This window comes from Peribacillus sp. N1 (genome assembly GCF_054600815.1).
Genome location: NZ_BAAHZO010000001.1, coordinates 576,712 through 634,382, shown reverse-complemented (window position 1 = coordinate 634,382; position 57,671 = coordinate 576,712). Strand labels below are relative to the sequence as shown.

Here is a 57,671-nt window from a genome sequence, read left to right as displayed (position 1 = left end):
TTCCTCATTTTATTATCCCAACAATCCTGGCTTAGATCTACCGGGTATTCTTCAGGATTCAGTGCACGAAGGTACTCCGGCCATAATACTTGGAGATTTTTTTGCGTGAAGGCCTTGATTTCATCTATGGTCGGCAATTCATAAATCAAACTTCCATCCTTGAAAATATCCACATGCAGATCAACCGCATCGAAATCCGTGACGAATTTACTTAGGAAGGTATGGACAGGATGAAACATCTTTAATTTTTCCTGTTCCTGCGGCTTCTCATATTCCATCGCCAAATAATCACCTTCAGCATGATGATTCACTTTATTGATGATTCGGTATACTCGTTTTAAGCCAGGTGTCGTAACCTTTTCAGGGTTAGAAGAAATTTTGATGGTATCTCTCATATTACCATCTTCGCCCTCTATTGAAACCATTTTATAAACGGCACCGAGCGCTGGCTGGTCATAAGCCGTAATCAATTTGGTTCCGATGCCCCAAATGTCAATTCTTGCTCCTTGTTGTTTCAAATTGATGATCGTATATTCATCCAGGTCATTGGAAGCGACTATCTTCGCATCATGGAACCCTGCAGCATCAAGCATACGCCGTGCTTCTTTTGATAAGTAAGCTAAGTCACCGCTGTCAAGACGAACGCCAATGAAGTTGATTTTATCGCCCAATTCCTTGGCAACACGGATTGCATTCGGGATGCCAGAACGCAATGTATCATAAGTATCAACCAAGAATACACAGTCTTTATGGGAAACAGCGTATTTATGAAAAGCTGTATATTCATCTTTATAAGCTTGGATCATGGAATGTGCATGCGTCCCTGAAACCGGAATGCCGAACAGCTTTCCAGCACGTACATTACTAGTGGAATCAAAGCCAGCAATATAGGCCGCTCTCGCTCCCCAAATTGCAGCATCCATTTCTTGCGCCCGCCTTGAACCGAATTCAAGGGCAGATTCTTCACCGATTACCTGTTTGATGCGTGAAGCTTTTGTTGCTACGAGTGTGTGATAGTTCACAATGTTAAGCAACGCAGTTTCAATGAGTTGAGCCTCACCAAGCGGTGCCTCCACCCGTAATATCGGTTCATTGCCGAAAACGAGCTCTCCCTCTTTCATGCAGCGAATCGCTCCCGTGAAACGAATGTTCTTCAAATAATTCAAAAATTCTTCATCATAGTGCAGATCATTTTTTAAATAGTCGATATCACTTTCCGAGAAGGAAAAGTTTTGAAGGTAATGGACAATTTTTTCAAGTCCCGCAAAAATCGCATATCCGCTATTAAATGGAAGCTTTCTGAAAAATATCTCGAAAACTGCCTTTCGGTTATGTGTTTTGTCCTGCCAATAAGTTTGGGCCATATTGATTTGGTAAAGGTCAGTGTGTAATGCGTAACTGTCGTCGTTGTACTTTTTTTCCATGGATAGTTCCTCCCAAAAGAGAAGCATCGCTTCCCTTCTATTCTGTTGCTTGAATGGATATTATAGAATGGTTGCTCCAAGAGATCCTTTAAAATGTCCAAGCGCCCAATGGTGACCGGCATCATTGAACGAGGCCACTGCATTTTCATATACAAAGATATTATAGCCTAGATTATAAGCGTCGATTGCCGTATGCAAAATACAGATATCTGTACAAACCCCGACTAAATATACATCGGTGATGTGACGTTCCCGCAGGCGGATATTAAGGTCCGTCCCTGCAAAGGCCGAATAACGTGTTTTATCTATATAATGAACATTCTTTTGATTTTTATTAGTTTCATATTCCTCTTTTAACGCCCCGTATAGGTCTCTACCCATTGTACCGCTAATATTATGCGGTGGAAACAAATTCGATTCGGGATGTAAGCGGTCTCCTTCTTCATGTAAATCAATCGCGAATACCGTATATTCGCCGCTTTTTATAAAATCCCTGGTTATATTGACTAATTCCTTCTCGATATCCTGACCTGGCTTCCCGCAGGTCAAGGAACCCCCATCTGCCACGAAGTCATACGTATAATCTATATTGATCAATGCCTTTTTCCCCATATCATCAATTCCCCCTCAATAGTAAATAGAGTCCATGACAACCTCTGCATTAAATCGGTAAAGCTGTGAAGGCCGATACGAATTCCGTTTCGTTTTCTTATGCATTCCCTTTTCATCCAAGACTTTTTCCAGAAACGGGAGCTTCGGGGCTTTTGCATAAAAAAGTGAGTCTGCACTGATTTTTGCATCATCTCTGGCTGTCAGCAAAACCCGTTGCAGCTCAGAAAGTGTAAATTCATCCGGCAGGAATTTTTGGGCTATCGTCGTTTGCACCATTTCTTTTTTCATTAAATTCATCGCATCGTTAATAATTGTATAATGATCGAATGCAAGATCTAATTGTAAGGCTTCCTGAATCGTGAACAATTCAACCTCGGCTGCGTCGTCATTCGCTTTTCTTTGATGAAGAAACTCTTCCTGGACAATGGCATAAAAAGCATTGGAAATGATCCACCCCCTGGGATCTCGTCCTGGCCGGTCATAAACCCCGAAATGCTTGACATGGAATCCAGCTACGCCCGTTTCTTCTTTCAATTCTCGTTTGGCTGCTTCATAGGCAGTCTCGCCAGCATTGACAAAACCTCCGGGTAAAGCCCATTTATCTCCTTCAACATTAGGGCTTCCTTCCTTATCTTTTGTGGCGCGTTTGATTAATAATAGCTTCAAAAACATTTCAGGCGGAGCTTTCTCTGCCGTTTTCTTTGTTGTAATAGTAAAGATCGCAATATCTGCTGTGTATCCATCTGGTGTAATATATTTCTTTTTTTCCTGCTGAGCCATGGCAACTCTCACTTTCTTTCACTAAGTATGGAATTCAAGTAATTAGTAAATCATTAATTACTAATTATAGTACTCTTCCTTGTGTGATTTAGCAACTCTAAATCAGAAAAATTTTCTAATTATTTAAATAATCATTTATTTTTATTACATGAAAACAAGCCCGGTCATGATGACCGGGCTTGTTTATCGATTTCTTTAAACGGGATAGACCCCATGTTTACGATCGGTAAATGTCAATTGCTTACTGCTATACGCTTCAAAGCGGGTGCTCAATTCATCACGCAGGTCATTTGGCTGGATGATGCCATCAACAATCATCTCGGAGGCTAAGCGGTAAATATCGATGTCTTCATTATACTCATTACGCTTCTGTTCGATGAATTTAGGGCGCTCTTCTGGTTCCATTGCATTGATTTTATTGGCATAGACTGCATTGACCGCAGCTTCTGCCCCCATGACCGCTATCAATGCCGTCGGTAAGGCCAGAACGCAGTCCGGTTCAAAAGCTGGACCGGCCATCGCGTATAGTCCAGCACCATAGGCCTTACGGACAATGACAGAAATCTTGGGAACCGTGGCTTCACTCATGGCCGAAATCATTTTTGCACCATGGCGAATGATCCCTGCCCGTTCGACCTTAGTCCCGATCATGAATCCTGGAATGTCCACCAGGAACAACAACGGTATATGGAAAGCATCACATAAATTGATGAACTTGGCTGCCTTATCAGCTGAATCATGGAACAGGACGCCGCCCTTGACACGCGGTTGATTGGCTATGATCCCTATCGTTTGTCCATTTAGTCTTGCAAGTCCAGTGATTAATTCAGGGGCAAATAGCTTCTTGATTTCACAAAACGATTGCCTGTCTATAATCCTATCGATCAGGTCATACATATTGAAGGCTGCATTCTGATTTTTAGGAATCAGTTCTTCCAACGTTTTTTCGAAATCCGCAGGCAGCTCAGGTTTTACGCTTTTAGGCCTTTCTTGATAATTTCCTGGAAAATAGCTTAAGTACCTGCGCGCGAACGCGATCGATTCTTCTTCTGACTTGACAAGCACATCCCCGCATCCTGAAACGGAACAATGCATTTTCGCCCCGCCCATTTCCTCTTCACTCACCTTTTCGCCAATGACCATTTCTGCCATTCTCGGTGAACCTAAATACATGGATGCATTGCCATCAACCATTACGACGATATCACAAAAAGCTGGGATATATGCCCCGCCGGCGGCAGACGGACCGAACAATAGACAAATTTGAGGGACTTTTCCTGATAACTTTACTTGGTTGTAAAAGATGCGTCCTGCTCCGCGGCGTCCCGGAAACATTTCTACTTGATCTGTAATTCGTGCCCCGGCAGAATCGACTAAATAAAGAAGGGGCAGCTGTAACTTCTCAGCTGTTTCCTGAATGCGAATGATTTTCTCGACGGTCCTTGCTCCCCAGGAACCAGCTTTTACTGTCGAATCATTGGCCATGACACAGACCCTCTGACCATTGATTTTCCCGATGCCTGTAACCACACCATCCGCAGGCAGACCATCACTGGCACAGTTAGCAAAGAAAGCGTCCTCTATTTCAACCCCTTCATCGAAAAGCAGCTCGAGCCGTTCACGTACGAAAAGCTTTCCTTTTTCAGCGTTTTTTTGATGATATTTTTCTAAACCGCCTTTTTTAATCGTCTCAACCGTTTCGGTTAGTTTATCCGTCGTTACCATCCCTGTTCCTCCTTCAATTGAAATCATTGGCCCTTAAATACCGGTTTGCGCTTTTCCTTGAATGCTGACAGACCCTCCAGTCGGTCACGGGTTTTTAAAGTTGTCTGATAGCAGTCTTTTTCAATTTGCAATCCTGTTTTCAAGTCAGTCTCAGCCCCTTGATTGATTGCCGCTTTTGCAGCCCTTAGTGCCAATGGGGCATTGACCGCAATTTCCTTAGCCAATTTTTTCGCTTCCTCAAGTAAATGCTGGGGTGAATATACATGACTGATGATTTTCAAGGCATGTGCCGTTTTTGCATCCAATCTCCTTGCCGTATAAATCAGTTCTTTCGCTGTCGGCATTCCAACTATCCGCGGCAGGCGCTGAGTACCGCCGGCGCCTGGGATGATGCCTAACGATGTTTCTGTCAGTCCCACCTTCGCCGTTTCCGATGCGATTCGTATGTCACAAGCGAGTGCCAACTCCAGCCCTCCGCCAAAAGCCGAACCGTTAATCGCGGCGATGACCGGAACTGGAAGGTTTTCTACAGCCGTAATCGTATCTCCAATCAACTTGACTGTCTCCCTGACTTTATCCTCATTCATACCTGCTCGTTCCTTAAGGTCCGCACCTGCACAAAACGCCTTTTCACCTGCCCCCGTTATAATGACTGTTCGTAAATTGGAATCACTTTTCAATTCCTCCAGCCCTTCAACCAAGCAATGAAGCAATTCTGTGGATAAGGCATTAGCAGCATCCGGCCGATTCAAAGTCACGAGGGCAATTCCCTTTTCCTCAGTACTTATTTCAACTAATGAAGTCATAATTTCACCTCAATTTCTCTTATTGTGCGTTATAAACAGCCATCTGATGGCTTGGCAATGGTTTTTCTAAAAAGCTCTGCATCTTGGCCGCAGCCTTCATTAGTTTTTCTGGGTTGATTCCCGTGTGAATTCCCATTTTATGTAGCATATGAATTAGGTCATCCGTTGCCACGTTTCCGCTCGCACCTGGTGCATACGGGCATCCTCCTAAACCTCCGAGCGAAGAGTCGAAAGTGTCCACACCATAATTAAGTGATTCTAGAACATTTGCGAGTGCCATTCCCCTTGTATCATGAAAATGGAGGGCAATCCGGCTTATATCATATCTTTTTACAGCTTGTTCCAGGAACAGTGCAACCTGTCTTGGAGAAGCGACCCCAATGGTATCACCCAATGAGACTTCATTGATTCCATATTCAAAAAGTTGATCACAAACACGGAAAACCTGTTCGGTCGAAACCTCCCCTTCATAAGGACAGCCGAAAACGGTTGAAATATAGCCCCTAACCGTTTTCCCGCTGTTAGCTGCTGTCCCGATAACATCCTTCATTATTGGAAAGGTATCGGAAATCGACTTATTGATATTTTTAAGATTATGCGTTTCACTGGATGACATGAACACGGAAATTTCATCGATATTGGCTTCTAGAGCCGACTCCAGTCCCCTTTGATTGGGTACAAGGGCCGCATAAGTGATACCGGGATTGCGCTTAATTCCCTTAGCCACCAGGGCAGCATCACTCAATTGGGGAATCCACTTTGGATGGACGAAAGAAGTCACCTCTATATAAGATAAACCTGTATCAGAGAGCTGATCGATCCAATCTATTTTGCTTTTTGCAGGTATCATGACCTTTTCATTTTGCAGTCCGTCACGCGGACCCACTTCCTTAATTGTCACTTTTTCAGGCCAATTCATCTTACCCCTCCGTCCCCTTATTCAATGACGGCCAAAACGTCGCCCTCATTCACGAAATCCCCCTCATTCACTTTAAGTTCTTTAATGGTGCCAGCTTCCTCGGCTGCAATGGGGATTTCCATTTTCATAGATTCCAAGATAATGATATCCTGTCCGTCTGTTACACTTTGCCCCTCGTTCGCTACGATTTTCCAAACGCTTCCTGCCATGCTTGCCTTTAATTCTGTCATCTTACATTCCTCCTGATCATTATGTTTTATTTATACAGTCAGTTTTTTTATATATTTTGCAATGAAATCCGTAGTCGTATCTCCTTGGGAAAAAGCTTCATGAGAAATGATTTCCATCAGCAAAGGAAGGTTTGTTTTAATTCCTTCAATTTTATAGCTTGCGAGCGCTTCTCTTAATCTCTCGATCGCTTTATCCCTTGAATCACCGCTCACCACCAATTTGGCGATCATCGGATCATAAAAGTGGGATACGACCGAAGTTCCATGAACAGCCAATTCATGACGGATCCCTTCCCCTTCCGGAAGTTCCATGCTTGTGATTTTCCCCGGTGCTGGATAAAAGGTTTTCGGATCTTCAGCATATATGCGCACTTCAATGGAGTGTCCATCCTGTTTAATCTCACTTTGCGTGAATTCCAATTTGTCGCCAGAGGCAACTTTAATTTGCTGTTCAACCAAATCCAGTCCCGTAATTTCTTCGGTGACAGGATGCTCTACCTGAAGGCGTGTATTCATTTCCAGGAAATAAAAGTTTTTATCTGCATCAACTAAAAATTCGAGGGTGCCCGCATTGCTATAACCGATGGATTTTACTGCTTTCACTGCAGCCATTCCCATCCTGTTTCTTGTTTCTTCGTCAAGGAAAGAAGATGGAGCCTCTTCCACGACCTTCTGGTGGCGCCTTTGAACGGAGCATTCCCTTTCCCATAAGTAAACAGCATTCCCAAAGGAATCCGCCAATACCTGAATTTCGATATGACGAGGCTTCTCAATCAATTTTTCTATGAACATATCTCCATTGCCAAAAAACAATTGGGCACGTTTTTGATTCCCTTCGAAGGCTTTGGTAAGTTCATCTTCATTAGCAACCGCCTGCATGCCGATTCCCCCGCCGCCTGCTGCTGCTTTTAACATGACTGGGTAGCCAATTTTTTCGGCAACGGCTGCCGCCTCTGCACTATCAATTAACGGACGTGAAAATCCAGGCACCAATGGAAGTCCCGCTTGCTCCATCTTTTTCCTCGCCTCGACTTTATTGCCCATCTGCTGGATGATCTCAGGTTTGGGACCAATGAATATCAAGCCGGCTTCTTCGCATGAACGTGCGAAATCTGCATTTTCACTAAGAAATCCATATCCAGGATGAATGGCATCCACTCCGGTTTCCTTAGCTATTTCCAAAATCTTATTGACGTTTAAATAGCTTTCCTGTACTCTCGGGCCACCCAATAAATATGCCTCATCCGCCAATCCCACAAATGGCGAATCCGAATCTGCTTCCGAATGGACGGCGACAGTATGTATCCCCAGCTTCCTGCACGTACGAATAATGCGTGATGCTATTTCTCCCCTGTTTGCGATAAGAATTTTTCGAATCATTCGATATCCTCCTTATTTAGTGCGTTCCGATAGTAGGTCAAGAGTTTGTTGCCGAAGCTTATACTTTTGGATTTTTCCGGATGCAGTCATTGGATAAGCATCGGTAAATTGAATGTAACGGGGAATTTTATGAAAAGATATTTTCCCTTTGCAATACTCTATCAATTCTTTCTCCGTAAGAGTTTCTCCTGCTTTCAAAATGATCCATGCCGCTACCTCTTCCCCGTACTTCTGATCAGGAACGCCGAGTACCTGGACATCGACAATTGCAGGATGTTGATAGAGGAATTCTTCAATCTCACGGGGGTAAATATTTTCCCCTCCGCGAATGATCATATCTTTCAGCCGGCCTGTAATCTTGCAATAACCCCTTTCATCCATCACCGCCAAATCTCCCGTATGAAGCCAGCCTTCCCGGTCAATCGCCTGCTCAGTGGCTTCCGGGTTATTATAATATCCCTTCATTACATGGTAACCCCTAGAACAGAGTTCACCCTGTTTGCCCCGCTGGACTTCTTCCCCTGTAGCTGGATCGACAATTTTCACTTCCACTTTCGGCAAAGCCCTTCCAACTGAAGAAACACGAAGTTCGATCGGATCGTCCGTTCTTGTCATCGTAATTCCTGGAGAAGATTCCGTTTGACCATAAGTAATCGTAATTTCCGAGATGCCCATCTTATTCACCACGCTTTTCATGACTTCGATCGGACATGTGGAGCCTGCCATGATACCAGTCCGTAACGAACTTAAATCATACTGGTCAAAGTCATCGAGATTAAGTTCAGCAATGAACATCGTCGGAACACCATGAAGCCCCGTACATTTTTCAGCTTCAACCGTCTGAAGGACAACGCGTGGGTTAAATTCCACGATTGGCACCATTGTTGCCCCTACTGAAACAGAGGCCATCGTGCCAAGGGAACAGCCGAAACAATGAAAAAACGGAACCGGGATGCAAAGCCGGTCAGCTTCGGTAAGCTTCATGCATTCCGCGACATTCAATCCGTTATTGACCAAGTTGGAATGAGTCAGCATCACTCCTTTTGGAAATCCTGTCGTCCCTGATGTATATTGCATATTAATCACATCACCGGGAGCCAATTCCTCCATCCTCATGTCCAGCGATTCCTCCGAAACGGATTCGCTCCTGCTAATGACTTCATCCCACGAAAACGTTCCGGGATAACGCTTTTCACCTAAAACGATGATATTTTTCAATTTTGGCAGTTTCTCAGATTGTAATTTTCCTGGTTCTGCATTTTTCAATTCAGGAACGATTTCGTACAGCGTATCTATATATGAATGATCCTTATATTGTTCCATCAGGATGATCGTCGTCGAATCGGATTGCTTGAGCAGGTATTCCAGTTCACTTGTACGGTAATTAGTATTGACCGTTACCAGCACTCCGCCCATTTTCGCGGTCGAAAATTGGGATATAAGCCATTCCGGTTTATTGGATGCCCAAATGGCGATATGTTCGCCCTTTTTTATATCTAGTGACATGAACGCCCTGGCAGCCTTTCGGCAAATCTTTTCAAATTCGCGATAGGAATGGCGCAGGCCTAGCTCATGGTACACAACCGCTTCATTATCACCATATTGTTCAGCTGTCCTTTCAAGCAGTTTCCCGATAGTAACATCTAGCAAATCAGACATCAAACTCCTCCTAATCAAATAAAAGTAAGAATGAACGCTTTTTGCTGTATAGATAACATCTGCTTTTCACCAAAATGAACCAAAGTTGTTCATTTTACGTTCCGTAAAGATTAACAGCCTAATTGCCTTGCGATAACGAGTCTTTGAATTTCGGATGTACCTTCACCAATCTCCAATAACTTAGCATCTCTTAAATAGCGCTCCACCTCATATTCACGCATGTAACCAGAGCCGCCGTGTATTTGAATAGCTTGATTGCTGGACCGGAACGCGGTCTCACTTGCAAAAAGCTTGGCATATGCCGCTTCCTTTGCAAAAGGTTTTTTATTGTCTTTTAACCATGCAGCCTTATATACCATATTCCTCGCCAATTCAATTTCCATCGCCATGTCTGCAAGCTTGAATTGAATGGCCTGGAAATTGGATATGGTTTTACCGAATTGAACGCGCTCTTTTGAAAAAGCTAAAGCTCTATCAAAGGCAGCCTGGGCGATACCGACGGCCAAAGCAGCAATGGAAATCCTTCCTCCATCAAGCGTGAATAAGAATTGTTTGAACCCTTTGTCTGGATCTCCCAGTAAATTTTCCTTTGGCACCCGGACATTATCCAGAATGATTTCACAAGTATTGGAGGCTCGAACTCCCATTTTTTCATAATTGCTATTTATCGTCAGCCCTTGGGTATCGGTTGGCACAATGAATGCCGAGATGATATTTTTGCCCTTGGAATCTTTGCCCGATACAGCCGTGACGGTAACCGTTCTTGAATAGCTGGCATTTGTTATCCATGTTTTCTCGCCATTAATCACATATTCATCACCCTCCAACACGGCAGTAGTTCTAGTACCGCCAGCATCGGAACCAGCATTAGGCTCTGTTAACCCGAAAGCTGCCAGGGTTTCACCGGTCGTGATTGGAACCAGATATTTTTGCTTCTGTTCTTCGGTTCCAAAGTAGTAAATTGGACTTGCCCCGAGCGAAACGGCTGCTGCATAACTTAAGCCGGTTCCCCCGCATGCCTTTCCAACCTCTTCAACTGCAATGGCATACGAAACCGTATCTCCGCCCGAACCGCCATATTCTTCGGGAAACGGAATTCCAAGCAACCCGAGTTTCCCCATTTTTTTGAATACATCCTCCGCAAACATGGACTTTGCATCCAACTCTATAGCAATGGGTTTAATTTCCTTTTCGGCAAATTCCCTAACCATTTCCTTAATCATCTGCTGTTCTTTTGTAAGTGAAAAATCCATATATTCATTCCCCTTTCTATTGAGACCGACTAGTTGGTCTGTACAAATCAAATTTATAGTTTAATCCATAACAACTTGGTTCTTCAGTAAAAATGGCTGCGTGATTTCCGCTTCTTTTTGTTTATCTATCAATAGGGCATTCAGAATTAAATCTACGTAAATATCACCGATTTCATCTATCGTTTTTCCACCGTCCCTTTTGTACCATTTGTAGGACCAGTTCACCATGCCCAGAATTGACATTCCGGTAATTTCCACTGGCAATTCGCTGCGGAATACTCCCTTGTCAATACCTTCTTTGATAACGGAAAAAATGATTTCTTTATACATTTGGCGCTTTTTTTTGATTGCTTCAACATAGGGCGGTTTTAAGTAAATGCTTTCTTGATAGAAAACTGAGATGTGTGGTTTATAGAGGTCAAAAACTTTAACAAATGATTGAATGATCTTTTGCATTTTTTCTGTTGGATGGGTACTTTCTGAGATGGCTTCCTGTGCTTTTGTTAAAACATATGAAATAAAGTAATCATGGATGACAAATAAAAGTTCATCTTTGGAAGAGAAATGGTGATAAAAACCTCCCTTGCTAGTTCCGCAAGCCTTAACGATTTCGTTAACGGAGACACCATGAAAACCATGCTGATCGAAGAGCGTCAACGATGTTTCAATTATTTTTTCTTTTAACTCCGTAAGACTGCACCTCCTTCTTGTATCCGCTTACATTTAACGACATAAAGAAGATGTGGTTATGTAGTTAACTGGATTTATTTAGATTTTACCAAATATTTAAAAATTGTCAATTTTTAATTATCAATAAAAAAACAGCCCTCAAAACCAAGAGCTGTCAACCTACTTTATTTAGTAATGCATGCGATACATATTGTCATTCACTACCCTTGACCGGTTTAACCTGTGCTTTTACAAGCTGCCATCCATTGTCATACTTCCATACTGATTTAATCTTCAAAATCGGAACAAGTTCATCTGAACCTTTTACGTTTTGGACTCCCATAAGTGCTTTTCCTTTTCCAAAAACTGTCTTGAGATCCAATGAGGAGTATGGATCAACAAAAAGCTCAGTCGGTTCATTTAGTTTTCCATTTTGATAAATGCCCAATTCATCATACGCTTGTTTTCTGGAACTGACATCTATCACCACAGGTTTTTGACCTTCGATAATGATTTCCGCTTTGTATCCGTCAAGAAATTGTGCTATTACGGGAACGGATGGAGGGACTTCCAGTTCCTTTACTTTTCCATCCTTGAACGTATAGGCGTAACTGGATATCAACCGCTCTCTGCCTTCCATCAAAATCGTGACCAATACATCCTGGACTCCATCATTATTCAAGTCCGCCACCTTTAGGTCTGGAGTATACCCAGCTTCAAGCGGGACGCTGATTGTATGGCGATTGCTTTCCACACTTAACTCAATTTTCTTCAGAAACTTGCTTCCTTCCTCAAATGGCAGTCCCTGAACCTGGATGATGTCTATTTTCTGGTCACCTGTTACATCTCTTTTTGTTGAAATATATGTGCCATCTACCTGAAAATTTTTATCATGGGCTTCAACCGCTTGATAGCTCAAAAATAGTGAGATGACTAAAACCGCATATTTTAGCAGATCTAACTTTTTCATAGTGATAACCTCGCTTTTCAAAGATGAACTAATTTGACATTTGTCGCCGTTTGAACTTTCGACGCTGATCTTTCATGAAGATGGACCAGAAATAATAGAACCCTGGCACTAATATCGCAAAGCCCACGATATAAGTGGCAAACACGGCCCGGAATGAGGTTGGATCGGTAAATCCTGAAAGAATCGTGACATTTGGATATATGATATAAGGTAAATGTGCGATACCATAAACATAGCTTCCGATTAAATACTGTATGATGATCGCTATTACAGCGAGGCGAGGCATCCCTTTAACCTCCTGCTTAGAAAAATAGGGTAAGTACAGTGCTATCCCGCTAATGATGAAAAAAATGAGCGAGACGAATAACAATCCAGAGTTTTTCATCATTCCTTGGTAGATCCAATTCGCTTCGTTTCTTAACGTGAGCATAACCAACAAAGCCATGACCAACATAAGCGGGCCCGTTATCATCGCATCTCTGCGATATATTTTGTATGCTTTCATTTCATCGGCCTGTTTTGAGTAATCGGACAGGAGCAAAGATGATAAAAAAAGCGTGCTCATAATTCCGAACCCCACAAATGCATACTCATTTGGACTCGTGAATAGTTTAGATAGATTCAATTCTTCATTTCCTCTTACACCTTCAACAAATCCAAGGTGGGTGATTGGCAATACGCTGATTAATAGCCCGGGTATGATCAATCCCGTCAATCCTGAAATATACGTTAACGCTTTTTCATATTTGTCTACGCTATGCGAGAAAACCAAGAAAGCACTCCTAATACATAGCAGGACAAGTATCAGGCTTGCAGGAACGATCAAGGCTACCCCTATCGGGAAAACCGCACCTGGAAATAAACTGTAAATCGCAATGACAAGACCAACGACAAAAGTATTAGTCACTTCCCAAGTTGGTGATAAATAGCTATTTGCGATCTTGGTAGCATTCGTTTCTTCCTTTTTAATGTAAGTCATTGCCCAGAAGCCAGCGCCGAAATCCATAGAGGCCATGATGGCATAAAGAAAAATAAAGCCCCAGACCAGTGTTATTGCAAGAAGAGCATCACTCATTCGCCTTCCCCCCCCTTTTATGAATTTGAATCGAAAAGCCTAACATCTTTCTGTTCGGCCTTATATATATCATCCATCACGGAATGACGTTTGAAATAATACAAAAGTGTAAACACGACAGAAACGCATAAAATGATATATACAATAATGAACATCGTGAATAAAAATCCAAGGTTTTCGTACGAAGTGACAGAATCCTCCGTGGTCAGCATCCTGTATATCGTCCATGGCTGTCTGCCTGTACAGGCAAAAATCCAACCGCATTCAATTGAAATCACAGAAAGCGGCCCTGACGCAACAAACAGCCAAAGAATCCATTTCGGATATGTCTCCTTTTTCAGCCATTTATTCCATACCAATCCAAACAGTGCCAACGCGATTAAGCCTGAACCAATGATGACCATGGCGTTGAACAAGATATGGACATAAAGCGGGGGCCAATACTCTTCCGGAAAATCGTTTAAACCGGTCACGACCGTATCAAAGCTATTACCAGATAGAAAGCTTAATAACCATGGGAATTCAATCCCATACTTCACTTCCTGTGCTTCCCTATCGGTATAACCAAACAAGGTAAGTCCGGCATGGTCCTGTGTTTCAAACAACCCTTCTGCCGCCGCCAGTTTTTCCGGCTGTTCCCTATATAAATGCTGTGTAGTCGCATGACCGTTCAATGCCGTCAAAAAAGAAAAAACCAAACCCAATACAATACTGAGTCTCAGTGCTTTTTGGTGAAAGTTAAATTCAGCAGTGCCATATTTATTTTTCAGCATCTTATAGGCTGCAACGGATGCTACGACAAAAGCGCCTGTAGTATAAGCAGTCAGGGCCGTATGTCCCGCCGTCACCAAGAAACTTGGGTTGAAAAATGCCGCCCAAGGATCGACATCGACGATCTCCCCATTTTCAAACCGGAACCCAGCCGGTGTCCCCTCAAAAGCATGGACATTCGAAATCAATACAGCCGAAGCCAATGCTCCGAATGCAACAAAGAATAAACTCACGATCCGGGCCCATGGCTTGATTTTTTCAGCAGCATACACGTAGATTGACATGAACAGCGCTTCAACCATGAATGCATAAATCTCGATCTGGAATGGAAGCGCCATGACACGTCCAATCACTTCCATGAACCCCGGCCATAATAGTGACAGCTGTACACCAGCAATCGTACCAGTCGGAATGCCGACCCCAAGCAGAACCCCTAATGTTTTCGTCCAGCGTTTAGCCATGACGACATACTGTAAATCCTTTGTCCTTTGATACATCAATTCCGCTGCCAACATCATCATCGGCAACCCGACGCCGATCGTTGCAAATATGATATGTACAGCCATATTCGTCCCGAACATCGCACGGGCCATTTGTATATGATCCATACTGTCTTCCTTTCTAACCTTTGTCTCTTGGTAGTATCTCCTCTAGAAAGGAAAATATTTAATAATATTCCACAAACTAAGTTTTCATAGGTTTTACAGAAGGTCAGCTTTTTACTTAATTTTACTTAATGATGTTTTTAGTTGATTGTTTATCAGATATTCTATCGAGGTTATTTTTGATATATATTACGTGGATTTCAGCAATGCGCTAATAAAATTTCACTAAGCATTTAGATGACAAATTATTGAAGATTCTTCATAAAAGGTGACCCTATAGGAATAAGATAGCGTAAATCCCATATAGAAAGTGTAACAAGAGAGGAGAAAAACACTTTGTCCTTTTTCAAAGATCCGCTATCACCCGATCAAATGCTTGCTGTGATCAGAAATGGCCTGGGGCCTTCCCCAATCCCCAAAAAAATCATTATCATTGGTGCCGGCATGTCTGGGTTGGTTGCAGCATCGCTTTTAAAACAAGCGGGGCACGAAGTAACGATATTGGAAGCAACCGGGCGGGTCGGAGGGCGTGTTTTAACCATTCGGGAGCCATTTTCAGAAGGTTCCTACCTTGAAGCCGGTGCCATGCGCATTCCGAATTATCATTACTTAGTTGCTGAATACATCAAGAAGTATGGTTTACGTGTCAACACTTTTGTGAATGCCACTCCTAATGACCCCATTTATGCCAATGGAATTAAGACGACCGCTGCCATATACCAACGGAACCCGGATATACTTAGGTACCCTGTAGCTCCACATGAAAGAGGTAAAACAGCTGAAGAATTACTCAACATGGCAATTAAGCCTGTGACTGACTTCATCATTCAAAACCCACGCAGAAATTGGGAAATAGTCATTAAAGAGTTTGATAAGTATTCCATGAGCTTCTTTTTACAGTACAATCCAGTCGGAATCAGTCTTTCAACAGGGGCGATTGAAAGCATCAAAGTCCTGATGGGTTTAGAAGGATTCCCGGAACTTTCTTTTCCTGCCATACTTCGGGAGCTGATGCCGCTCTTTAATCCAGACATAGAATTTTATGCAATCGACGGAGGAAACGACCGGCTTCCAAATGCCTTTCTACCGGAATTGAAGGATAATTTAAACTTCAGATATGAAGTGACAAAGATCATCCAACATGATAATCAAGTCACCATCCATTCCAAACATACTCAAAGCCAAAACCCCTTAACGGTTACTGGTGATCTTGCCATCGTGACGATCCCACTTCAATTGCTGCAATTTATAGATATTGAACCCCGGAATTCCTTTTCCCATAATAAGTGGAAGGCAATAAGGGAACTCCATTATGCCGCTTCCACAAAAATTGGACTCCAGTTCACGCATAGGTTTTGGGAAAAGGAAGGAATCTTCGGCGGTAAATTGACGACCGATTTACCTATTAGATTTTCTTATTACCCCAGCCAAACTAGTAACCAGAGTGAATCCGGTATCATTCTAGCAAGTTATACATGGGAAGATGACGCCACTTTATGGGATATACTTCCAGAAAATGATCGTATACAACACGCATTGAAAAATTTGGCAGTGATCCATGGAAAACAAGTATATGATCATTTTTTATCAGGAGCTTCTTATAGCTGGACACTGAATCAGTATTCCTACGGCGCTTTCTCCATGTTTAAACCTGGTCAGGAGACGGACTTGTTTCCATACATCCCAACCCCTGAAGGAAGGGTCCACTTCGCAGGTGAGCATACATCAACCGTACCTGCTTGGATTGAAGGAGCCATTCAATCCGGCATCAGGGTTGCACATGAAGTGACGAATTTGCCAAGAACGTTCGGTCTGCCTTGACTGTTCCTTTTCTTTGGCTATTAAATAAACGATAACTTAAGTGCATCGACAGAAGAACCTTCCATTTGGAAGGTTTTTCTTCTTATGATCATTCACTTTATCCCTCCTTTTGAACCAAAGTCTACAATCCTTATGTCCACTTCATAATTAATATCGGCTTTACTGAAAACTTCGTCCCATTTATTCTTATTTTTCTCCCAAAACTTTGGATGCTGATTTTGCACATAACGATACAATCCTGCTACCCCTGTTTTATAATCATGCTGTAATTTATATACGATTTTCCTTACATCCTTTTTCACTTCATCCTCGGCAATACGCTCAACCTCTTTTAAATAGGCTTTTTCAAAAGAATTCTCCTTACCATACCAATCTTCCGAAAGTCTTCCTGTGTACCCGACCTCAATATTGATCGTCAAATGATCACCGTTCAATTCCGTCGTGATTTTCCTCCTTGTCCTATTGATCACTTCGACACTTAAAGGCTTACCGTGTTGGACCGCTTCGATTATTCCGCCCTTTACTTCTCCGTTCAACCAATTTAATGCAGCAATATCTTCATCATTCATGACCCCGACCAACTTTGAATTGTTGATCACCCCTGCACCCTCCAAAATTAATTTCCCACCCCTAATATCAACGGCCTGAATGGCAAAGCTTCCATCTGACTGCAAATTTGAGGATGCTTTGCCCAGTGTTAAAGGCGGAAGTATCTTATTCGTTCTGTTCTCATTATCTTTCAATTCATAGATTACATTCGAAGGGATCTCCCCATCTTCGGATCGTCCCAAAATTTCTTTTGTCGGTCTCTTTGTTAAATAAACATGACAGCTTCTCCTTGTATTATTATCGCGTATTGACTGATTAATGATCGCTTCCATCGGGATTTTCCTTAATACATCTTCATTAATAAGGATGATACGCTGATGATTGGTTAATACCGTATTGGTTATGAGTAAAGAATCCCTAATTGCTTCATGAAGTGTTTTGGCACTGACGGTAACATTTTTATATTTTTGTTGGGCCTGATTCTCCTGAACACTATTTCCTGGAGGCACCAGAATTTGCTGTGTTAACATGATTTCGTCCTTCTTTTTGCTTTTATCGATCCCCACTCCAACTACAAGGGATAACTCTTCAATATTTTCACTGTCCCAACAGCCTGTAAGCAAAGGAATAAGCAAGATCAACCATAATCTTTTCATCCGCTTCTTCTACTCCTTTTCAATTGAACGATTACGAATGTAATAATTGGTAAGCCAATCAATATAACCGGAAATAGATATCCTAGCAAATCGCTCATTTTTAAAATTCCAGTTATATCTTTAGGGATTTTGGCCAGAAGAAAAACGACGGGAACCAAAACAATAAGGTTCGTTGTATATGAATTGCTAAATATTTTCGTCATTCCTTCTGCTGCAAAGTAAAAGTAAATTGCATGTGTTAAAAAAAACTGAAGAATCCAAGTGATTAAGAGAAATAGTTCCATACGCTCTAAAAATATCCCTTTTACTTCAAAGGACTGAATAAAAGAAATGGTTGGCAAAGTAACCGCTTTGACTTCCGGGACAGTCAGTGTAGCCACTACCAATACATATGTAATCACATATAAAATCAGCGGTATGAAAAAACCGATTAAAACGCCACTTTTTATCTTGTTTTGATTTTTAACGACGCCAAACAAAAAGATGAAAAGTTCAATTCCAAAAAAAGACAAAGTTCCGGAGCCCATTCCTTTCATGACAGGTAGAAATCCTTTCGCAAGAACAGGCTGGAGGTTTTTTATCTCTACTATCCTGAGACTGAACAAATAAATGAGCAAGACGATGACTATTGTCAAAGGAAGAAAGAAGACACAAGCCTTTGCTATGGCTTTTATTTTGCCGGTCAAAAGATGCACACTCGCTAAAATCATGGAAAGTATCACGATTTCAACTGGTGTTTCCTCCAACAAATAAAACCGCACCATTTCACTCATCGCAAGAACTTCAAAGCTGGCCACGCCTATAAAGTACACCACCACTACCAACCCAATAAGTTTAGAGAGCCACTTTCCATATGCCTCCTCCATGTACGTGTAATAGTTAGCGACCTTATGTTTTTTTAACAGAACAACCAATAAGCATAACAAAAGGGCAATAGCGATCCCATTTAAAATCAAGACGATCCATCCATCGGTCGAATGGATTTTTTCCGTTAACGTTCTCGGAAGGGTCAGCATTCCAATTCCTAACATACTGCAAGAAATGATCGCAGCCAATTCGCCACTAAGAATTTTGCCGTCGGACTGGCTCAAAAGAATCCCCCCCTTTCTTCCGCTTCGGTAACCGCAGGAACGCATCTCTCCAGGTCTTTTTACCGATAAAATCCATTGGTTGAAAATAAGGTTCTTGGAAGCTCGTCAATTTTGACAAATGGCTGATAACGATGATAAAGAATAATGTGGTTCCGTATAAACCTAAAACGGCGGCAAAAATCATCGCCCCGAACCTTAATGCCCTGAACGCCAGTCCAAAGCTATATTGCGGGACCGTAAAAGAGGTAATCGTCGTGATCGAAACGATTATGACCATCAGGGAACTTACAATATTGGCTTGAACTGCCGCTTGTCCAATAATGACCCCGCCAACCAATCCAACCGTTTGACCAATGGGCGATGGGAGCCGAATACCTGCTTCGCGAAGCAGTTCAATCGTCAATTCCATGATGATAGCTTCAACAAACGGCGGAAAGGGAACGTTCTCCCTTGTACCCGCGATCGTCATCGCCAGTTCTGACGGAAGCAATCCAGGGTTGAACGATACTAAGGAGATATAAATCCCTGAAAGAAATACGGTAACAAATAATGATAAATAGCGAAGTATACGTAGAAAAGAACCCGCTACCCACCTTTCATAATAATCATCAGGTGACTGCAGCAACATCGTCATCGTCGTTGGTGCCATCAGCGCAAATGGCGAGCCGTCAACCATGATGACCACCCTTCCCTCCTGCAGTGCAGCCAATACTTTATCCGGACGCTCCGTATTTTGGATTTGCGGGAAAGGGGTTAACGCTGTATCTTCAATTAATTCCTCGAGCATCCCCGAGTCTTGGAGATCAGTAGCTTTCACTTCATTTATCCGTTTATTCACTTCTTTTAGCAAAGAATCGCTAGCTTTTCCTTCATAATAGATCAATGCAACTTCCCGTTTTTCCATCGTCCCGAACTTCTGTTGTTGGACGATAAGGTTGGGATGGTTCGAATATTGCCTTATCAAGCCGATATTTTCTTGAAGACTTTCGATAAACCCAAGCTTCGGTCCCCTGACAACCCTCTCTGTTGAAGGTTCACCCAGTGTACGAACTTTTTCCTTTTCCAGATTCAAGACATAACCATTTACAATTCCATCTATAAATAAAAGCGTTTTCCCATCAAAAATATACTCTATGCCTTTTTCATATGTTTCAACATCCTGTTCCCTGACTGAACAGATTTTGGAAATGACGAGCTGCTCGATTGAAACCGGGTGCGATGTTTCGACTTGCGCAGCTGATAAATCCAGGACTATATCATTGAATGCAGGGTAATCCATCGTTCCATTTAAAAATACGAATAATCCTGAAATTTCATAACCGGGAATGAATACCTCTTTAAAAACGACATCAGCCTGCATATTCAATTCAGATTTCAATTTTTCCTGTTTTTGATCCAATTTTATATGCAAGGGTTTACTTTTCATGGAGAACTCCTTTGGTTAAATGGGGTTTTTTTGTATCAGTTTCCTCTATTTTCATTTTTTTTATGCGAACAGGATATGGAGGCAGCTTTTACACCATTTTATTAATGATATCCCTTTCTATAGCGAGCGACATTAGCATCCAAAATGGTTAATTTGTAATTAAATTGCAAATGCTAGGATAATAAGTTTTAGTGCAGAGGTGACAGCATTGTTTAACCGCAGAAAGTTCAAAAAAAAACCCAATCAACCAAAAGAAAAAAATGATGAATTAAATAAAGTGTCGGAAGTAAGGGATCTATTCAATACTCTATCTTCATCCAATGATTTCATAAACCATCAAGGAACATATAATGGCATAGGCTACTGGGTCTCTTTTTATCGCTCTTTGATCGATGCACAGGTACTTCATGAAAGTGTTCTTTCTGTCATACCTACTCTGGAAACGATAAATTTGGAGCAAATAAAAGAAAACGTTCCTATTGAAAATACACTGATTACTAGAACCAAGGTTGTAATTGAAGAAAGAATCATGAGAGGCGAAATTGCACTTCGTTTAGATGGAAATCTTGATGAATGCCTATTAATCAATGTTGCGGCCCAACAAGGAAGACAAGTTGAGAAACCTGAACTTGAATTTGGAATCATAAGTGCTCAAGAAGCTTTTGTCGAGGATCTTGATATCAATCTGAATTTAGTCAGAAAAAGACTTCCTGTCCCTGGATTGCAAGTAAGTGAAATGACTGTGGGATACTTGTCTAAAACCAAAGTGGCAGTTTTATCGATAGAAGGAATCGTTGATCAGGAAAATGTCGATAATGTTATCCAAAGGATCAATGACGTAGAGTTTGATGAAATATTGGACGGGTCCTATCTCGCACAAATGCTATATGATAATTCAAATACCTTGTTTCCCCTTTTTCTAAATACGGAAAGGCCTGATCGCATCGCAAGTGCATTGGCTGAAGGTAAAGTAGCCCTGTTAATCGATAGGTCATCCTCTGCACTTATTACTCCAACCATTTTGTTGGAATACTTTATCACGATGGAAGATTATAATATGCCGTGGATTCCGGCATCTGCTTTCCGTTTATTAAGGATCTTCGCGGTCGCTTTTTCCATATTTGCTACTCCCATTTATGTAGCCGTGCTGACCTATCATTATGAACTGATTCCTAAAGATCTTTTGGAAACGATCGTCACTTCAAGGAACTTAATACCTTTTCAGCCTTTGATCGAAGCATTATTCCTGGAGATTTCCATTGAGTTATTACGGGAAGCTGCTGCTAGGCTGCCAACAAAGGTAGGTCAGACATTAGGTATCGTAGGCGGTATCGTTATCGGTCAAGCAGCCGTTGTAGCTGGTTTGACCAGTAATATCTTATTGATCATCGTTGCCCTCTCGGCCTTGGCATCATTTGTTACTCCCATTTATAAAATGGGTAATGCCATTCGGCTGCTGCGGTTCCCCTTCTTAATCGGGGCCCAAATTTGGGGGCTGCTCGGCATTACCATAGCAGCCGTGTTTTTGATGACCCACCTTATCAAATTAACATCAATGGGACACCCGTACCTCGAACCGATCTACCCATTTCGCATGCAAGATTGGAAAGACAGCTTTGTTCGGCTTCCTTTAAATCTTTTCAAGTCACGGCCTGTAAATTTACGTCCTGATGATATATCCAGACAGCAGCCCAAAAAAGCAAGAATCAAAAAAAATGATTTTAATGAATGATTTAAATGAGGGTCCTATATGAACCAAGCTGGAGTTAATGAAAAGTATAAAGTGTCACCGTTTTATGTATTTTTTTTAGTGCATTCAATGCAAACGGGAATAGGCGTTTTAAGTTTTCAAAGAGTTTTAGCGAAGACAACGGGAACAGATGGCTGGATTTCGATACTACTAGCCGGCCTGATCGTTCATATAATGATTTGGGTCATATATAAAATCTTCAGTATCGTCCCTGGTGATATCATTTCTGCCAATAATCATGCATTCGGAAAATGGATCGGGAATTTCTTCAGTCTATTATTCATTCTTTACTTTTTGATCCTAGGGATGACAGTCATGATTAGCTATATAAATGTCATACATGTATGGATGTTTGAAGAGGTACCTTCTTGGGCGTTTGCTTCAGTTTTTCTGATCCTGATTTATTATATAAATACGGGAGGGTTCCGAACGATTACGGGTATTACCTTTTTAAGCTCCATTTTGACATACTGGCTTTTATTTGTCCTATTCTATGCCATGAAATACTCTGAATTCACCAATTTGCTTCCTGTTTTCCACCACTCTCTAATGGATATATTGAAAGGAACCAGAAGTACTTCATTAACGATGCTTGGTTTTGAAACGATCGTTATGTTTTATCCGTTCATCAAAGATGCTAAAACTTCACAAAAATATGCTCATGGAGGGGCCTTAACAACAACCTTAATAACCGTATTCGTTTATTTAGTTTCAATTGTTTTTTATTCACAAAAACAGTTGGAACTGACTATATGGCCGACACTGACATTGACCAGTATTGTCGAATTGCCCTTTATTCAACGATTTGAATATATAGACGTTTCTTGGTGGGCCATCGTCATCATACCCAACATGACCATATCCTTGTGGGCAGCAAGCCGAGGTTTCAAGCGTTTATTCAATGTTCAGCAAAAGTATCCATTATTAGGAATGTCCATTATAATCCTGCTTACGAATATTTTTGTTTTTGATGTCGATTCACTATATATATTACGTAAAATCATCAATCCATACGGCGCACTCTTTGTTGCTTTATACTTGCCTCTTCTTTTGGTCGTCATTTATATAAAGAAAATGAGGAAACGTTTATGAGAAAATTATTTCTTGTTATATTGGCTTTTCCCCTCCTTTGCAGCTGTGCCGAGCCAAGGGTGGTTGACGAAGTCAATATGTCCCAAGCCATTGGCTACGATATACTTAAGAATGATCATGTCGAAGGAATGTTCGTCATCCCTATCTTCCAACAGGACAAGATGGGTAAATATCAAATCTTAACTGGAACATCGACGACAACAAGTGATGTCCAGGCTGTTGTTTCCAAAAAAGCGGATAAGCCGGTAATGCTTGGACAGACACGCATCGTTTTATTCAGCGAGAAAATGGTTCGTGAAATCGGAATGACAGAACTGACCGATTATCTCTACCGTGAGCCGCAACTTGGAAACAGGGTCATTTTGGCCATCGTGGAAGGAAAGGTCAAGAATGTCATAAATACGAAACCACCAAATACGAATGTGAATATTGGAATCTTTTTATCGGATTTGATAAATCAACAAAATGAAACGGGGAACGGACCCGATACTAACCTCCATCTTTTTTTAGGAAACGCTCTAGAAACTGGCGGTGATTCGTATCTTCCTTTAATTAAATTAATTAATAATGAAGTTGCTGTTTCTGGAGTGGCCCTATTTCATGAAAATAAGATGGTCACGAAAGTTCGAACCGATGATATGTTCATTTTCAAGACATTAGTTCAGCATCATAGGCGGGGAATATATAAATTCAAATTAAAAGATAAGAAAGAAAGCGATATCGTAGTGGAAAGTATCCGAAGCGGTTCAAGTTATCAGGTATCCGGCTCAGAGAAAAATCCCTCGATCACGATTAAGATCAAAATTAAAGGACAAATCAAGGAATCCATGCGAAGTGAAAACCTTACCAATAGAAAGATGATAAAGAAAATTGAAAAGGAAATGGAAGCTGATTTAACCAAGCAAGCAAACCGACTTATTAAAGATCTTCAGAAAAAATCCCTTGATCCAATTGGCCTTAAGGAAAAATATCACGCCAAAAATAAAAAACTGACCTATGAACATTGGAAAAAGATTTATCCGGTGATGGACATTAATATAGAAACTAAAGTGAACATCATCCAAACCGGGGTCTCAGAATGATGAAATATCGATAGGCCATTTAATATTCTTCATCTGATTGGAAAATTACTTTCAAATCAAATTGTGAACAGAGAAGTAATTTAACTGGTTGACTGGCAGGTGCTTTTGAAACATGGTTAGCCGGATTCATGCAGAATTATTAAAAGAAGGTAAAGTCCCTTCTAAAGCAGCACAAATGAATCAAATCATTTACCTATCGTTGTTACATAAATAACAGGAGGTGACTTTATGAAAACACCTATGAAATCGATCATCGCTGCCTCAGTATTAAGTGTGAGTTTAATCGCAGGATTCTCTGTTGCTTCCGCAGATAACGAAAAAGATGAATTGAAATCGGATAAAGTGACCTTCTTTGGGTCCCCAACTTCTGAGATTTCCAGTTCAGTTGCTGTACCTCAAAGTTATAACCGGATATTGTTTAGCGGAACAGTAGCCCCTCTTTTAAACAAGGATGGAAAAACCACTTATGAGAGATATGGCAATACAGAAAAGCAGGCAATCGGGATTTTAGAGAAATTAGGAGCAGATTTGAAAACAAAAGGACTTTCCCTTGCTGATGTAACCTATCTGCGTGTGTATGTCGCGCCAGATCCGAACAAAGGAGATGAACCAGACTATCAAGGTTGGTTCGATGCCTATGCTCTGTTCTTTAATACAAAAGAAAATCCAGTGAAAACAGCCCGTTCAACAGTAGGCGTAGAAAGTTTGGTTTCGCCGGATTTCCTCATTGAGATTGAAGCAGAAGTAGCCTATCAAAATAACAGCAAGTCAAATAAATAGGCGATAGCTGTGTATGGTCATGATTCAACATATCGGTGTTCCAGGCACACCGGAAAACCTTTGAATACCAAAAGAGACAGGAAGTTATTCCTGTCTCTCGTTTGTTTTAATCAATCATGAAAATTCGTTCCATCCGTCACTTCTTTGACAATGCCAGCATTGATGACAAAGTCGCCGAAATGCTCTCCTTGCTGACGTTCTTTTGCATAACGGGAAAGAAGTACACGCAGCTCTTTTAATATCTCTTCTTCACCGATGTTTTCACGGTACATTTTACTTAATCGGCTTCCGTCGAATGCAGCACCTAGATACATATTATATTTGCCAGGTGCCTTACCGATAAAACCAATTTCCCCAAGTGCATGTCGGGCACATCCATTCGGACAACCGGTCATGCGAATTGTGATTTCTTCGTTCCTCAGGCCGTTTTCATCAACGATGGTCTCGATTTTATCAAGCAGAACCGGCAAATAACGCTCTGCTTCGGCCATTGCCAACCCGCATGTTGGAAGCGCCACGCATGCAATCGAGCTGCGTCGGAGCGCCGAATGATGCGCACCATCCGTCAAACCGTATGTTTCAAGCAATTCTATGATCTTTTTCTTTTTCTGGCTTGACACATCTGCAATAATAAGGTTTTGATTGGCCGTCAAACGGAAATCACCCGTATGGATCTTTGCGATCTCGCGCAAACCGGTCATCAGCTTGTAATCATTGATATCGGCAATTCGGCCACCCTCGACAAATAGTGTAAAATGCCATTTCCCTTGCATTCCTTTTACCCAACCATAGCGGTCACCATTATTATCAAAATGATATGTTCTCTCTTCCTCCAGCTTCCAGCCTAAACGATTTTCCAGTTCAGCCTTTACCGCTTGGAGCCCAAGCCGGTCTACCGTATACTTGAACCGAGCATTTTTCCGTACGGATCGGTTCCCGTAATCTCGCTGAATCGTTATGATTTTTTCAGCCACATCCAGTATTTTGTCTGGCTGGCAAAAGCCGATTACCTTGGCTAGTTGAGGATATGTCGCCTTGTCACCGTGGCTCATTCCCATTCCGCCGCCAATCGCTACATTAAAACCAACGAGTTTTCCATTTTCAACAATTGCTATGAAGCCAAGATCCTGGGAGTAAACATCAATATCATTGGATGGTGGTACGGCAATGCCTATTTTAAACTTCCTTGGCAAATAAAGCTTTCCGTACATTGGTTCGACTTCCTCCACTTCAGGAGAACCAACCACTTTTTCTTCATCCAGCCAGATTTCATGGTACGCCCTTGTACGCGGCAATAGATAATCACTCAATTTTTTTGACCATTCATATACTTCAGAATGGATTTCGGATTGAAATGGAATCGAATTGCACATTACGTTCCGGTTTACATCTCCGCATGCAGCAATTGTATCCAGCATGGAAGCATGGATTTCCTGAATGGTTTTTTTCATATTCCATTTTAAAATACCATGCATTTGAAACGTCTGTCTTGTTGTCAATTTCAAAGTTCCGTTTCCGTATTTCTGAGCGAGGTCATCCATAACAAGCCATTGAGAAGGCTGTGCTACCCCGCCGGCCATACGGACACGCAACATAAACTGATAGGCAGGCTCAAGCTTTTGTTTTTGACGCTCATTGCGCAGATCCCGGTCATCCTGCAAATAGCTGCCGTGATGTTTCATTAATCGGTTGTCATCATCCGGAATACCGGCGCTGATCCGATCCTGCATCACTTTTCCAAGTGTACCTCGCAAATAATCGCTTTTTTCTTTAATTTGCTCAACATCACTGGGCGGGCCTTCTGGTGCTTTTAATAGTGTTTTCACCATGTTGTTATCTCCTTTTCATTCAAATTTCAGTACACATCACGTTGATAGCGTTTATTCTGTTGCATTTCTTCAAGATAAGCCTTCGCATCAGCATGGCTCATATTGCCTTCTTTTTCAATGATCTCAATAAGCGTATTATGCACATCATGTGCCATGTTTTTCTCGTCACCGCAAATGTATACAGCTGCACCTTCTTGAAGCCATTCGTATAATTCCCCGCTGTGCTCGCGCATCCGGTTTTGAACATACACTTTTTCGTCAGTATCTCGTGAAAAGGCAACATCCATTTTCGTAAGTACACCTGTTTTCAACCACTTTTGCCATTCAGTCTGATAAAGGAAATCCGTCACGAAATGCTGATCGCCGTAAAAGAGCCACGTTTTTCCTGTCGCTTCAGCTTCTTCGCGATCCTGGATAAAGGATCTGAACGGAGCAATGCCCGTTCCCGGTCCAACCATGATAATTGGAGTGTCTGGGTTCTCCGGCTGCTTGAAGTTCTGGTTATGCTGAATGTAAACGGGCAGCGTGTCCCCTGGCTGTAATCTGTCCGCACATAAAATGGAGCAGACACCGTTTCTTTCCCGTCCGTGACTTTCATACCGGACGGCTCCGATTGTCAAATGCACTTCATCCGGATATGCGGATAAGCTATTCGCAATCGAATATAGACGGGCTGGCATTTTCCGGAGTATCGATACGAACTCTTGCGCCGATTCGCCCCATGTGCCAAAATCACGGACAAAATCAAGCAAATCACGGCCTTCACGATATTCTTTTAACCTTTCTTCATTACCAGGCTCTAAAAGCTCCTTTAAATCCTCGTTACCTGAAAGCTGTGCCGCTTGTTCAATGAGCGATTTTGTCAAAACCGTAATTTCAAAATCGGAGATGAGCGATTCCCTAAGCTGTCGAAGGTCTCCCTGCTTATTGACCTTCACGGTTTCTTCAGGGTCCCAATTGAGTTCCGTAAGAAGCATATCCACTAAATCCGAATCATTTTTCGGATAAACACCAAGGCTGTCACCAGGTTCGAATGTAAGACCTGAGCCCTCAAGAGATAACTCAAGATGATGTGTCTCTTTATTGGAGCCACGGCCGTTCAAATTTATATTTTCCAACACTTCCGCTTTAAACGGATTTGTTCTCGAATACGTTTGTTCACTTACTGAGGCTTTCGATGCGGGAACAGCAGCAATTGAACTGACTTCCCCTTCACTTAAACTAGAAAGTACTCCATCCAGCCATTCGCTAGCAGGCTCATCATAATCAAGGTCACAGTCCATTCTCGGAAATAAACGTGTCCCGCCAAGTTCCTCCAAGCGTTTATCGAATTGTTTTCCCGTTTCACAGAAAAACTCGTATGAGCTGTCTCCTAGCGCCAATACCGAAAAGCGGAGACCTTCAAGGCTTGGTGCCCTCCTGCCATGAAGGTACTCATGGAAGGACAATGTATTATCCGGAGGATCACCTTCTCCATGCGTGCTAACGGCAATCAGGAGATTTTTGACTTTTTTCAAATTGTTGACTTTAAAGTCACTCATGGATGAAATGGTAACCTGAAAGCCATTACCCTCAAGCTTACTCGCCGCCTTTTCTGCCAGCCCTTGAGCATTACCCGTCTGTGAACCAAAAAGAATGGTCACCTCTTTTGATATTGTCTTCCCGCCGCTTTGAGCTTCCAGTACCGGGGCGACGGCTGAACTGATATTCGAAACTGACAAAGATGCAGTCAGATAACCGCTCAACCAAATTTTTTGTGTTTCTGTCAAGCTTGGCAGTAGGCTGTTAAGGAGCTCTGCCTGCTCTTGATTAAAGGGACTGTTACTTACCTGAAGTTGCACGATTTCCACCTCACAAAGGGATATTAACTTATCTTAGTTGACTATTATGTATAACGAGTGGGTTTAAACATTTTTATATCCATCCATAAATTAATTAACTCGTTTACTCCTATAGACCAAGTCGGTTTTAACTGCAAAAAAAATAGTCATATAGGTTCATAGCTCGCAACAAATAAAAAATAAGGTTATAAAGGACAATAGCCTTCCACAGCCTATACTCTTCCTAAAATAAGTTTCTCATTAAAACTTTACTGGAAGTCACATCATTAGTAAAATATATATAATTTATTGTAACTATTAAGAATATTAATAATAAGGAGAAATTTCTATGTACTATGATGCTCTAAAAACATTCGTGACCCTTGTAGAGGTCAAGAATTTTACAAAAACAGCAGAAATGCTTCTTATGTCCCAACCAAGTGTAAGTTTACATATAAAAAAATTGGAGGAAGAGTTCCAAACGAAATTATTTCTCCGTTCTCCTAAATTCCTAAAAGTCACCTTGACGGGAGAAATTCTTTACGACCGGGCCAAGCAAATGATCACAATCTATGAACAGACCAGACAAGACATTCAGGAACACGATAGTTCCATCAAGGGCGAATTAAAGATAGGGGCAAGTTTTACAATAGGAGAGTATATCCTTCCTTCTTTACTCATCGACCTTCAAGAGGACTATCCTGAACTCGAACTTCAAGTCGTAATTGGAAACACGGAAGAAATCGTTCAAGCCGTTCGGCTATACAAAGTGGATATTGGCTTAATCGAGGGTCAAACTAATGAAAAAGAGCTTTCTGTCCACCCATTCATGCAAGACGAGCTATTCATTGTGTCTTCTAACAATCATGTACTCTCTAATAAAGACGAAGTGGAGATTACTGATTTACATGACCAAGCATGGGTAACCAGGGAAGTTGGATCTGGTACTCGTGAATACCTTAATCACGTCATACGATCAAACGGATTGAAAATTAAATCGATACTCACGATAAGCAGTAATCAAGGAATAAAAGAAACACTTATAAAAAACGGCGCAGGGCTGGCTCTGCTTTCCCGAAGTGTAATTGAAAGGGATGTACAAAATAAAATCCTTTCTATTATTCAGGTAAAAAATGAATCCTTTAACAGGACACTTTCGTACGTCTATTCCCCAATTATGGAAGATAAAAAGAATGTCAAGACTTTTATAACTGAATTAAACAAAAAATGGCCCATGAAAGCAAAGCCGATAGGATGATCTTTGCGAAGATTGCTGTTATAAAGTTACAGACTGGGAAATCCGGGAGCACGCTCTTAACAGGTTGCTTATGTAACCAAAACGGGGAAAAGTTGCATTAAGTAAATTTCGACAATAAAGCCGAGGTTTGCCTACGTTAAGGAAATATACTTAATTAAGAAGTCTGAGTAAATCCCAACTTGTCTTTCTTATACACATTAACTTATAAACAATTGGGTATACGAATAACTAGAGCAATCTTCTTTGGCTTGATTTTTGTTTTCCTTGGATAGATAAAAATAATATCAATTTTGTATGGGAGCGGGTTTAATGAATATTGAGATTAAAGAAGCAGCGATTGAACAACTATTAAAAGTGGATTATAAAGAGAATGAAGGTGTTCGTATCGAAGCCATTTATATTGGAAGCTGTTCGATTTATGTGGAACACGAATTGAAAATTGATGATAAGAACGAAGATGATGAGAGATTCATAATTGATGGGGTCCCCATCTTAATATCAAGTGAGTCTAAAAAGCATCTTCCGGATAAAGTATTTCTTGACTACAGTGATGGACTTGGATACAAATTATATACAGACGAAGAAACATTAAGATATAATCTCCAGTTGAATAGAGTGAATTGATTTAAAATGAACAAGTAAAAGCCCTTCTGTTTCAGTTGGGCTTTTTTGTGTTTATACTCAGGGAATTTATCATCGGCATTTACCTAGAGGGATTTTTATTTTCTCATAGGATAGCACTGCACTAATAGCCCCATTACCAGGAATGAATGCATTTAACTATTGTTTTTATCCATTCTATTTTTTATTACTGAATCGTTTCGAAGTTTTGCAAATAATAATGAATGAAAATTCAAAGAATTATAGTTATTATGCTTCCAACCTCCTGGACTCGAAGTACCGCTCCAACTTCCTTTTTACCCGCTGAAGTGCATTATCGATCGTCTTTTTTGGAACATTCAATTCCTTTGATATTTCAAAATAAGTTTTTCCTTCCAGGTACAAGTCCACAACACTAGTTTCCAACTCACTAAGGACTTCCGTTAAAATTAGCTCAATATCGCAAATTTCTTCTGATTTAATTAAGATCGTGACTGGGTCATTTTGTCTCTTTTCAGGGATTAGATCAATTAGGCACTGTTCCGACTCCCCTTGATTAGGCTTATACAATGAAACATAATTATTTAAGGGAGAATGCTTTTGGCAAATAGCCGCTTTAACAGCCGTTATGATTTGTCTTGTAATACACAGTTCCGCAAATGATCTGAAAGATGACTTTTTGCAATTCTTGTAGTCCCGAATGGCCTTATATAGTCCAATCATCCCTTCCTGATAGACGTCTTCCTTATCTCCACCCGTTAAAAAATACTTCAAAGCATTTGATTGAACGACACATCTGTATTTTTTAATTAAAAAGTCCAGTGCATCTTCATCACCATTATGGATTTTCCCAACCAACATTACATCTTCCATATGAGTATAGTTTTCCACTCGTTTCTTCTCGATGATTACACTCATTTATTTTCCCCCACTCACTTAATTGAGCCCCGACATAAAAGTTGCATTATCACTTCAATGTGTTAATTCAATATAATAATATCTCAGAAATGACGATAATGATATTCGCAAATAACGACATTTTTCAACAAAATACTGATATTTATAAGTCCTGCACTATATCTATACACTTTCAGTCAGCTTTAATTGATTTGGTAAAGATCTCGTCATTATAGTCGTTTTGTTTAACTCCTTATCATTGACGGATATAGTTGTGCCGATGGTTGTGGCAATTACGGTGGGGTTCAGGATATGGAAGCTTAATATAGCATAATTATAAATAATACTACTAAAGAACTATTCTGCAATAATGGTTTAACATAGCCTATTCAAAGGGAAAGACTGGAACCCATTCCACCTTTTACTTTTACATTTACTTCAATAGCTTTAATTAAAAAAAGGAAAATGCCATTTAAAACATCTTCTCTAATTAGCAGGTTTTATTTAAACCCTTCTTGACAAAATAAGAAAGCACCCTTCAAAGGATGCTTTAACATATTATTTAACTCGGTTATAAAATTGAAACTGGGATTTAATTATTCGCTAATGGCCCCGTTAGTTAAGGTCATTACTTAAGCATGCATAAGTTATTAAAGTGGTGGACTCTCCACACCTAGATGAATCCAATCTTCTTTTGGCGGTCCATATACCCCATAAGGTTTTATTCCTGCTTGACGCATCAGAACCGTAACTTGTCCGCGATGATGAACAATATGCTTGATTAGCCCCATAAGGATGGAAGCATTTGTTTCCTGTCTACCAAACGCTTCTTGTATTTGCTCTAGGGATGCGTCCGTCCATTGTTGTTCAATTATTTTGGCTGCGTGAGAACTTACATTTTTAAAAGTGATAGCAATTTCCTGTGCTGAAGAAGGGACGTTTTCCGAACTTTCTATCCGGTCTATCTTTAACCCGAAATGAGCTAGATAATCTGGAATATTCGTGGTGAAATGCCACACAATTCTTCCTAAAGTGCGACCTTCAGGATAAACTTGTTGTTCTAAAGATTCATCAGTCAAACTATCCAAGACATTTTGAGTGAGAATGGCTTCTTTATTCCATTCTTTAATAAAATCTGAAATTGTAATATACATATAATACCTCCCCTATTCCGTTAGATAATTACTTTCTCAAAGCACATTATAAAACATACGTTCCCTCATTACAAATTCCTTATTAATCATTTTATTTTGAGATTAAACTTTCAGTCTTTTTGAACGTCCATTGACTTTATATTTAAATGGATAACCAGGTTTAAATCGAATACTGGACGGTAAGTTTGTGACTGCAATTTAATGGACGTGGTTCAAATCTTCCTACTACTAGCTATACACAACAAGAATCACTACTTAATAATAGTGGGTAATTATGTTATTAATATATTATAAATTCTGTGTTGGTTAGGAGATAAAGCCATGCAAAAATAAGCTTAGTATAGGTCGTGCAGTAACGAGATTCGACAGCAGCGGGGAAATGGTATGGCATCCACATGAGTGCATCACACTGTCCGAAGCATTGAAAACTTATGGTACTTTTAGATATGAGGAACTGGGTACATTAGAAGTAGGAAAACTTGCTGATATCATAGTATTAGAACAAAATCTCTTTGAAGTACCAGCAGAAGAAATTCCTAATACAAAGGTACAGCTAACGATTGTTGATGGAAAAGTTGTTTTTGATCATACGACGATTTTAATCGATAAGTAAAATAGTCATTAAAAGAGGATTCTACAATTGTAGAATCCTCTTTTGTCCATGGACAATTGTCAATTCCGCTACCAATGCGTTAGAGATATGTTTTTCGCTTAATAACCATGCCTCTTTATTGAAAAAAGTGGGATTAGGCCGCCTGCATGATAAGTACTTCAATTAAATAGAGAAGTATTGGCATATAAAGATGAAGCACCACCAGAGTGAACAAATAAGATGTTATCCTCAGGCTTAAATGTGCCTTTTTTTATTAAATCAATGAGTCCCGCTGCCGCTTTACCCGTATATACCGGATCCAGCAATATCCCTTCTGTTCTTGCCATGAGTTTGACTGCTTCCACCATTTCAGGTGTAGGCAAAGCATAACCCGGCCCGACATACTCATCAAGACACGTAACAGCTTCACGAGGAATTGAATTTGGAATGCCGATATGTGTTAAAGTTTCTTTAACAAGCTGAAAAACTTTCTCTTCTTGTTCCGCTTTTCCTCTGCTTACGTTTATTCCAATTACTGATACTCCACTTTGATTGCCATGAAATCCTGCCACCAAGCCAGCATGCATTCCCCCACTGCCGCTTACACAAATTACTGCTTTCAAATTAATCCCTTGCTCAAAGGACTGTGCCAAGATCTCCTGAGCGCATGCAACATATCCGGTTGCACCAATGACGTTGGATCCACCAACCGGAATGATGTAAGGTCGGTGTCCTTTCCCTGTTACCTCTTTAGCCACTTTCTGCATTTCTTGCATTAAGTCCGCTCCATTAGGTACAACTATAATTTGGTCTGCCCCCAATAAATGATAGAGAAAATAGTTACCGTTAAAATCCGGCTCTGAATTTTTTGAAAGTCCCTCTTCCAACACAAGGATGCATTTCATTTTCTCTTTAACCGCAGCAGCCAGTGTCAAGCGGCAATGATTTGACTGAATGCCTCCACATGTAATCAACGTATCCGCGCCTTTTTCCAATGCATCGGCAACAAGGAATTCCAGTTTTCTTGTTTTATTTCCCCCAGCCGTCAAACCAAGCATATCATCACGTTTAACGTAAATGGATGGTCCACCAAGAACATCAGAAAAATGACCTAATTTCTCAATTGGTGTATATGTCGGTGTATATCTCTTTCTAGGAAATTGTGCTAAATTCATTTTAAAACTCCTCCTGTATCCTCTATGTAGTATATTAAAGAAAATATCAATCTGATGTATTCTTTTCTTTAGTATAAGCTTCGATTTCAATCATAGCATCTTTATGTAATCGAGCAACATGAATCTCACTTCTTGCATGGTAATCTGTAAAAAGAATCCCCATATACATCATTCATCACGGCAATGTGACCCATATCAACCGATGATAATAAAACAACTATGAGCTTCCTCTTACTCTATGACACCCTTGTTTCCCCAAAAGTATCAGGCAGTTCCCCAGTTCAGCATAGATGGGGACTTCCCTGATTTTATCCCCTGCCAATATGGACAGATAGCCTTGTGAGCGTCTTTAGTAATAATAGTTTCATCCATTCCATTGAATTGTATAAATAATCAAAAGTATGAAGCATTGAAATGACTTCAATCGGTTTAAGATAAAATAAATACACTTGTATATAATTGGATTTTAGAAAGGAGCACCATGGAAACCAATCACTATCATTTATTACAGATCAAATAGAACATTATTCTTCTTAGCCCTTAAGGGAGCAATATTTTTTGTTATCAAAAATGCGATCATTGAAGGGATATTGCCTGGGGACCGTTTAACGGAAGATGATATCGCCCAGCAATTCAATTGAAGCCGTACACCGGTTCGTGAAGCTTTGAGGAATTGGAACAGGAAAATTTGCTTCAGGTGAAACCTGGTATAGGGATGGTCATATCAAATGTGGATATTGAACTTTTACAGCAGGAATTGGAAATCAGGAAAATGCTCGAAAACTATTCGATATAAAAAGCTTGTGAAGGAATTACGGAAGAGGAATTTAAAAAACTGGAATGGGCAACGGATAAACTGCAACAGGCAATTAATAGTAATGAACGAATAGCGGCAAGCCGTGCGAACATTGAATTTCACCGCTTATTATATTCTTACTCGAGAAATAACTTTCTCCAAAGGACTACGGATTCATTATGGCTTTCTTTTCGAATTTCCTTTTTATCCGCCCGTAATGAAGATGTTACAATGGTTGATAAATCTTGGTATGAGGAACGAAACAACGAGCACTTACAGGTAATCCATGCCATTCGTGACAAAGATGCAGAAAAAGCAATAAAGGTCAATACGATCCATATCCAAATGATATTACCTAGATTACATAAAGCTTGTATCACAATAAAATTTAATAAATGGGTTCCTTTTTGTGTTTTTTAATAATATTAATATTATGAATTATTTTTCATTTCCCCATTTGTTGTTAAATTTTTCACTTTCATTCACTGTACAAGGCCATGGTTGAAGTCCCCTTCCCGACCATTGCCTTGTATGCTTTTTACGGTTTCGCTTCTAGTTAGTTAATCAGCTGATCAGGTAGGAAAATAGCCAGGTTTTCGATTGAATGACCGCTGGGGTTCTTATTCCTAATTATGTAAGTTCCATTTACCCAGACAATTCATCCGAACACCTTTTGATGATCATTGTTACCTGTTTACTCATCAAAACGTTCTAGCAATTCAATAATGACTTTATAGGTCGATGTTGTATCAATATAGGCATATCGGCCTTTTCCGTTAAAAAAGTTACCTGTCTGTATGACAGGATAGCCCATTTCTTCTAACGTCTTCATTTTAGCCTCCATGTCTTTAACGACAAAAGAGATATGGTGAACACCCTCACCATATGTTTCAAGATGGTCTTTCCACGTACTGGGTGATTCACCCGGCTCGATTAATTCAATTTGAATTAACGGCGTATCGATGAACATATATTTTGACTTACCTTCAGTGGGCTTCCCTTTGTAAATCACGTTTGTAATATCAGTTGAACCAGAATGGATGATTTGAGGTTTTTCAATCCCCAACAACTTACAATATGCTTCTGCAGCCGCATCGAGGTCTTTTACAACTAACGCAATCTGTTCCACTTTGTTAGTCCCTAATAGCGGCTGAACGCTAGCATCTTCTGGTCTTTCCCATTCCGTTTCTCTCGGCTCCGAACTTTCAAGCATTTCAATTAACGTTTTGTGATCATTTAGTGTATCCACATATACATATCGGCCGTCACTTGAAGTGAATTCTCCCGTTTGCAAAGCTGGGTATCCACTTTTCTCCATGATTGGCAGCCTTTTTTGGATAGAGTCTACATCAAAAGCAATATGGTGAATCCCTTCACCCACTTCATCCAGGAACTCACGCATCGTTCCTGGATTTTTATCGGGTTCTATTAGTTCAAATTGGACGGTTGGTGTATTCAGAAAAGCCAGTTTGGATTGTGATTCCGTTGGTACACCTCTAAAGGTGACTTTCGAAACAGAACTGTCACCAGTTAGAAACGGTTCTGCCTTCTTAATGCCCAGCAATCTTGTGAAAGCTAGATTAACAGCATCAATATCATTTACAACAAATGCGAGTTGATTAATAATCCTATTGCCCAATAGTGATTCAGCCATACCTATAAACCTTCTTCCGGTAGTTTATTTTGTTATGAACTCAACCTAATCCGCGAACTGACAATCCTCCATCACTGGAGATGACTTCGCCGGTGATGGCACGAGCAGCGTCAGATGCTAACAGGACATAAGCAGCTACATGATCTTCGGGCATCTGTGCAAGCTGAAGAGGGTTTCTTTTTTTAATGCTATTGGCCTTCGTTTCATTATCCACGATTTTAACGAATGGACGTAGGGGAGGAATGACCGATAATGCTGTCAGAGTGCCACCAGGCGCTACAGCATTCACCCTTATGTCAGGAGCAAGTTCAAAAGCAAGTTGGCGCATCAGCCCTATTTGGGCATGCTTGCTTGCTGTGTACCAAACCCCGCCGCCATCCGGATAGAAACTAGCACCGGATACGGTGAAAATAATATTGCCATTCGATTTTTGCAGTTCTTTAAGAGCGGCTTTAGCACCAAAGAAAGATCCTTTAACGTTAATATCGATCAGAAAATCAAATGCTTCTGAAAGTGCATCTGGCGTTACGTCGGCAAATTTTGCAAATCCATCAAAGACTCCTGCATTGGCAACGAAAACATCCAGCTTTCCAAATTGCTTGACAGTGGCCTGAACAGCCCTCTCATTGTCTTCATATTTACTTACATCACCTTGGTTAATGAGGATTTCTTCACCAAATTCCTCTTTCATTTTATTTAACGTTTCTATCGAGCGTCCGATAATGCTGACTTTTGCCCCTTCTTGTATAAAACGTCTAGTGACAGCCTCTCCTATACCTGAATTGCCTCCAGTAATCAACACTACTTTATCCTTTAACGCCATTGCCATTGTAACCAGCCTCCTTGTTATCTCTTTTTATTCAAGTCAATATTATACGAAGATAGCAAGATTTCTGGTATTTATCGTTGATTGATCAACAATGAATATCCGTTTTGAAAGTTTCCATTTACCTTCTTCGAAAATGAATTCATCATTTCGTTCCCCTGAAATCAAATCATGCTGAATATCCGTGCTGCGGCTCCGATAGATAAGCAGATAGCTCTTGACGACTGCCTTTTCACCTTCAACATAGTCTTTAACGCGTACATTTGAGACAAAACGCCGTGTTCTTGATGGCGGTATTTCCGCCCATGCATAATCCGTTTTCAAACGATCCACTCGCAGTTTCAGCAGCTCAATATCATCATTAAATGTAAACATTTCCGTTGAATAATCCGGGCGTTCCACCCCTTCTTTATTAACACGTACAGGCATTTGATAGCGTAAGCTCGAGTGCATTAAATCGAACCAATCATCAAATTCAATATCATCCAATAATTGAGCTTCATCATACAGCCACTGTTCAAATTCACATTTGAGCAACATTTTCTCCACATTCATTTCCGTTCCCCCCTCCCACTTATCATTTCGTCATCAACTCAAGCCAGTATTTGTAAAAATTCCTCTGGCTCGCTTCAGTGAATTTATCATCGTATGCAACACCAGGTCCTATAAAATCAACTGGTTCACGATGAAGACCCATTGTATAATTGTAGGTTAGATTCTTTAGGAAAGGCATTGGGCCTTGGGCTGCTTCAGTAATATCCGTAAAAACTTCCGTATCATCCTGTTCAAAAATACCGGATGGACTAAAAGTCAAGATAAATGAATCTCTTGATCTATCTTTCCAATCTTGGGAGGCGTTCTTTTCCACGAGCATCCAAGCGATCACTTCCATTTTATTGTGACCGATTGGCCGCCACATCCTTATTGAAGTGTTGGAGATGAATTGGTCTTTGATTTTTGTATGGGATATTAAAAATGATAAGTTAGGGAAGACATTCCCAATCATATTCTTTAAGTTTGATAACACTCCATATTGTTCTTCAGACAAATTAGTTTTAAATTCATCTTTCAATTCTTCCGGGAAAGCGAAGTCAGGATTAGGTGTCCCTAAGTTTAGTCCATGCCCGTTATCCGTATGGATTTGAAAACCGCGCTTTGAATAGGTAGCATTGGGCACCATGCCCAGTTTTGCAATGGATCCGTGTGTGACCATCGTATGATAGGAATCACCAACAAAGTTATCGGAACCAACTTTCCAGTTGGAATTAACAACGAATCTTTGCGGAACCCCGATCACTTCCATTTCTGCACGTCCTACAAGGATATCCAAATACCATTTAATGTCTCCAAGAAACTCTTCAAGTGGCTCTGCATCTTCATTCCAAGTTCCAAATAAAAGACCTTTATAGGATTCAAGCTTCACTTTGTGGAGTCCCATTTCCGAGCGGTCAAGGTTCCCCCCATATATGTCCTTTTGTAATGGCACTCCTACGAGCTCACCAGTGTTTTTAAAATTAAACCCATGGTAAGGGCACGTAAATAATGACTTGTTCCCTTTATCTGCACGGCATAGTTTCATTCCGCGATGGGTGCACATATTATAAAACGCCCTGATTTCCCCTTCAGCATCACGAGTTATGATGAGCGAGTAGCCAGCAAGTTCACGGGTCATGAAGTCTCCTTTGTTCGGTACTTCAGATTCATGACCGATAAAAACCCATGTTTTCAAAAACACTTTTTCATGTTCTATATCATAAACTTTCGGGTCTCCAAGGAGGTATGCAGGTATAACGCCTTCCTCTGGTTTAACCGTTTCGTTCAAATAGTTAACAACTTGCTGTTTCGACATTTCTTCTAAGGATTTTTCAGTTTTAAGCATACTTTTTCTCTCCCTTCCAAGCTTTACATCATAATGCATTACCCGATTTGAACGCTCTTTTCCTTATTTTGCAGAGTCGCCAAAACACTTAATGCCGCTAGATAACTCGTTTTCGGATTATTAGGCATCGGATCATTTTCCACTTCCAGTTTCAGTTTCCCGAACGAACCTGACGCTTCTATCAGGTGATTGTTTTTTAACACATTTGGATCGGCAATGATTTTCACTTTCGTCTTTTCTGATCCAAGACCAGCCATAGACAGCACAATCGCAACATTAATGTTTCTCGGAAACTGTTTTATCGCTTCCGCAGCAGATCCTTCAAATAATAACGTTTCTTCTGTCACTGAAGACCCTACGGGCAATGCGTTTGGCGGTTTTCTTGTGGTGATGCAAACAGATTCAAGGCCATTCACCGCTTTTGCCGATTTAAGTAAATCGAGACCTCCAATCGCACCAGACGGAAGGAGAATATTCACGTTATTCAATTTACAAATCTGGTTTGATTGTTCTTCAAAGGCAGAATTCGCCATAACGCCAATGCTGCTTAGCAAGAGATCCTTCCCGCTTTTAAGCACTTTCAATGCATACTCTTCAGCTGCTTCTATCGTTGCAGCCTCTATGACTAAATCTACATCGGATTCAAGAAGTTCGTCGACATCACCATATGACTGTGTCCTGAATTCTTCTGCTAGTTGTGAGGCAATTTCTTCACGGCGGGCATAAATCGCAACGATTCTCCCACCTGGAAGATGCCCGTCGTTATTAATGGCCTGAAGCAGAAATTTTCCGATATTACCGCACCCTATTAAACCTAACTTCATGTAGTTTCATCCTTCCTCAATCAGCAAACCCGTATGAGTCCGCAAAGAATTCCAACCCGCAATGTCTTGTTTCCCGAGAAACACCGCTTTCTTTTAAGCCAGGGAAATCCAGGGCCAAGTCGCTGAAAACGGTATGATTATTATGGAAAACAGCACCAGCTTCAAGACGATCTGCCATTTCGACAGCGATATCTTCATTCTCGGTCCAAACAGATGCACGCAGCGCAAACTCACTATCATTCGCTAATTTTACAGCTTCATCAATATCTTTGAAAGGTAAAATTGGAATGATGGGCCCGAATTGTTCCACTCGAACCAATTCGCTCTGCTGATTGACGCCAGTAATAATGGAAGGAAGCATATAATAACCTTTATCCCAAGTTTCCGGATTCAGCTGGATGCCGGTTGTGATTATATTTCCTCCTGACTTAGCGGTACGTTCGATCAAGCTATTCACAAAGTCATATTGTGCTTTATTATTCAATGGACCCATAGTTACATCAGGCTGAATGCCATCACCGATTACCATCCGGCTAAACTCTTTGGTCAGCTTCTCCACAACTTCATCATAACGTGATTCTTGGACATACACTCTTTTTACAGCAGAACAGACCTGACCCGCAGCTCGTAAAATCCCCATCCTCAAACGTTTGATAGCCGCTTCATCCATATTGGCATCTTCCAAAATGATGGCAGGATCATTGCCGCCAAGTTCCATATATACTTTTTGCAGATTTCCAGATGATTTCTGCATGATATCTTTCCCGGTTTCCGTACTTCCGACAAACGCCAATGTCCGTACGCGTGAATCGGTACATAGTGTGTCGCCGATTGCTTTTCCAGATCCTGAGACTATATTGATGACTCCTGGAGGGAAATGTTCGGCAACTACTTTTAAACAGGTCATGATCGTTAAGGGACAATTCGTTGCAGGTTTTACGACAACGGCATTGCCTGCCAAAACAGCAGGTATGACCCTTTTAAAGGTTAATATCATCGGAGAATTCCATGGTGTGATTATTGCCGTGACACCTCTTGCCCTTCTTCGGATTTGGACTTTTTGTTTTCCTGGGAGGACTTCAGGCTTCCACCAATCAAGTAACTCTGCTGCACAGCCCTTCATGACTTCAACACAGCGCAATAAATCCTTTTTAGCTTCAACAAGTGTTTTGCCATTTTCACGTACAAACACTGTAACATTTTCCTCGATAACTTTTGAAAGCTCTTCTGCCGCAGTATTCATACGGGTTGCCCGTTCCCCGATATCAGAGCGGGACCACGTATCAAAAGCATTTTCCGCCGCTTCAATTGCGTCATTCACGATTTCTTCAGAGCATTTTGCCACCTGGCCAACTACTTCCGATGTATTTGCCGGATTCACTACATCGACTTTTTCCGGTAATTCTCTCCATTCTCCATTAACTAGATATTTTCCTGAAACAAATGGGTATGTCGAAATCATTCTCAATCCTCCTTATAGTTTTTTTGGCTTGAATGCTTCTGCAGCTCCTGGCGGTCCGCCAAATGGCTTGGCCATTGGCCCCACAGCTTCCATATCAACAACGATCATTGAAGGTTTACGTCTTTCCTTAGCCTTTTTCAGTTCGGATATGAATTCATCTCCAGAACCAATACGCACCGCTTCAAAATGCATGGACTCAGCCAGTTTCACAAAATCAGGGCTCAATAAATCCACGGCTACCTGCCGGCCATATGCGGCTGTTTGAATATTGCGAAGAACCCCATAGCCTGAGTCATCGAATAATACGATAATAACTGGTAAGTTTTCTTCGGCTGCCGTAACCATTTCCCCGACGTTAACCATGAACCCACCATCTCCAGCCATAAGAACGACGGTTTTATCTTGACAACCCATTTGGGCACCGATTGCTGTTGGAAGACCTTGACCAATTCCTCCCCCTGATGCATGAATGGATGTTCTCGGTTCATAGATTTCAAATAAACGGCTGCCCCAAACGTTTGCCTGAACGGTTACATCACGGACTAGAATAGTATCGTCTGGTAATATATCCCTCATGCCATCCACAAATTGCTCATAAGGTCCAAGCGTTTCCCTGAGTTGGGCACGTACTTCATTTCTAAGCGAAAGAACTTCTTGTAAATAAGATGGCTCCGCATGAACTGAATGTTCTTCAAGCTTTTCAATGACGGCAGCAAGCATATCTTTTGCATCGCCAACTAATCCTAACGTGGCTTTATAGTTCCGGTTAATGGCCTGCCAATCCGCATCGATCGCTATATGTTCTTGTGGCACCGGTACTTTCCAGTTGGATGTTTCATTCCCCCTAAACCTAACACCTACGCTAATCAATAAATCTGCATTTCTTAAAAACTCTTTAGTTGTTTCATATGCCGCAAAATGTCCTATGCATTGTTCATGGTTTTCTGGAATCGAACCTTTTCCTGACTGACTGGTTATAACCGCTGCACCAAGGATTTCCGCTAATTTTTGCAGCTCTTGCGAAGCATTGGCACTGATGACTCCACCACCGGCCCATATCACAGGACGGCGTGCCCCCACTATTTTTTGCACAGCTTGTTCAGGAATGAATGGCAATGGATTTGTTTCAGATGTTGAAGCTCGTAGCCCTTCGAGTGAAAGATCTTCTATGATCGCCGATTGATAGTCGATGGGAATTTCCAATGTAACCGGGCCCGTTGGTGCAGTTAACGCTTCTTCGATTGCCTTCCTAACTACTGCTGCGGTTTGATCAGGGTTTCTAAGCCTCACTGCATTTTTACAAGCCCCGCTCATCATTGAAAGCTGGTCTTTACACTCATGTATGTATCCTTTGCCTGTACCAAGATAAGAAGAAGCCACCTCACCTGTAAGGTGAAGAAGGGGAACACCAGCTGCCCAAGCTTCCACCAAGGAACCAGCAGCATTTCCTGCCCCTGTTCCAGTACTGGTAATCACTACACCCAATTTCCCAGTGGCGCGGGCATATCCATCAGCCATGTTTACGGCACCGCTCTCACCGCGTGAACATATAAGTTTGATGCTCCCTTCTCTAAGAATTGCATCATAGATGGGCATATTGTGAATGCTGACAATCCCGAAAGCTGCTTCCACTCCTGCTTGAACAAGCTCCTTTACGATGGAATCGGCGGTCGTAAACTCTATTTCTTCTTTTATTTTCATCGCGTTATCCTACCTTTTTTAGTAATATATTTATAGTGCCTTTCCAATCGCTCCTGCCGTCTCAATCGTCGAACCCGCTACATAACTTGCTTTGTCTGAAGCAAGGAAAACAATGACACTGGCCACTTCTTCCGCTTCGCCTACGCGGCCGAGGGGGATATTCCGTTTTTTCGCAAGGTCCCCGTAATACTCTTCAGGGTCCATATCAGGCGCATTTTTCAATCTTCTTCGCTCCCATTGATCAGTCCGGATCAATCCAAGACTCACTGAATTGACCAATATATTGTCAAAGGCCAATTCCTGGGACAAGGTTTTGCTTAAATTAAGGAGGCCAGCCCTTGCTGCTGCAGTCGCTACCATATGACGTTCAGGTTCTTTAGCAAGCGTCGCATTAATATTAATAATCCGCCCTCCTCCCCTTTTCACTAAATGAGGATGCGAAGCACGAACTGCATATATGATGGCAAAGAACTTTAACTGAATCTGTTCTTCCCACTGCTCATCCGTTATGTCAAAAAAGTGACCCATCACGCTTTGACCGGCTGCATTCACCAATATATCGATTCCGCCAAACCTCTCAGCGGTACCATTAATGAAAGAATCCACATCCGATTTTGAGGTGACATCACATGTTGATGCAAAAATATCTGCCTTTTCACCAAATGAGAGTAATTGACTTTGTGCACTTTCCATACGCTCAGCGCTTCTGCCGCAAATAGCCACTTTCGCTCCTTCAGCTAAAAACATTTCTGCTGTTTTTAATCCCACGCCCGACGTGCCGCCCATAATGACAGCCACTTTTCCTTGCAATCCTAAATCCACTCTCTTCACTCCTTTTCAAAGCCATTTTCCTCAAATGCTGTCCTTTAATCTACAAGAAGCTAACTACGCGCAAGAATCATGGGAGGAAATCAAAATCCTCCTCATTTTTCCGCCATGACAGAACCATCTATATGAGAATCAACCCATCCTGGATCGGGATCTCCTCCCATTGCTTTGCGGGCTTCAGGTTTCGGCGGCCCTGCAATCCCCCACTGATCCATTAAATGCGGAACCCGTTTCCATACACGTGCTCTCCACTCAGATTCATCTTCGATCGTTTCCAGATAACATGTATACTCCATAACAAAACCGCCTGGGTCTTGAAAATAACAGAAAATATTGTCTCCAGGCCCATGACGTCCAGGTCCCCAAAGTTCTGACAAGCCCGCTTTTCGGACATTGCTTATTCCTCGCATCAGTTCATCCACGGAATCGACTTCGTATGCGATATGATTGACTGACGCATGCTCATCTTGATTGAAGGCAATGGAGTGATGCTTCCTGTTGCACCGCAGGAATGACATTTGGTGCTCACTCCAATCAGTAACTTTAAAACCGAGTACGTCCGTATAAAACTCAACGATCATATCTAAGTTCTTCGTGTTCATTACAACATGATTCAGTTTCACTGGATCGACATTTTTCTTGCTCCAAATAGACGTTTGCACTTCCACCCAAGCCGAGAGCTCAATCACGCGATTTTCCGGATCAATAAACCGCAGGCCATAACCTGCACCTGCTTCATCCAAATATCCAGGTGGTTCAATAATTCGAACGCCCTTCGATTGTAGAATCCCCGCTGCACGATCCACAGCATTTTTATCGACCATTCCAAAAGCTATATGGTGCAATCCTCGTTTTTCTCCCTTGTGAAGGCTTAAAATATGATGTTCCGGTCCAGCACCGCGGAAATAAACAGTATTCTCCTCTCCCGGAACATCCACTCTATCAAGTCCCCAAACCTTTTCATAAAACTCTGCTTGATCGTCGAAATTCGGAGTTATCATGCTTATATGTCGTAAATGAGTAATCCCAAGCATTTTTATACCTCCCATAATTTGGATTTACCTTTAGATAATTTGCATTGGCCATTATTTAACAATCTAATCGAAAAGGGCGCCTCATTAATTTTCATAATGCAGGTGCCCTTTTCGGCTAAATGATCAGTCTTTAATGATGGCTTCTCTTTCTTTAGAGCGTTGTTTACGCAGTTCTTCCAGTTCACTGCCTTCAGGATAAGTCGGTAAATTAGGCTTCACTGCCCCTAGCATCACGAGCATGCGTGCCTCTACATCCCCGTCATTCCTAATTCCGCGATAAACCCCAGGTGGGCTGCTGATGCAGTCTCTCGCACTTAATTTAATTTCATGCACTTCACTGTAGCTGTCCTCTTGAATTAGTGCCGTGACTTCACCCTCAAGAATGAAAAACACTTCTTCAACATCGTCGTGAAGATGCAAAGGACCGATACATCCCGGAGGAAGCACCATTGTACTTAAAGTGAAATGTTCACCTGCAATTACATTCGTATCGTTATTGGCAGTGGCACCACGTCCGATATATCTCATCTGTGCACGTCTATAAGCGGGATCAATTTCTTCTTGGAACTTCAAGACATTCCAATCAAGAGTACGGTCTTTCAATCGGGCAACATATTTTTTTTCAAAATCCTTCACTGAGAAAGCTTCTTTTGTCATTTTAAAATTCCTCCCTTATTTGTTGTTTCTAAACCCCAATATGTTTCATAAGCAAAACATTGTTTTGTCTATGAATTAAGTCTAAAATGAAACCGCTTCATTGTCAATGAGTTTTTAGAATATTTAAAACTATTTTTATAAACAGAACGCTCACCACTATGGGATAAACTTGTAACGATTTGCTTTTCTTAACACAAAAAAGTGTGGATTCCCTATTGGGAGATCCACACTTTCGAAAGAGGTTATTCACTTATTAATCGATTTTATATCGTTCAGACATCTTCGTGTTGATAAGGCTTTCCCCCGCTATATCCCATATAACCGGATAACTGCCGAGAAACTTCCAACAGTTTCGGCAAGGCAATTTTATCGATGAAATCCTCCTGGTAAGCAGATTCTGTTGCCACGACATTCAAGGCAGCCAATACTTTCCCAGTCCTGTCAAAAATCGGGGCGGCAACGGAACGGATGCCAGGGTGGAATTCTCCGCTTGTCATCGAATAACCATTTTGCCGAATCGATTCCAGCTGTTTTTGAAATTCCCCAGGGGCAGTTAGTGTTTTGTCTGTATAAGGAGTTAGGTTTGAGATTTTGAACATTTGCATTAGCATTTCTTTCGGTTGATATGCCAAAAGTAATTTTCCGTTGGCCAAAGCATGTGCCGGCAGCCGCAAACCTATGTTCACATTGACAGCGGATACACCTCTGATCGGGGCACTTCCAACATAAACAACTTCCTGTCCATCCAAAATGGACAAATGGCAGGAGGCTCCGATTTCATCACGTAAGGTCTCCATATAAGGTTGGACAATTTCCTGGAATTTCAAGCTATTCAAGTAGCTGAATCCCAATTCAAGAACTTTAGGAGTTAAACTATAACGTTTGGTATGTTCATCCTGAGACAAGTAACCAATATTTTGTAATGTGAATAATAAACGATATGGTACTGTTCTGCTTACTCCGAGTTGTTTTGCTATTTCTGAAAGAGACAAGCTCGGCTGTACTTCATTAAAGAGCTTAATGATTTCCAAGCCCCTAACCAATGAATTAGCACTATATTTCTCTTTCTCTTTTTCTTCGCTTGCCATTTGAGTATTCCCCCCGTTGTGAATAAATCTCATTTTCTCCTGACTATAACCCAAGCTTTCTTCATACCTAGAAAGAAGAACTTGCAGTATATGTACATTTTTTTCTGATCGTTCATTTGGTGAATGTTTTGATGCATACTTCAATTGTTGCCTGTTTTCTTTAGCTTCCTTAACACCCCTGGATCCTGCTGCAACTTAAATGGCCTATCTTCCCGTGTATAATGGAAAACCCGGAATTAGGAATCAATTTTTAAAATATGCTTGACTCACTATCAGGTCTGACCTGATTCAGTCACTACACAAGACACTGTCGGGACAGATATTGAAGATAGGATGTCCATTTGTTTTAAATTTGATATAGAGAAGGAAAATGACCAGTATCCTGACGTGAGCACTTGTGCTTCCCTAACTAGCCATAACATTTGGCGTCAGGAGTGCACTGCCCTCTGCTTTGCAAGTTCATCCGATCACATTTCGATGGATTGTAATCAAATCAGAAGTTTCCGTTTACTTTCCTTCATGTTAACAACAGCTGTCCAACGAGTCACATCAGATATAATCAACGCTTTCACCACTTCCGGAAAACGGCTAGTAAAAGCCAAGAGCGATACCCGAGCTGGTGTCACCGTGTTTCCCAACACTGCAGGATAACAATTGCAATTCCTGATAATGAATCAGGCAGTACTCTAATTGGCAACCATTTCTACCTTACAATCCTTTACTCTTCATGTATAAATAGAATAGTGTATATGTGTCAATTAAAGCATATTTACATATATAAAACTATTTGGAATGCTCAGCGTAATTGACGTATCGAAAGACCAGCTCTTTGTTACACAACCAAATATAACCAATTATAAAAGTAAAAACAAATAAATTTTAATACATCGATATTCTTTGCCAACAAAATTTTCCATATTAAGTATTTCATATATAAAACAATATAAATGAATTATAGATTTTCCTGATTTTAAATTCAATATCAACAAGTCAGAATTTTTAATAATTTGATAATAATTTGTTTTTTGGACACAAAGTATTAGATTACTTCCATTTTAAGTACTTGCTTGATGGAGTTCCTACTCAATAGGATGAAACAGAGTTCGCCTTTGGACTGAAAGCGCTTATAAGATTATTTATTCTAAAAATAGAAAATTGTCAAAATATTAAATTGACAATCAAATTATTTTAATTTATCGTTAAGAAAGTAAAACTTTGTTTTCCTTACAAAACACACTATTCCTTTTTTTCTATCAAAATTATAAAGAAAGGCGGGATTTAGCTCTTAAATGAATAATCAAAACTAGTACCTTTCTAAAGGAAAACCGTAAAACACTTATTCTCAAATATAAGTATTTTGCGGAATGCTAAAGAGCGATAAGGAGATGGTATTATGTTAAATGGGCAAAAAAGATGGTTGTATATTGCCGTTCCAATTTTTTTCTTTTGGTTTTTCGGACAAATTGATAAGGTTGGCATTTCCATCATTCAAACAGATCCAGAATTCTTGCATGCACTAGGTATGACAGGCGATGACAAAAATGCAAAGATCGGTCTTCTATCTTTTGTATTCACCATTGCTTATGGAGTTTCAAATCTTTTTTGGGGCTTCATCATTGATAAATTAGGTGCACGAAAAACAGCCATCGCCGGTTTATTCGTTTGGACACTCACGATGATTATGTCAGGCCTGGCAAATTCATATGAAATATTTTTAATTAGCAGGATAATTCTTGGTTTTGGTGAAGGGATGATGATTCCGGTTTCCGGAAAGCTCATTTCTAACTGGTTTCATAAACGCGAATTGGGTAGGGCCCAGGCATCTTGGCTCACCGGAAACTATTTAGGACCGGCAATGGGAGCCGTAGTTTTGGTGCTCGTGATATCTTTACTCCACTGGCAAGCAGCTTTCTTTATGCTTGCAGCTTTCAACTTATTTATAAATATCCCGATGTTCATCTTTATGACGAGGAATACACCAGAAGAGCATCCCCGTATAAGTAAGGAGGAATTGGCTTTCATTCGCCAAACGGATGATGAAATGAAAGAAACCGCCCCCTCCGAGAACAAGAAGAGTTTCGCACAAGATTATCGTTTCTGGATCGTTTGGTTCGGCATGCTCGTATGCTCCTTCTTATTTTTCGGAATCAGCATTTGGCTTCCTACATACCTCATTGAAGCAAAAGGATTCGAAAAGGAAGGAATGTCGAGCATTACTTCTCTTTCCTGGCTATTCGCTCTAGGATTTGTCTTGGCATGCGGTTTTCTGGCTGACAAAACCAGACGTCCAAGTTTGATGGCCACGATTCTATTTTCATTGACGGCTGTCTTTTTGACGGTAGCTGTCTTCATCCCGAATCCTATTTTGGCCGGACTATGTATGGGACTGGCAATGGGATGTCAAGGCGGTGTGTTCCATCTAAGTAATATGCTCATGGTAAAATACTCAACACCTGAAACAGCAGGACGAGCCGCTGGTCTAATTGGATTCACGAATATCATGGGCGGCTTTTCGAGCTATATCATGGGATGGCTTCGTGACTTGTCCGGCGGGGACTTCAGTTCATCGATCGCCATGCTGATTTTTACAGCCTTCTTAGGCTTGGCAGCTTATTTATTCTCCATTAAGAGAGAATCCGCAGAACTGCGCTTATCACCTTTACCTGTACAAAAGATACAAGCATGAAGTCGTTGCAAAATCAGTTTTATGACCTAAATCAACAAAAAAACCCTTGAATTATCAAGGGCTTTTTTGTGCCTAAAATCAAGTCGGTACAATATCGTTCTTTTTGCATTTCCCGATAAAATTTTCCACCGCTTATTCCGAATCAATCCTTTATTTGTATAAATATGTCGATAGTTAAAATATTCAAAAAATGATATTTTTTTGAATACCCATGTTATATTGTTAATGGAAAAAAATACTTGTCAAGTAAGGTGAGTGTGTGAATATAGAAGTTTTAATTCTCCATTATATTCAGGAAAAACGTCAAAAGCCTAACCATGCCAATGAATTATTGGATTATATTCAGAATGAATATGTAAACGGCAAGCTGTCAATCTTGCAATATAAAAGTCTCTGTCAGGACTTATATCTTCGAGGAGCCAAACAAACGTCACCCGGATGAAACTACACCCTTGTCAATAGTAAAAATAACTACGATTTTGAATGAATTTTATTACTATTTTTTCTGCAACGACCTATCTTTAAGAGTACAGCCGGTCCTTTTCTTCCTCCCCAGTATGTTCATAACTAAATAAAAGCCTCCGTGATTTGTCACAACAAGACAGTTCACGGAGGTAAATGCTACATAATCAGGTTTTGCAAAAATTTTCTTTAATTATATGAATATATCGAAAATTAAAACCAAACCGAATGCCACGAAGGAAAGTAATGTTTCCATCACTGTCCATGTTTTGAAAGTTTCTTTAACGGTTAATCCCATGTATTCTTTTACTAACCAGAAACCGGCGTCGTTAACATGGGAAAACATAAGTGAGCCTGCTCCCGTGGCAATAACGAGCAATTCTAGATTAACACCCGTCATATTGGCAACGACCGGTGAAACGATCCCTGCCGCCGTGGTCAAAGCGACGGTTGCAGAACCTGTGGCAACCCGGATTAATCCGGCCACAAGGAATGCAAGAACGATTGGGGACAAAGAAATTTCCTCAGACATGGAAGCGATTGCAGTCCCTACGCCACTATCAATTAAAATTTGTTTGAAGCCTCCGCCAGCACCGATAATAAGGATTATGGAAGCTAATGGCAATAAGCATTCTTCCGTCAACTTTTTAATTAGCGATTTGTCCATTCCCTGTCTGTAGCCCAAGAAATAGTAAGCTGCAAAACAGGAGATTAATAGGGCGATCACTGGACTTCCGATAAACAATAAAATTTTTTCAATGGAACCCGGTATCGGCAGATAAGGCGCCACTAAAGTTAAAACCATCAACAATACCGGCAATAGGATGATGAAGAACGAAACTCCAGTGCCTGGTAATCCACTTGTCTTTGTTTCCACCCGGATCAATTCCGGTTCTCCGACAGGAATAACCCGTTTATGAATCCATTTTGCGAATAGTGGTCCCGCAATAACAGCAGTCGGGAATGCAATGATCAATGAGTACAGAAGTACTTGTCCCATGTTAGCATTATAGATTCCAATAGCTGTCATGGCTCCAGGATGTGGAGGTACCAGCCCATGTACGATCGATAAGCCAGCAAGTACTGGAATACCAATTAACAAGATGTTCACTTTGGTAGATTTCCGAATGGAAATGACCAAAGGAAGCAATATTACTAAACCAACCTCGAAAAATACCGGAATGCCAATGATGAAACCAGATAAGAGCATGGCCCATGGCAGTTTTTTCACACCGAATTTATTAATGAAAAAGTCAGCAACCTGCATACCAGCTCCAGAGTCGGACATCATCTTTCCTAAGATGGTACCCAATGCCAATATTCCAATAAGGTGACCAAGGACCGCTCCGACACCCGTTTCATAAGCCCCAACAATCTTGTCCATTGGCAGTCCGGAAAAAACCGCTAAAAATAAACTGGCTACAGTCAAGCTAATGAATGCATGCCATTTCCACCATGATACCCCCAAAATAACTATTACGATTGCTATCAGCGTGATTCCTAATAAATATAGATCCATATGTTCTCCCCATTCCCAAGAAATCGCTTACAATCAAACCAACCAATACAATAAATAGGATTATTGTACCGGCTCGTTATATGTCACAATGTAGTTCTGTTTAACCGTGTTGTAATATCCTTCACTGTATTCCATAACATTTCCGTCCCCATCACTGGAAATCCGAATCCTCTTTAGTACTGGACTATTGTTTTCGATTTTCAGTGTTTCGCAAATGTGATCCGGAGCGATAGCAACGGCAAACTCATCTCTGAAAATTTCAAGTTTGACGTTTTGATCTTCCAAAAAGCGGTACAAAGAATTGATCTGGACCTCTTCTATTTCTTCTTGGTTTAAATCCAGTGAAACATAATGTGTAAAGTAAATATAAGGCTCATTGTCCAATAAATATATCCGTTCAATACTTAAGCAATGGTCACCAAATAAAGAATGCAGCTTAGAGTCTGAAGAAAGGTCAACATGACTTATGTTTAACACCTTTTTTAAAATGGAGTGCCCTTCCTCCACCAAAAGCTCTGTGAAACGCTTTCCTTTGGAAAGTTTGACAATCGAACCATTAGCTATGACTCTAGTGCCTTTGCCGCTTTTCTTTTCAACATACCCCTCTTGAACGAGTTCTTTGATTGCATTACGGACAGTGACCTTACTTACGTTAAATTCTTCTTCCAAAAGAGGCTCAGAGGGAATGTTTGTGTCGATGGCATAAACCCCATGTAAAATACGATCCTTTAATATTTCTTTTATCTGTAAATACATCGGTCCATTTTTTCTGTTCACATTCATTCCTAATCTCCTGCCTTTATCTCTTAATATCTTCCATTTTACCTTCCATTGCCGAGAGTATCTCCTTTTCGGTTGCCAAAGGAGTATCTCCAACGACAGTACATGCCAGCATTCCTGATACAGCCGCAAACCGAACTGTCTTTTCAGGGGAATATCCTAGCAATTCGCCATGCAGGATTCCGCTTGTGTAAGCATCGCCTGAACCTATTCTATCATATACGGAAAATGATAGGATATCGGAAAAGTAAAATGTCTCTTCTTTGTATATATACCCCCTCAGTGTATGGCTATTATCACTGTTGATTGAACGATGTGTCCCTGCTATCGATTGAATATTGAATTTCTTGGCCACTTCAGGGATCAACTCAATAAGCTGCTCTTCCCTTGTGGAGCCTTCTGACTTCATTCCTAAAATATATAGGGCGTCTTTCTCATTCATCATGACGATATCAGCCAAAGAAAGCATTTCTTCATAATGAGGCTTTGCGTCAGAATAACCTCCCTCCCATAAAGAGGGACGGTAATTGCAATCGAAACAGACTGTACCGCCTTTTTCTTTGACTTTTCCAGCCAGCGCCTTCATACTTTCCCGTACATTTTCCGCCATTGCAAGCGTGATTCCGCAAAAATGGATAATATCCGTACTTTCCGAAATCATATCCATATCATAATCGGATAAGGTGGCTGTATTAAAACTGCTTTCCAGTCGATTGGAATATGTGACACGGCTCGCCCGCTGTCCAAATCCATTTTCCAAAAAGTACATCCCCATGTATTTGCCGCCTCTGGAGATGTAGCCCCTTCCAATTCCTAAGCGCTGCAAAGCTGAGATCGCTGAATCCCCGAGGGGGTTATCCGGTAACTTGGTCACAACATACCCATCATGTCCAAGCTTTGTCATCGCAGAAGCTACGTTTACTCCCGTGCCTGAAAAGGAGTATTGCAGAGTGTTAGCCTGTGATAGTAATTCATACCCTGGTACCTGCAAACGCATCATAACTTCCCCGAATGCCACAATCCTTTTAGGCATATTTTTCAACCAATTTTTTTGTTATGTCCAATAATTTCCGTACATCCTCATCATTCGTTTTACCAGTCTCTTCATCGATGATAGAAGAATATACATGGGGAATGACTTTAGGCACTTTTGCTTCTAATGCAATTTCTAAAATGGTCTCGAAATTATTTAAATCGATTCCACCTGTTGGTTCCAAAGCAAATCCCTCTTCACCACAAGCTTTTGCCACAGCACGATATTCAGCTTCATGCTTCAGGCCTTTCATCGGAAAGTATTTTAATGCATTTCCTCCCATATCACGAACAAGCGCAATGGCAGCTTTTATAGGCACAATGGCAGTTTCACTTGCACCTGCACTTACTGGACCAGTGGAGATATTCACATAACCGACTTTCCCAGTTGGAGAAACAAGTGAATTTATCCAGCTATCCTTCTCACCTAAATTGGCCCTGGTGGCACCAACAGCCGGAAAAACCTGGTTAATATGACTACCTGGATAGTATTTTGCTATTTCTGCGACAACTGCTGCCTGTCTATTATCGCCCGCGCCCAATCCTATTGAAACGGCCTCATCAATGGCTTCTCCGTATTCTTTCATTGCTGTAACACCAGCTTCCACAGTTGGATAATCCTTTGAGAGTACACCCACCAATACATGGCCTTCCGCTGCTTCAAAGACTTCCGCTGCATTTTCTACACTATTTGCAAGTACATTTAAGGCTACACGATCATTCAATAACCGTTTGTTTATGTTTGTCATCCTTGTTTTCCTCCTAATATTGTTCTTAATTGTGCTTCAATGACATGTATATCATCACCTTGCAATGGACGCGGATCTATATCGAAAAAGCCTTGCCGAATCCCATAATCACGTGTATAAATGGCAATATCCCCATTTTTTTTGAGCTGCTCGTTCACTTCTTTCGCCGTTATTTCCGTTATCAAAGGATCAATGGAAATGCGGGCTCTATAAATGGCACGGCCGGCTTCATCCTGTACTATCGTTACTTTTACGCCATCAATGGAGTCAAGTGATGTGAGAACTTGTAAACTAGCCTTTTCTTTTTCGCTATTATCTGTCTTGTCAAAATACTCATCCAATGCCTGAAGCAGCCCAAAGGTAGTTTCCTTTCCAACCTTCATGCTCCTTCCGATACAGTGCAGTTGAACCTTTACCCATTCGATATATTTTTTTCTGCCAGCAACGATACCTGATGTGGGTCCTTCGATGGCTTTTGATCCACTATAGATCGCCAAGTCGGAGAATTGTATATATTTTTCCAAATCCTCCTCAGCTGCTGCATCGACAATCAGAGGGATATTATTCATTTTGGCCACTTCCCACGCTTCTTCGACCGATATCATATTTTTCTGAACAGCATGATGCGATTTCACATATAAAATGGCGGCAGTATTTTCATTTATGGCATCAGCAATATGCTCTGCCTTCCCTTCATTTGCATACCCAACTTCCACCAAATTTCCTCCACCAAGGTAAATCATGGTTTCAACTGGTGCACCATACTGAACGTTATGGCCTTTCAGCATGATGATTTCATTCTTTTGAATGGGATCTTGATGAAGCCTTTCACTTTTCCTTCTGTTTCCTTCAGTCACGATCGCCGCTACGGAAAGCGCAATTCCACTTGATGCTGAGTTTACGACGACCGCTGCTTCGGAATGAAGCAAATTCGCTATATGCTGGCCTGACTTATCGACTAAATCAGAAATTTCAACATAATTTTGCCCACCTTTTTTCATCGCGTCCATCACTGTGTCAGTTGGGGCAGAAACCCCCAATATGCTCATTCTTCCGCTTGCATTGATGACTCTTTTCAAACCGTATTTAGCGTTCAATGAATTCTCCATTTATAACCACTCCTTTTACAGCAACTCTTTTTTCTGCCATCCTTTTTTCACCTTCGGAATCAACTAAAAGAGTCGGCTCATTCTCGATCGAGAATAAGGTCAAGTTCGCAATATCCCCAGTTGAAATCCTGCCAAGCTCTGGTTTATGCAACCAAGCTGCTGCATTGACCGTAACGGCATCTATTACTTCTTTTAATGGATAACCGAGGTACAAAAATTTTGTAAGCACATTTGCCATATTAAAAACTGGCCCATTCTCCCTGTTTTTACGATATATATCCGTACTGATCGTATTGAAACGGATCCCCCGCTTTTTTGCCATTTCGGCAGTTTTAAAAGAAAAGCTTGCCGTTCCATGACCTACATCCAAATGAACACCACGTTCAATCGCCTTACTTAACTCAGGCAGTGGCTCTTCTCTTACATCAAATAAATTATTCGCTTTACCATTTAAGAAATGTGTAATAATGTCCTTTTCCTCAAGTAAACCAAGGACTTCCTTAATATCAGGCGGCCCTGAACCGATATGAACCATTAATGGTAAACCAGTTTCAGCCGAAAACTTCCTAGCGATTTTTAATGGCTCGACACCATTTGGACCAACCACACTTTTACTTATTCTCGCTTTAAGTCCAACGATAAACTCCCCGTACTTGGAAATTGCCTTCCTTAATTCCCCTTCGTCCAGCCATGAAATATCCGATAACTCATCAATCCTTTTCAAACCTATCCGCGAAATATTCAGAAAGGCGAAAACATTCGTTTTGGAATTTTCACAACTGATAACCAGATCAGATATCCTATCTGCCCCCGTGCTTCCCGCATCGATGACCGTTGTTACACCAGTTTTATATCCAATCTCATCAACCTCATCACCATAAGGATCGAATTCCGGGAAAGCATGTACATGCATATCAATCCATCCGCTCGAAACATAAACTTTTTGATTATAATCTATTATCTTATTGCCTGTTGCAGTTCCGGGAAGTGCGATTTCTTTAATCATCCCTTTTTCCAGTATGATATCCGCTGCATTCCCCTCTAACATCTTTACATTCTTCAGAACTAACGTATCTGTCATTTCCCTCATCCTTTTCGATACTTCCTACCGATTGCAAGTACTTTGTATACGGTTACACTGAATAAGAATTCATTTCATTTCTCTTTACAAAAATAGATTATCATATTTAACTGAACTAATCAATATAACGTTATAATGTTTGTTTTAAGTTTACAGAATTTTTAATATAATATCGTTTGTTTTTCTATGTGCTTCTTAGTTTCTTCATATAATATGATCTCATTAGGCTTTTTAAAAATTTTCGTGCTTTTCATAAAAAAGGCGGGAAGAAAAATTATCTATTTTTCTTCCCGCCCTTTTTTTAACGAATTCACAAAAATCCATTGATATAAGTTTTTTTTAAAAAAAACTAACTCTAAGTCAGACTAAAGGGGGTTTGAACATTGCCTCAAGACACTCGCTCCAATCAGCTTTGTTTCAAAATTTAGATAGAACCCCTTTTGTCTATAAACTGATTTAGATCCTTTTTTCTTTTTATTCAACCATAAAATTAATCCAATAATTATTGCTATAAATAAAATTAATATGTCTATGTTTTACATTTAAAATTAATTTCGATCAGCTATTATTACTGAGGACATCCTGATGCACTTGCTTGCAGTCCAAATAGTTTAATAGCAGCATATTATTCCGGAAAGCACGCCTATCATGCATCAGTTATGCTAGTTGTAATAAACCAAGTTTATCTAAAATACGTATATATATTACATTAAGTCAAATCTTTCATTTAGAAGCCCTCGTTAATTAATTTATCCCCTCCTAGTATTACAGAGGATATGTTGCTTTCCATAATATAAAAACCAAGAATGCTTATTTAAAAGCATTCTTGGTCTTGTTAATTGCCGTACTTCATTTGATTTACCTTTTTATGACACCCCCTCAATATATATCCCGTTCCGATGAAAGCCTTTAATTTACCTTTTTTGATCCTTTCCAATGGATTTCCCTCAAACGGTATTTTTGTAGCTTACCTGTTGCCGTTTTCGGTAAAGACTCTACGAATTCAACTTTTGTCGGTGCTTTAAAATGAGCCATTTTTGAGCGGCAAAAGGTA

At 40.8% G+C, this 57,671-nt stretch carries 52 protein-coding genes (2 of these 52 only partly in view); 12 read left to right on the top strand and 40 right to left on the bottom strand.

Annotation, left to right across the window (positions count from 1 at the left end):
• The 14 genes from ACYP5M_RS02945 to ACYP5M_RS02880 form a co-directional block, all read right to left on the bottom strand.
• Positions 1 to 1,424 carry the 5' portion of a nicotinate phosphoribosyltransferase gene (locus ACYP5M_RS02945; protein ID WP_101221977.1) on the bottom strand. The gene continues 46 nt to the left of window position 1, outside the view, so only the first 1,424 of its 1,470 coding nucleotides appear in the window; it begins with the start codon at positions 1,422 to 1,424; its stop codon lies off the left edge, out of view.
• A 60-nt stretch (positions 1,425 to 1,484) separates the two neighbouring features.
• Positions 1,485 to 2,036 carry a cysteine hydrolase family protein gene (locus ACYP5M_RS02940; protein ID WP_101221976.1) on the bottom strand — a complete coding sequence of 184 codons (552 nt, stop codon included), beginning with the start codon at positions 2,034 to 2,036 and terminating at the stop codon, positions 1,485 to 1,487.
• A gap of 15 nt (positions 2,037 to 2,051) precedes the next feature.
• Entirely contained in the window at positions 2,052 to 2,816 is a 765-nt protein-coding gene (locus tag ACYP5M_RS02935) for an NUDIX domain-containing protein (protein WP_402942662.1), read from the bottom strand.
• A gap of 195 nt (positions 2,817 to 3,011) precedes the next feature.
• The gene (locus ACYP5M_RS02930) at positions 3,012 to 4,541 is read right to left on the bottom strand and encodes an acyl-CoA carboxylase subunit beta (protein WP_459734608.1); all 1,530 of its coding nucleotides are present in this window, start codon (positions 4,539 to 4,541) and stop codon (positions 3,012 to 3,014) included.
• A 23-nt stretch (positions 4,542 to 4,564) separates the two neighbouring features.
• Positions 4,565 to 5,347, bottom strand: coding sequence for an enoyl-CoA hydratase (locus tag ACYP5M_RS02925; protein WP_230176354.1), 783 nt, complete (start codon positions 5,345 to 5,347; stop codon positions 4,565 to 4,567).
• Positions 5,348 to 5,366: 19 nt separating this feature from the next.
• Positions 5,367 to 6,266 carry a hydroxymethylglutaryl-CoA lyase gene (locus tag ACYP5M_RS02920; protein ID WP_459734607.1) on the bottom strand — a complete coding sequence of 300 codons (900 nt, stop codon included), beginning with the start codon at positions 6,264 to 6,266 and terminating at the stop codon, positions 5,367 to 5,369.
• 17 nt (positions 6,267 to 6,283) lie between these two features.
• Positions 6,284 to 6,496, bottom strand: coding sequence for an acetyl-CoA carboxylase biotin carboxyl carrier protein subunit (locus tag ACYP5M_RS02915; RefSeq protein WP_101221971.1), 213 nt, complete (start codon positions 6,494 to 6,496; stop codon positions 6,284 to 6,286).
• 30 nt (positions 6,497 to 6,526) lie between these two features.
• Positions 6,527 to 7,876: an acetyl-CoA carboxylase biotin carboxylase subunit gene (locus tag ACYP5M_RS02910; RefSeq protein ID WP_434169490.1), complete on the bottom strand. Its 1,350-nt coding sequence runs from the start codon at positions 7,874 to 7,876 to the stop codon at positions 6,527 to 6,529.
• A gap of 12 nt (positions 7,877 to 7,888) precedes the next feature.
• The gene (locus tag ACYP5M_RS02905) at positions 7,889 to 9,526 is read right to left on the bottom strand and encodes an AMP-binding protein (protein WP_260357978.1); all 1,638 of its coding nucleotides are present in this window, start codon (positions 9,524 to 9,526) and stop codon (positions 7,889 to 7,891) included.
• Between the two features lie 119 nt (positions 9,527 to 9,645).
• Positions 9,646 to 10,788 carry an acyl-CoA dehydrogenase gene (locus ACYP5M_RS02900; protein WP_260357561.1) on the bottom strand — a complete coding sequence of 381 codons (1,143 nt, stop codon included), beginning with the start codon at positions 10,786 to 10,788 and terminating at the stop codon, positions 9,646 to 9,648.
• Between the two features lie 60 nt (positions 10,789 to 10,848).
• The gene (locus tag ACYP5M_RS02895; protein ID WP_137019767.1) at positions 10,849 to 11,460 is read right to left on the bottom strand and encodes a TetR/AcrR family transcriptional regulator; all 612 of its coding nucleotides are present in this window, start codon (positions 11,458 to 11,460) and stop codon (positions 10,849 to 10,851) included.
• A 211-nt stretch (positions 11,461 to 11,671) separates the two neighbouring features.
• A complete protein-coding gene (locus ACYP5M_RS02890) occupies positions 11,672 to 12,427 on the bottom strand; it encodes a hypothetical protein (protein ID WP_434169489.1) in 756 nt (251 codons plus the stop codon).
• Between the two features lie 28 nt (positions 12,428 to 12,455).
• On the bottom strand, positions 12,456 to 13,502 hold the full coding sequence (locus tag ACYP5M_RS02885) for a cytochrome d ubiquinol oxidase subunit II (protein WP_249593703.1): 1,047 nt from the start codon (positions 13,500 to 13,502) through the stop codon (positions 12,456 to 12,458).
• Positions 13,503 to 13,519: 17 nt separating this feature from the next.
• Positions 13,520 to 14,881, bottom strand: coding sequence for a cytochrome ubiquinol oxidase subunit I (locus ACYP5M_RS02880; protein ID WP_101221965.1), 1,362 nt, complete (start codon positions 14,879 to 14,881; stop codon positions 13,520 to 13,522).
• 369 nt (positions 14,882 to 15,250) lie between these two features.
• On the opposite strand from ACYP5M_RS02880, the gene ACYP5M_RS02875 reads away from it, so the two are divergent.
• Positions 15,251 to 16,699: a flavin monoamine oxidase family protein gene (locus tag ACYP5M_RS02875; protein WP_434169657.1), complete on the top strand. Its 1,449-nt coding sequence runs from the start codon at positions 15,251 to 15,253 to the stop codon at positions 16,697 to 16,699.
• A 92-nt stretch (positions 16,700 to 16,791) separates the two neighbouring features.
• Here ACYP5M_RS02875 and ACYP5M_RS02870 read toward each other — a convergent pair whose 3' ends face one another.
• Genes ACYP5M_RS02870 through ACYP5M_RS02860 form a run of 3 tightly spaced genes read right to left on the bottom strand, consistent with a single transcriptional unit; the run spans position 16,792 to position 20,421 of the window.
• Positions 16,792 to 17,904: a Ger(x)C family spore germination protein gene (locus ACYP5M_RS02870; protein WP_434169488.1), complete on the bottom strand. Its 1,113-nt coding sequence runs from the start codon at positions 17,902 to 17,904 to the stop codon at positions 16,792 to 16,794.
• Positions 17,901 to 18,995, bottom strand: coding sequence for a GerAB/ArcD/ProY family transporter (locus ACYP5M_RS02865; protein WP_434169487.1), 1,095 nt, complete (start codon positions 18,993 to 18,995; stop codon positions 17,901 to 17,903). The genes ACYP5M_RS02870 and ACYP5M_RS02865 overlap by 4 nt, the downstream gene beginning before the upstream one ends.
• Positions 18,967 to 20,421 carry a spore germination protein gene (locus ACYP5M_RS02860; protein ID WP_434169486.1) on the bottom strand — a complete coding sequence of 485 codons (1,455 nt, stop codon included), beginning with the start codon at positions 20,419 to 20,421 and terminating at the stop codon, positions 18,967 to 18,969. The genes ACYP5M_RS02865 and ACYP5M_RS02860 overlap by 29 nt, the downstream gene beginning before the upstream one ends.
• A 277-nt stretch (positions 20,422 to 20,698) precedes the next feature.
• Here ACYP5M_RS02860 and ACYP5M_RS02855 point away from each other — a divergent pair, with 277 nt between their 5' ends.
• The 4 genes from ACYP5M_RS02855 to ACYP5M_RS02840 all read left to right on the top strand — a co-directional run bounded on the left by ACYP5M_RS02855 (position 20,699) and on the right by ACYP5M_RS02840 (position 25,125).
• Positions 20,699 to 22,153 carry a spore germination protein gene (locus tag ACYP5M_RS02855; protein WP_434169656.1) on the top strand — a complete coding sequence of 485 codons (1,455 nt, stop codon included), beginning with the start codon at positions 20,699 to 20,701 and terminating at the stop codon, positions 22,151 to 22,153.
• A gap of 18 nt (positions 22,154 to 22,171) precedes the next feature.
• Entirely contained in the window at positions 22,172 to 23,263 is a 1,092-nt protein-coding gene (locus ACYP5M_RS02850) for a GerAB/ArcD/ProY family transporter (protein WP_434169485.1), read from the top strand.
• On the top strand, positions 23,260 to 24,345 hold the full coding sequence (locus ACYP5M_RS02845) for a Ger(x)C family spore germination protein (RefSeq protein WP_434169484.1): 1,086 nt from the start codon (positions 23,260 to 23,262) through the stop codon (positions 24,343 to 24,345). Before ACYP5M_RS02850 ends, ACYP5M_RS02845 begins: the two co-directional genes overlap by 4 nt.
• Positions 24,346 to 24,573: 228 nt before the next feature.
• Complete coding sequence (locus ACYP5M_RS02840) at positions 24,574 to 25,125, top strand: RidA family protein (protein ID WP_434169483.1); 552 nt, start codon at positions 24,574 to 24,576, stop codon at positions 25,123 to 25,125.
• 110 nt (positions 25,126 to 25,235) lie between these two features.
• Here ACYP5M_RS02840 and cysI read toward each other — a convergent pair whose 3' ends face one another.
• Entirely contained in the window at positions 25,236 to 26,954 is a 1,719-nt protein-coding gene (cysI, locus tag ACYP5M_RS02835; RefSeq protein ID WP_101221957.1) for an assimilatory sulfite reductase (NADPH) hemoprotein subunit, read from the bottom strand.
• Between the two features lie 26 nt (positions 26,955 to 26,980).
• Positions 26,981 to 28,795 carry an assimilatory sulfite reductase (NADPH) flavoprotein subunit gene (locus ACYP5M_RS02830; protein ID WP_452445138.1) on the bottom strand — a complete coding sequence of 605 codons (1,815 nt, stop codon included), beginning with the start codon at positions 28,793 to 28,795 and terminating at the stop codon, positions 26,981 to 26,983.
• Positions 28,796 to 29,123: 328 nt separating this feature from the next.
• Here ACYP5M_RS02830 and ACYP5M_RS02825 point away from each other — a divergent pair, with 328 nt between their 5' ends.
• The gene (locus ACYP5M_RS02825; RefSeq protein ID WP_402942614.1) at positions 29,124 to 30,032 is read left to right on the top strand and encodes a LysR family transcriptional regulator; all 909 of its coding nucleotides are present in this window, start codon (positions 29,124 to 29,126) and stop codon (positions 30,030 to 30,032) included.
• Between the two features lie 309 nt (positions 30,033 to 30,341).
• Positions 30,342 to 30,656: an iron-sulfur cluster biosynthesis family protein gene (locus ACYP5M_RS02820; RefSeq protein ID WP_434169481.1), complete on the top strand. Its 315-nt coding sequence runs from the start codon at positions 30,342 to 30,344 to the stop codon at positions 30,654 to 30,656.
• Between the two features lie 246 nt (positions 30,657 to 30,902).
• Here the strand turns inward: ACYP5M_RS02820 and sigH are convergent, their stop codons facing one another.
• Positions 30,903 to 31,550, bottom strand: a complete 648-nt coding sequence (sigH, locus tag ACYP5M_RS02815; RefSeq protein WP_230176366.1) for an RNA polymerase sporulation sigma factor SigH — start codon at positions 31,548 to 31,550, stop codon at positions 30,903 to 30,905.
• 629 nt (positions 31,551 to 32,179) lie between these two features.
• Entirely contained in the window at positions 32,180 to 32,683 is a 504-nt protein-coding gene (locus ACYP5M_RS02810; protein WP_434169480.1) for a DinB family protein, read from the bottom strand.
• A gap of 313 nt (positions 32,684 to 32,996) precedes the next feature.
• Between ACYP5M_RS02810 and ACYP5M_RS02805 the strand changes: the two genes are divergently transcribed.
• Complete coding sequence (locus ACYP5M_RS02805; RefSeq protein WP_434169655.1) at positions 32,997 to 33,296, top strand: amidohydrolase family protein; 300 nt, start codon at positions 32,997 to 32,999, stop codon at positions 33,294 to 33,296.
• Positions 33,297 to 33,454: 158 nt separating this feature from the next.
• On the opposite strand, the gene cuyA is transcribed toward ACYP5M_RS02805, so the two are convergent.
• Positions 33,455 to 34,450, bottom strand: a complete 996-nt coding sequence (cuyA, locus tag ACYP5M_RS02800) for a D-cysteate sulfo-lyase (RefSeq protein ID WP_434169479.1) — start codon at positions 34,448 to 34,450, stop codon at positions 33,455 to 33,457.
• 673 nt (positions 34,451 to 35,123) lie between these two features.
• Between cuyA and ACYP5M_RS02795 the strand changes: the two genes are divergently transcribed.
• Together ACYP5M_RS02795 and ACYP5M_RS02790 are read left to right on the top strand one after the other, a co-directional pair.
• The gene (locus tag ACYP5M_RS02795) at positions 35,124 to 35,246 is read left to right on the top strand and encodes a hypothetical protein (protein WP_434169478.1); all 123 of its coding nucleotides are present in this window, start codon (positions 35,124 to 35,126) and stop codon (positions 35,244 to 35,246) included.
• A gap of 15 nt (positions 35,247 to 35,261) precedes the next feature.
• Positions 35,262 to 35,666, top strand: a complete 405-nt coding sequence (locus tag ACYP5M_RS02790; protein ID WP_363320583.1) for an FCD domain-containing protein — start codon at positions 35,262 to 35,264, stop codon at positions 35,664 to 35,666.
• Between the two features lie 274 nt (positions 35,667 to 35,940).
• Here ACYP5M_RS02790 and ACYP5M_RS02785 read toward each other — a convergent pair whose 3' ends face one another.
• The 11 genes from ACYP5M_RS02785 to ACYP5M_RS02735 form a co-directional block, all read right to left on the bottom strand.
• Positions 35,941 to 36,900: a VOC family protein gene (locus tag ACYP5M_RS02785; RefSeq protein WP_434169477.1), complete on the bottom strand. Its 960-nt coding sequence runs from the start codon at positions 36,898 to 36,900 to the stop codon at positions 35,941 to 35,943.
• 40 nt (positions 36,901 to 36,940) lie between these two features.
• Positions 36,941 to 37,729: an SDR family NAD(P)-dependent oxidoreductase gene (locus tag ACYP5M_RS02780; protein ID WP_230176370.1), complete on the bottom strand. Its 789-nt coding sequence runs from the start codon at positions 37,727 to 37,729 to the stop codon at positions 36,941 to 36,943.
• 42 nt (positions 37,730 to 37,771) lie between these two features.
• Positions 37,772 to 38,281 carry an aromatic-ring-hydroxylating dioxygenase subunit beta gene (locus ACYP5M_RS02775; RefSeq protein ID WP_076371322.1) on the bottom strand — a complete coding sequence of 170 codons (510 nt, stop codon included), beginning with the start codon at positions 38,279 to 38,281 and terminating at the stop codon, positions 37,772 to 37,774.
• Between the two features lie 22 nt (positions 38,282 to 38,303).
• On the bottom strand, positions 38,304 to 39,605 hold the full coding sequence (locus ACYP5M_RS02770) for an aromatic ring-hydroxylating oxygenase subunit alpha (protein WP_230176371.1): 1,302 nt from the start codon (positions 39,603 to 39,605) through the stop codon (positions 38,304 to 38,306).
• A 38-nt stretch (positions 39,606 to 39,643) separates the two neighbouring features.
• Entirely contained in the window at positions 39,644 to 40,429 is a 786-nt protein-coding gene (gene nadX, locus ACYP5M_RS02765; RefSeq protein WP_452445137.1) for an aspartate dehydrogenase, read from the bottom strand.
• Positions 40,430 to 40,445: 16 nt separating this feature from the next.
• The gene (locus tag ACYP5M_RS02760; protein WP_101221935.1) at positions 40,446 to 41,891 is read right to left on the bottom strand and encodes an aldehyde dehydrogenase family protein; all 1,446 of its coding nucleotides are present in this window, start codon (positions 41,889 to 41,891) and stop codon (positions 40,446 to 40,448) included.
• A 12-nt stretch (positions 41,892 to 41,903) separates the two neighbouring features.
• A complete protein-coding gene (locus tag ACYP5M_RS02755) occupies positions 41,904 to 43,592 on the bottom strand; it encodes a thiamine pyrophosphate-binding protein (protein WP_434169475.1) in 1,689 nt (562 codons plus the stop codon).
• A gap of 30 nt (positions 43,593 to 43,622) precedes the next feature.
• Positions 43,623 to 44,414 carry an SDR family oxidoreductase gene (locus ACYP5M_RS02750; protein WP_101221933.1) on the bottom strand — a complete coding sequence of 264 codons (792 nt, stop codon included), beginning with the start codon at positions 44,412 to 44,414 and terminating at the stop codon, positions 43,623 to 43,625.
• 101 nt (positions 44,415 to 44,515) lie between these two features.
• Positions 44,516 to 45,454 carry a VOC family protein gene (locus ACYP5M_RS02745; protein WP_434169474.1) on the bottom strand — a complete coding sequence of 313 codons (939 nt, stop codon included), beginning with the start codon at positions 45,452 to 45,454 and terminating at the stop codon, positions 44,516 to 44,518.
• Positions 45,455 to 45,577: 123 nt separating this feature from the next.
• Entirely contained in the window at positions 45,578 to 46,111 is a 534-nt protein-coding gene (locus ACYP5M_RS02740) for a cupin domain-containing protein (protein WP_260357540.1), read from the bottom strand.
• Between the two features lie 272 nt (positions 46,112 to 46,383).
• Entirely contained in the window at positions 46,384 to 47,199 is an 816-nt protein-coding gene (locus tag ACYP5M_RS02735; protein WP_452445136.1) for an IclR family transcriptional regulator, read from the bottom strand.
• 1,393 nt (positions 47,200 to 48,592) lie between these two features.
• On the opposite strand from ACYP5M_RS02735, the gene ACYP5M_RS02730 reads away from it, so the two are divergent.
• Both ACYP5M_RS02730 and yppF read left to right on the top strand, forming a co-directional pair.
• Entirely contained in the window at positions 48,593 to 49,885 is a 1,293-nt protein-coding gene (locus ACYP5M_RS02730) for an MFS transporter (RefSeq protein ID WP_452445135.1), read from the top strand.
• A gap of 259 nt (positions 49,886 to 50,144) precedes the next feature.
• Entirely contained in the window at positions 50,145 to 50,327 is a 183-nt protein-coding gene (yppF, locus tag ACYP5M_RS02725; RefSeq protein ID WP_101221929.1) for a YppF family protein, read from the top strand.
• 213 nt (positions 50,328 to 50,540) lie between these two features.
• Here yppF and ACYP5M_RS02720 read toward each other — a convergent pair whose 3' ends face one another.
• The 7 genes from ACYP5M_RS02720 to ACYP5M_RS02690 form a co-directional block, all read right to left on the bottom strand.
• Positions 50,541 to 51,866 (bottom strand): GntT/GntP/DsdX family permease, encoded by a 1,326-nt coding sequence (locus tag ACYP5M_RS02720; protein ID WP_101221928.1) that lies wholly within the window; start codon positions 51,864 to 51,866, stop codon positions 50,541 to 50,543.
• 60 nt (positions 51,867 to 51,926) lie between these two features.
• Positions 51,927 to 52,649, bottom strand: coding sequence for a GntR family transcriptional regulator (locus ACYP5M_RS02715; RefSeq protein ID WP_452445134.1), 723 nt, complete (start codon positions 52,647 to 52,649; stop codon positions 51,927 to 51,929).
• 16 nt (positions 52,650 to 52,665) lie between these two features.
• A complete protein-coding gene (locus tag ACYP5M_RS02710) occupies positions 52,666 to 53,679 on the bottom strand; it encodes a sugar kinase (protein WP_260357533.1) in 1,014 nt (337 codons plus the stop codon).
• The gene (dagF, locus tag ACYP5M_RS02705; RefSeq protein ID WP_452445132.1) at positions 53,672 to 54,427 is read right to left on the bottom strand and encodes a 2-dehydro-3-deoxy-phosphogluconate aldolase; all 756 of its coding nucleotides are present in this window, start codon (positions 54,425 to 54,427) and stop codon (positions 53,672 to 53,674) included. The genes ACYP5M_RS02710 and dagF overlap by 8 nt, the downstream gene beginning before the upstream one ends.
• The gene (locus ACYP5M_RS02700) at positions 54,424 to 55,536 is read right to left on the bottom strand and encodes a DgaE family pyridoxal phosphate-dependent ammonia lyase (RefSeq protein ID WP_459734606.1); all 1,113 of its coding nucleotides are present in this window, start codon (positions 55,534 to 55,536) and stop codon (positions 54,424 to 54,426) included. The genes dagF and ACYP5M_RS02700 overlap by 4 nt, the downstream gene beginning before the upstream one ends.
• A complete protein-coding gene (locus ACYP5M_RS02695) occupies positions 55,514 to 56,617 on the bottom strand; it encodes an amidohydrolase/deacetylase family metallohydrolase (protein WP_434169469.1) in 1,104 nt (367 codons plus the stop codon). The genes ACYP5M_RS02700 and ACYP5M_RS02695 overlap by 23 nt, the downstream gene beginning before the upstream one ends.
• Positions 56,618 to 57,526: 909 nt before the next feature.
• A protein-coding gene (locus ACYP5M_RS02690; RefSeq protein ID WP_452445129.1) for a long-chain-fatty-acid--CoA ligase crosses the window boundary here: on the bottom strand, positions 57,527 to 57,671 show its 3' end. 1,445 nt of this gene lie beyond the right edge of the window; the window shows 145 of its 1,590 coding nt (coding positions 1,446-1,590); its start codon lies off the right edge, out of view; its stop codon occupies positions 57,527 to 57,529.

Bases quoted from the DNA above. Each gene is read 5' to 3' on its own strand.
- ACYP5M_RS02940 (WP_101221976.1), bottom strand. From the start codon at position 2,036: ATGGGGAAAAAGGCATTGATCAATATAGATTATACGTATGACTTCGTG.
- ACYP5M_RS02935 (WP_402942662.1), bottom strand. From the start codon at position 2,816: ATGGCTCAGCAGGAAAAAAAGAAATATATTACACCAGATGGATACACA.
- ACYP5M_RS02930 (WP_459734608.1), bottom strand. From the start codon at position 4,541: ATGGTAACGACGGATAAACTAACCGAAACGGTTGAGACGATTAAAAAA.
- ACYP5M_RS02925 (WP_230176354.1), bottom strand. From the start codon at position 5,347: ATGACTTCATTAGTTGAAATAAGTACTGAGGAAAAGGGAATTGCCCTC.
- ACYP5M_RS02920 (WP_459734607.1), bottom strand. From the start codon at position 6,266: ATGAATTGGCCTGAAAAAGTGACAATTAAGGAAGTGGGTCCGCGTGAC.
- ACYP5M_RS02915 (WP_101221971.1), bottom strand. From the start codon at position 6,496: ATGACAGAATTAAAGGCAAGCATGGCAGGAAGCGTTTGGAAAATCGTA.
- ACYP5M_RS02910 (WP_434169490.1), bottom strand. From the start codon at position 7,876: ATGATTCGAAAAATTCTTATCGCAAACAGGGGAGAAATAGCATCACGC.
- ACYP5M_RS02900 (WP_260357561.1), bottom strand. From the start codon at position 10,788: ATGGATTTTTCACTTACAAAAGAACAGCAGATGATTAAGGAAATGGTT.
- ACYP5M_RS02890 (WP_434169489.1), bottom strand. From the start codon at position 12,427: ATGAAAAAGTTAGATCTGCTAAAATATGCGGTTTTAGTCATCTCACTA.
- ACYP5M_RS02885 (WP_249593703.1), bottom strand. From the start codon at position 13,502: ATGAGTGATGCTCTTCTTGCAATAACACTGGTCTGGGGCTTTATTTTT.
- ACYP5M_RS02880 (WP_101221965.1), bottom strand. From the start codon at position 14,881: ATGGATCATATACAAATGGCCCGTGCGATGTTCGGGACGAATATGGCT.
- ACYP5M_RS02875 (WP_434169657.1), top strand. From the start codon at position 15,251: ATGCTTGCTGTGATCAGAAATGGCCTGGGGCCTTCCCCAATCCCCAAA.
- ACYP5M_RS02870 (WP_434169488.1), bottom strand. From the start codon at position 17,904: ATGAAAAGATTATGGTTGATCTTGCTTATTCCTTTGCTTACAGGCTGT.
- ACYP5M_RS02860 (WP_434169486.1), bottom strand. From the start codon at position 20,421: ATGAAAAGTAAACCCTTGCATATAAAATTGGATCAAAAACAGGAAAAA.
- ACYP5M_RS02850 (WP_434169485.1), top strand. From the start codon at position 22,172: ATGAACCAAGCTGGAGTTAATGAAAAGTATAAAGTGTCACCGTTTTAT.
- ACYP5M_RS02845 (WP_434169484.1), top strand. From the start codon at position 23,260: ATGAGAAAATTATTTCTTGTTATATTGGCTTTTCCCCTCCTTTGCAGC.
- ACYP5M_RS02840 (WP_434169483.1), top strand. From the start codon at position 24,574: ATGAAAACACCTATGAAATCGATCATCGCTGCCTCAGTATTAAGTGTG.
- cysI (WP_101221957.1), bottom strand. From the start codon at position 26,954: ATGGTGAAAACACTATTAAAAGCACCAGAAGGCCCGCCCAGTGATGTT.
- ACYP5M_RS02825 (WP_402942614.1), top strand. From the start codon at position 29,124: ATGTACTATGATGCTCTAAAAACATTCGTGACCCTTGTAGAGGTCAAG.
- ACYP5M_RS02820 (WP_434169481.1), top strand. From the start codon at position 30,342: ATGAATATTGAGATTAAAGAAGCAGCGATTGAACAACTATTAAAAGTG.
- sigH (WP_230176366.1), bottom strand. From the start codon at position 31,550: ATGAGTGTAATCATCGAGAAGAAACGAGTGGAAAACTATACTCATATG.
- ACYP5M_RS02810 (WP_434169480.1), bottom strand. From the start codon at position 32,683: ATGTATATTACAATTTCAGATTTTATTAAAGAATGGAATAAAGAAGCC.
- cuyA (WP_434169479.1), bottom strand. From the start codon at position 34,450: ATGAATTTAGCACAATTTCCTAGAAAGAGATATACACCGACATATACA.
- ACYP5M_RS02785 (WP_434169477.1), bottom strand. From the start codon at position 36,900: ATGGCTGAATCACTATTGGGCAATAGGATTATTAATCAACTCGCATTT.
- ACYP5M_RS02780 (WP_230176370.1), bottom strand. From the start codon at position 37,729: ATGGCAATGGCGTTAAAGGATAAAGTAGTGTTGATTACTGGAGGCAAT.
- ACYP5M_RS02775 (WP_076371322.1), bottom strand. From the start codon at position 38,281: ATGAATGTGGAGAAAATGTTGCTCAAATGTGAATTTGAACAGTGGCTG.
- ACYP5M_RS02770 (WP_230176371.1), bottom strand. From the start codon at position 39,605: ATGCTTAAAACTGAAAAATCCTTAGAAGAAATGTCGAAACAGCAAGTT.
- nadX (WP_452445137.1), bottom strand. From the start codon at position 40,429: ATGAAGTTAGGTTTAATAGGGTGCGGTAATATCGGAAAATTTCTGCTT.
- ACYP5M_RS02760 (WP_101221935.1), bottom strand. From the start codon at position 41,891: ATGATTTCGACATACCCATTTGTTTCAGGAAAATATCTAGTTAATGGA.
- ACYP5M_RS02755 (WP_434169475.1), bottom strand. From the start codon at position 43,592: ATGAAAATAAAAGAAGAAATAGAGTTTACGACCGCCGATTCCATCGTA.
- ACYP5M_RS02745 (WP_434169474.1), bottom strand. From the start codon at position 45,454: ATGCTTGGGATTACTCATTTACGACATATAAGCATGATAACTCCGAAT.
- ACYP5M_RS02740 (WP_260357540.1), bottom strand. From the start codon at position 46,111: ATGACAAAAGAAGCTTTCTCAGTGAAGGATTTTGAAAAAAAATATGTT.
- ACYP5M_RS02735 (WP_452445136.1), bottom strand. From the start codon at position 47,199: ATGGCAAGCGAAGAAAAAGAGAAAGAGAAATATAGTGCTAATTCATTG.
- ACYP5M_RS02730 (WP_452445135.1), top strand. From the start codon at position 48,593: ATGTTAAATGGGCAAAAAAGATGGTTGTATATTGCCGTTCCAATTTTT.
- ACYP5M_RS02720 (WP_101221928.1), bottom strand. From the start codon at position 51,866: ATGGATCTATATTTATTAGGAATCACGCTGATAGCAATCGTAATAGTT.
- ACYP5M_RS02715 (WP_452445134.1), bottom strand. From the start codon at position 52,649: ATGAATGTGAACAGAAAAAATGGACCGATGTATTTACAGATAAAAGAA.
- ACYP5M_RS02710 (WP_260357533.1), bottom strand. From the start codon at position 53,679: ATGCCTAAAAGGATTGTGGCATTCGGGGAAGTTATGATGCGTTTGCAG.
- dagF (WP_452445132.1), bottom strand. From the start codon at position 54,427: ATGACAAACATAAACAAACGGTTATTGAATGATCGTGTAGCCTTAAAT.
- ACYP5M_RS02700 (WP_459734606.1), bottom strand. From the start codon at position 55,536: ATGGAGAATTCATTGAACGCTAAATACGGTTTGAAAAGAGTCATCAAT.
- ACYP5M_RS02695 (WP_434169469.1), bottom strand. From the start codon at position 56,617: ATGACAGATACGTTAGTTCTGAAGAATGTAAAGATGTTAGAGGGGAAT.